Here is a 56195-nt window from a genome sequence, read left to right as displayed (position 1 = left end):
TCGAAATACTGGCGCACTTCCTGGCCAATCTTGCTCTGCAGGCTGCGGATGGCCTGGCACTGCGGCTCGGGGGTGCGCATGCGCGTGGTCCAGCTGGCGAAGTCCAGGCGCAGGCGCTGGCGACGGCAGCGGGTCACGCCCAGCCGGGCCATGTCCAGCAGGCGGTGCCACTCGGCGAAGGAATAGTTACGCACGTGGCTGATGTCGCGCAGGATCTCCACCGTCTGCAGGTAGGTATCGAGGCGCGGGTTGGCCGGCGAGATCACGTCGATCATGGCCATCTCGCCGCCATGGCGCAGCACCCGACGCACTTCGCGCAGGGCGGCGCCGATGTCGCGCCAGTGGTGCGCCGAATAGCGGCTGAAGACGAAGTCGAAGCTGGCGTCGCCAAACGGCAGGTGCTCGGCCATGCCGGGCTGGACGCTGATGTTGTCCAGGCCCTGCTCGGCCGCGCTGCGCTTGACCACCGAGAGCATTTCCTCGGCCAGGTCCAGGGCGACCACCTGCCCGGCCACCGGTGCCACGTTGTAGCTGACGTGACCGCCACCGCACCCGAGATCCAGCACCTTGGCGCCTTCGCGCTGGGCCACGGCGTCGCGCAGTTCGAGGAGCTCTGCGCCCTGGGCATGGACGGCACTGGTCAGATAGGCCTCGGCGGTGGCGCCGAATTGCTGCTGTACGTGTTGCTCGTGGTCACCGCTCATGGAGCCTCCGGAAAGAGCGCCGACCTCGCGGGCCGGCGACTGGGTTCAGGCGCTGGGGAACATCCAGGGACTGCTCTGGCGATAGCGGGCTTCGAAACTCGCGATGGCGTCGGCATCCTGCAGGGTCAGGCCGATGTCGTCCAGGCCATTGAGCAGGCAGTGCTTGCGGAAGGCATCGATCTCGAAGGACAGCGCCACGCCATCGGGACGGCGCACGGTCTGGCTCTCGAGATCGACCACCAGCTGGTAGCCCTCGTTGGCTTCGACCTGGCGGAACAGCTCGTCCACCTCGGAATCATCGAGGATGATCGGCAAGAGGCCGTTCTTGAAGCTGTTGTTGAAGAAGATGTCGGCGAAGCTCGGCGCGATCACCGAACGGAAGCCGTAGCCATCCAGGGCCCAGGGCGCGTGTTCGCGGCTGGAACCGCAGCCGAAGTTCTCGCGCGCCAGGAGGATGCTGGCGCCCTGGTAGCGCGGCTGGTTGAGCACGAACTCCGGGTTCAGCGGACGCTTGCTGTTGTCCTGGCCGGGCTGGCCGACGTCCAGGTAGCGCCACTCGTCGAACAGGTTGGGGCCGAAGCCGGTGCGCTTGATCGACTTGAGGAATTGCTTGGGAATGATCTGGTCGGTGTCGACGTTGGCGCGATCCAGGGGTGCGACCAAACCGGTGTGCTGGGTAAAGGCTTGCATGGTCAGGCTCCTCAGGCGTTGGCGAAGTCGCGGACGTCGACGAAACGACCGGCGATGGCGGCAGCGGCGGCCATCGCCGGGCTCACCAGGTGGGTACGGCCACCGGCACCCTGGCGGCCTTCGAAGTTGCGGTTGGAGGTGGAGGCGCAATGCTCGCCACTCTCCAGGCGGTCGGCGTTCATCGCCAGGCACATGGAGCAGCCCGGCTCACGCCATTCGAAACCGGCTTCGATGAAGACCTTGTCCAGGCCCTCGCGCTCGGCCTGCGCCTTGACCAGGCCGGACCCCGGCACCACCAGCGCCTGCTTGAGGGTGGCGGCGACCTTGCGGCCCTTGGCCACGGCGGCGGCGGCGCGCAGGTCCTCGATGCGGGAGTTGGTGCAGGAGCCGATGAAGACGCGGTCCAGCACGATGTCGGTGATCGGCTGGTTGGCCTTGAGGCCCATGTACTTCAGGGCACGCTCGATGGAGCCGCGCTTGACCGGATCGGCTTCGCGAGCCGGATCCGGCACCTGCTGGTCGACGGCCAGGACCATCTCGGGCGAGGTGCCCCAGCTGACCTGCGGCTTGAGCTGGGCGGCATCGAGTTCGACCACGGTGTCAAAGTGGGCGTCGGCATCGGACACCAGGCCGCGCCACTGGGCGACGGCGGCTTCCCACACGGCGCCGGTGGGCGCGAAGGGACGGCCCTCGACGTAGTCGATGGTGGTCTGGTCCACCGCCACCATGCCGACCCGGGCACCGGCCTCGATGGACATGTTGCAGATGGTCATGCGGCCTTCCATGGACAGGGCGCGGATGGCGCTGCCGGCGAATTCGATGGCATGGCCGTTGCCACCGGCGGTGCCGATCTTGCCGATGACGGCAAGGACGATGTCCTTGGCGGTGACGCCGAAGGGCAATTCACCCTCCACCAGCACCCGCATGTTCTTCATCTTCTTGGCTACCAGGCACTGGGTGGCGAGCACGTGCTCGACCTCGGAGGTGCCGATGCCATGGGCCAGGGCACCGAAGGCGCCGTTGGTGGAGGTATGGGAATCACCGCAGACCACGGTCATGCCGGGCAGCACGGCGCCCTGCTCCGGGCCGATCACGTGGACGATGCCCTGGCGGACGTCGTTCATCTTGAACTGGGTAACGCCGAAGTCGTCGCAGTTCTCATCCAGGGTGCGGACCTGGATGCGCGAGATCTCGTCCTTGATGGAGTCGAGGCCTTCCTTGCGATCGGGGGTGGTCGGCACGTTGTGATCGGGGGTCGCCAGGTTCGCGTCCAGGCGCCAGGGCTTGCGGCCGGCCAGACGCAGGCCTTCGAAAGCCTGGGGCGAGGTCACTTCGTGGATGATGTGGCGGTCGATGTAGAGCAGCGCGGAACCGTCGTCGCGCTGCTTGACCAGGTGCATATCCCAGAGTTTGTCGTAGAGCGTCTTGCCAGCCATGGGTGGATTCCTCATCAGGCGTGGAACGGCACGGGCCTTTGCATGCCCTTGGTGCTTGTGGGGTCAAAGATACCGCGCTAGGCTCGCATGAAACAAATTCATCTTTTTCATGAAGCGCATAACCAACAGGAATTCGACGTCTTGGACCTCGCCAATCTGAATGCCTTTGTCGCGGTGGCCGAGACCGGCGGCTTTTCCGATGCGGGCGAGCGCCTGCACCTGACGCAGCCGGCGGTGAGCAAGCGCATCGCCGCCCTGGAGCTGCAACTGGGGCTGCGGCTGTTCGATCGCATCGGGCGCGAGGTCAGCCTGACCGAGGCGGGACGCGCCCTGCTCCCGCGCGCCTATCAGATTCTAGGCGTGATCGATGACACCCGGCGCGCCCTGACCAATCTCAATGGTGCCATCGGCGGCCGACTGACGCTGGCGACCAGTCATCACATCGGCCTGCACCGGCTGCCGCCGATCCTCAGGCGCTTCACCCGGGACTATCCCGACGTCGCCCTGGACATCCGCTTTCTCGATTCGGAAGCGGCCTACGACGAGATCCTGCATGGGCGGGTGGAGCTGGCGATCATCACCCTGGCGCCCCAGACCGCGGCGCCGATCAAGGCGGTGCCGGTGTGGAGCGATCCGCTGGATTTCGTGGCGGCGCCCGAGCATCCGCTGGCGAACCAGGCGGAGGTCACCCTGGCCGATGTGGCGCGGCATCCGGCGGTGTTTCCCGGCGGCAACACCTTTACCCGGCTGATCGTGCATGGGCTGTTCGATGCCCAGGGGCTGATACCCAATATCGCCATGAGCACCAACTATCTGGAGACCATCAAGATGCTGGTGTCCATCGGCCTGGCCTGGAGCGTGCTGCCGCGCACTCTGCTGGACGACCAGGTGCGCCGGCTGCCGCTGCCGGGTATTCAGCTGGAGCGCCGACTGGGATACATCCTGCACACGGAGCGCACCCATTCGAATGCGGCGCAGGCGTTCATGGGACTGCTGGATGACGTGGAGCAGGCGTAGCGAGCGCCGTTCGCTGGCCCCGGTGCCCTCACCCCAACCCTCTCCCACAGGGAGAGGGGGCGATCCGCGCAGGATGTAGGTTGGGTTGAGACGGCTTTATCGTCGAAGCCCAACAATGCAGGTGTGGCCAAGGCAACGTTGGGCTCCGGTGCCCTCTCCCGCAAGGAGAGGGGCGATCCGAGCAGGACGTAGGTTGGGTTGAGACGGCCTTATCGTCGAAGCCCAACAATGCGGCGCGACCGGAGCAATGTTGGGCTTCGCTGCGCTCAACCCAACCTACGGTGCTGGCCCCAGCGCTCTCTCCTGCAGGGAGAAGGAACGATCCGAGCAGGACGTAGGTTGGGTTGAGACGGCTTTATCGTCGAAGCCCAACAATACGGGCGCGGCCGGGGCAACGTTGGGCTTCGCTGCGCTCAGCCCAACCTACGGCGCCGACAGGAAGGCATCAGCCCTTCTTGAGCTTCTTCAGGCGCTTCTTCGACTTGTCGATGACTTCCTTGCGCTCGCGGTCCTTCAGCTCCTTCCAGCCCTTGATCTCTGAGCGTTTGCGGCCACATCCCTGGCAGACTTCGTCCTTGATCTTGCACTGGCTGATGCAGGGACTTTCGACCTTACCCACGGCAACCTCGGAAATGAAAAAGGCCCTGCAGTATAACCACTGCAGGGCCCTGTCCAGCGCCATCCGGCAGGATGGCGGGCTATGGAGGCGATTTAGAAAACCGCTTGAACCTTCAGGCCGCCCACCACGGCATTGTCGACTTCACGCACGCCACCCGGGCTCTTGATGTACTGGATGTTGGGGCGCACGGTCAGCCAGTTGGTCACGTGCACGCCGTAGTAGAGCTCGGCGTCGTACTCGTTGTGCTGCAGGGGCGTGTAGGCCGGATCATCGTAGTCGGTGGCACCGGCGGCCTGGTTGAGGGCGCGCTGGTTGTCGCGGAAGTCGCTGTTGGTGCTGATGCGCGCGACGCCGAAGCCGATGTCATCCTTGGGACGACCGTCGAAGGGACCCTTGTACACCAGGCCGGCCTGGACGTAGTTGCTGACCTTGTTGACGTCCTTGGCATGGGCGGTGAAGTTGGCGAAGACCGACAGGCCGCGACTCGGGTCATCGTTGTGCGCGGTGATCTGCTGACGCGCCACGATCCAGTAGCCGTGCTTGCTGGAGTGCTCCTTGTAATCCAGCCCGGTGAGGGCGGCGGAGTTGCCGTTGACGTCTTCGTAGACATCGTTGGCATCGGCGGTGCTGTAGTAATAGCCGACGCGGTATTCGCCCGGCAGGCCGTTGACCTTGGGCGACCAGACCATTTCCACCGGCAGGACCGCACCCTTGGTGCCGCTGCCGTTGAGCTTGAAGCCGTTGCCGGTTTCCAGCAGCGACGGATTCTGCTCGTAGGCGCCGACCTGGACGAACAGCTCGGGGGTCAGGGCGTACTTGACACGCAGGGCCCACTGGCTGACCGGCCAGTTGTACCAGACGCCTTCCCAGTTGCCGACCTGGGAGCCGCAGAACGCCAGGTTCTGGAAGTCGCACTCGAAGGAGTTGAAGTCCTCGCCTTCGCCGAAGCGACCGGCCTTGATGTCCAGGCGACCATCGAAGAAGCCCTTGGACAGCCACAGCTGGGTCAGACGCCAGGTCTGGCCACGGCCATAGACTTCCTGCACCGAGGAGTAGCCGCCGACACGCGGATCGGTGATGCGGTCGTCGGTCAGGTTGCGGCCGTCACGGGAGGTGATGGCCAGCTTGAACACCGAATTCTCCCAACCGGCGATCTTGTTCATGTCGCCCCAGAGGCCAAACATGTACTGGGAGCTCCAGCGCCCGGTGCGGTCGTCGTCGTAGCCGCCACGCAGGTTGGTCGCACCCTCGCCGACGTATTCGAGCTTGATGTCCCAGCCCTTGTCGCGCAGGTCCTTGCGCACGCCGCCCCAGTCACCGGTCATGGTGTTGCCCAGCGGCTCGAAGGCGGCCTCGGTGTTGTTGACGCCACTGAAGTTGCCACCCGGATTGGCCTGAGGCGCCGCCTGGGCACCCGCGGCGACCGCCAGGGCCAGCAGCGACACCAGGGGCAGTGCGCGCCCCGGACGATTCTTGTGGTTTTGCTTGTTCATTACTGAGATCCCTTTTTATTGAAGTGATGACACCTCGGGGGCCCGAAACCCGCGTCTCTAATACTTACGGCAGGACGTTGAGGACTTCGTAACAGGCACCCATGGTGTGGTAGTCGACCTTGCCGGCCGGACTCTTGTCGTCGGAGTACTTGTGGTTCCGACGGTCGAGTAGGCGCCACCACGCGCCGTGCTCGTGATCGATGAAATGCGTCCAGCTGTAGCGCCAGAGCGCCTCATAGTGTTGCCAGTAGCGGGCCTCGCCACTGCGCTCCGCGAGCAGCGCCGCGGCGGCCAGGGCCTCGGCCTGCACCCAGAAGTACTTGTCCGGATCGCAGGGCGAGCCATCCGGGGCGAAGCCGTAGTAGAGACCGCCGTCCTCGCTATCCCAGCTCAGGCGCCAGGAGACATCGAACAGCGCCTGGGCGCGCGGCAGCAGCCAGGGCTGGGGGCGATGGCGTTCGAGGATCAGCAGCAGCTTGGCCCATTCGATCTGGTGCCCCGGCTGGAAACCCCAGGGCCGGAACAGGTTGGCCGGATCGTCGCGGTTGTAGTCCCAGTCGATGGACCAGTCGCTGTGGTAGTGCTCCCAGACCAGCCCGCCGGGGACCTCGTCGGCCACCCCGCCCTGCCCCAGGGTCAGCGCGGCCTGGCGCTGGGTCATGTTGCGCGCCAGGGTCTCGGCGCGGTCCAGGTAGCGCACCTCGCCGCTGGCTTCGAAGGCGGCCAGCAGGGCTTCGCAGGCGTGCATGTTGGCGTTCTGGCCGCGATACGGCGCCACGGTCTGCCAGTCGGCGCTGATCTCGTCGACATAGAGGCCATCGGCTTCGCGCCAGAAGTGGGTCTCCAGGGATTCCCAGGCCTCGCTCAGCCAGCCGCGCGCTTCCTCGATGCCCGCCTGCAGGCCGTGGGCATAGGCCAGCACCACGAAGGCCAGGCCATAGCAGTGATTGGTGCCATCCACCACGCTGTCGCCATCGAGCAGCCAGGCGTAGCCGCCGTTGGCCTGGCGATGCCGCTCGCGCAGGTATCTCAGGCCGTGGCGGGTCGCTTCCAGAAAGGCCGGATCGCCATAGTGCCGGTAGGCCATGGCGAAATCGAAAACGAAGCGGGTGCTTGAGACCAGATGGCGGGTCTGGCGATCGTAGACCGTGCCGTCGTCCTTGAAGAAGTGATAGAAGCCGCCTTGCGGATCGACACAGCGGGGATGATAGAACGCCAGGGTGTGGCGGACGTGCTCCAGCAGGGTGTCGCGACGACGAAAATCGGGGAAGTCCATCGGGTTTCCTTGGCGGCTATTGTTGTTGTGGGAAAGCGGTCTAGTGGGGGCTCACCTGCAGCAGGGCTTCGACGTCGGCACGGGTCGGCGCATAGGCGCCGGCATGGCGGCAGGACACCGAGGCACTGGCCGCGGCGAATCTCAGGCGCTGCTGCAGATCGGTCAGGCCCAGCAGGCCGGAGGCCAGCCAGCCGGCCATGCAGGCGTCGCCGGCACCCACGGTATCGGCCACGTCCACGGCGATGGCGGCCTGTTGCCACTCGCCTTCCGGCGTATAGAGCACCAGGCCGTGTTCGCCGCGGGTAAAGAGGATGCGGGCATGGGGATTGAGGGCGCGCAATTCGTCCAGCGCGGCGCGCTCGTCCAGGCCCGGATAGATCTGGCGGATGTCTTCGTCGGACAGCTTGATGTCGTCGGCCAGGCGTACCAGCTCGGGAAAGGTCTGCTGGCGATAGCGATCGTCCATCAGGTTGCGCCAGTTGGGATCGTAGCTCAGGCGCTTGCCGGCGGCCTTGGCCTGGCGGGCCATGTCCAGCAGGGTATCGGCCAGCGGATAGCGAGCCAGGCTGATGCAGCTGAAATGGCAGACCTCGGCGGCCTCCAGCCAGCCTTCGGGCAGCAGCGCCGGGTCGAACTGGAGATCGGCTTCGCCAGCGAAGAAATAGCGCGGCGGACGACTCGACGGCACGATGGCCACCAGCGGATCAGCGGCGACGCGCTGCAGGAAGCGGGTATCGAGGCCGGCGGTTTCCGACTGCCAGGCGATCTCGTCACCCAGGCCATCCTGGCTGATGGCGCCACCGAAGGCGCTTTCCACGCCCAGCCGGGCCAGGCCGCGCGCCACGTTCCAGGGGGCACCGCCCGGATAACCCCGCCATTCGCCAGGATTACCCTGGACGATGTCGGTGAGGGCTTCGCCAAAGACCACGACGCGGGGTAGTGCCATTGTTGTTCTCCTGTCTGTCACGGCGGCCGGAGGTGCGTCCCCTGGCCTCTGGTAGGGCCGCGACCCGAGGTCAGGCGCGGCGGCGGGCGGACCTTACCATTGCTGTAACGTTTCAGCCATGAGCGCTGCTCAAGAAAGTCGGCGACCGCTCGCAGGATCGAACAGCACCGCCCGTCGCGAATCGATCCGCCACAGCACCTGGTCGCCGGCCCGGGGTGCTTCGCCCGGAGCGACCCGGCAGCAGACCTTGGTGCCGTTCCACTCCGCGTACAACAGGGTGTCGGGACCGGTCGGCTCGACCACCTGGATCCGCGTCAGGATGCCTGGCACCGCGCTGTCCGTCGGATGCGCCGACTGGATCTGCTCGGGGCGTACCCCAAGGATAGCCTCTCGTCCCGCGAGCGCCGGATCCAGATCGGGCAAATCCACCTGGCTGTCACCGGTATCGCCGGTGACGCGGGCGACCACCCCGCCCTCGCGCGCTTCCAGGCGCACCGGCACGAAGTTCATCGGCGGCGAGCCGATGAAGCTGGCGACGAAGAGATTGGCCGGGTCATTGTAGATTTCCTCGGGGGTGCCGAATTGCTGCACCTCGCCATCCTTCATCACCGCGACGCGATCGCCCAGGGTCATGGCTTCGATCTGGTCATGGGTGACGTAGACGGTGGTGGTCTGCAGGCGCTGGTGCATCAGCTTGATCTCGGTGCGCATCTCCACCCGCAGCTTGGCGTCGAGGTTGGACAGCGGCTCGTCGAACAGATAGAGCTTGGGGCGGCGCGCCAGGGCGCGGCCCATGGCCACCCGCTGCTGCTGGCCACCGGAGAGCTGCGCCGGCTTGCGCTCGAGCAGGTGCTCGATCTGCAGCAGCTTGGCGACACGCGCCACCTCGGCGTCGATCTGCTCCCTGGGCGTCTTGCGGATCTTCAGGCCGAAGGCGATGTTCTCGCGCACGGTCATGGTCGGGTAGAGGGCGTAGGACTGGAACACCATGGCGATGTCTCTGTCCTTGGGCTCGACCTGGGTGACGTCCTCGCCGTCCAGGCAGATGGCGCCGCTGCTGATGTCTTCGAGGCCGGCGATGGCATTCATGAGGGTGGATTTGCCGCAGCCGGAGGGTCCCACCAGGATGAGGAACTGACCGGCGTCGATGCGGATGTCGATGCCCTTGAGGGCTTCCTGGGCGGCGTTGCCGTAGGTCTTGCGTACGCTTTTGAGTTCGAGAGCTGCCATGGTGGCCTTCCTTATCCTTTGACCACGCCCGAGGTCAGGCCCCGGACGAAATACTTGCCAGCGAAGATGTAGACCAGCAGCGTCGGCAGCGCGGCGATCATGGCGGCGGCCATGTCGACGTTGTATTCCTTGGCGCCGGTGCTGGTGTTGACCAGGTTGTTGAGGGCGACGGTGATGGGCTGCGACGAGCCGCTGGCGAACACCACGCCGAACAGGAAGTCGTTCCATACCTGGGTGAACTGCCAGATCAGGCTGACCATCACGATCGGCGTGGACAGCGGCAGCAGGATCTTGAAGAAGATGGTGAAGAAGCCCGCCCCGTCCAGCCGCGCCGCCTTGATCAGGGCATCGGGAATGCCCACGTAGTAGTTGCGAAAGAACAGCGTGGTGAAGGCCAGGCCATAGATCACGTGCACCAGCACCAGGCCGGCGGTGGTGTTGGCCAGGCCCAGCTGGCCGAGGGTGAAGGACATCGGCAGCAGGATCACCTGGAAGGGAATGAAGCAGCCGAACAGCAGCAGGCTGAACAGCAGATTCGAACCGCGGAACTGCCACTTCGACAGGGCGTAGCCGTTGAGCGCGCCAATGAAGGTGGAGATGAGCACCGCCGGGACGGTGATCATGAAGGAGTTCCAGAAGTAGCTGTGCACCACGTCCCAGGCCTTGAGCCAGCCGATGATCGTCCAGTCCAGGGGCAGGCTCAGCAGGTTGCCGGTGCGGACGTCGTCCGGGGTCTTGAAGCTGGTCAGCAGCATCACCAGCAGCGGCACCAGATAGACCGCGCAGGCGATGATCAGGGTGGCGTGGATGGCCACGCGATTGACGTTCAGAGCCTTAGCCATTTCGCTTGCTCCGCAGTTCCGAGTAGAGGTAGGGCACCAGCACCGCCAGCACCGCGCCGAGCATCAGCACCGCACTGGCCGAACCCAGGCCCATCTGGCCGCGGGTGAAGGTGTGCTGGTACATGAACACCGCCGGCAGGTCCGAGGCGTAGCCGGGGCCGCCCGCGGTCATGGCCATCACCAGGTCGAAGCTCTTGATGGCGATGTGGGCGAGGATCATCACCGCGCTGAAGAACACCGGCCGCAGGCTGGGCAGGACGATGCGCAGGTAGATGGTCGGCAGCCCCGCCCCGTCGACCTGGGCGGCTCTGAGGATGGAGGAATCCACGCCGCGCAGCCCGGCGAGGAACATGGCCATGACGAAGCCCGAGGCCTGCCAGAGGGCGGCGATCAGCAGGCAGTAGATGACCCGGTCGGGATCCACCAGCCAGTCGAAGCGAAAGCCCTCCCAGCCCCAGTCGCGCAAGAGCTTGTCCAGCCCCATGCCGGGGTTGAGCAGCCACTTCCAAGCGGTGCCGGTAACGATCATCGACAGCGCCATGGGGTAGAGGTAGATGGTGCGGATGAAGCCTTCGCGGCGGATGCGCTGGTCCAGCAGGATGGCGAAGAAGACACCGATGGCCAGGCTCAGCAGGATGAACAGGCCGCCAAAGATCGCCAGGTTCTTGCAGGCCACCAGCCAGCGATCGTTTTCCAGCAGCCGCGCGTACTGGGCGAAGCCGGCGAAAGTGTAGCTGGGCAGGAAGCGCGAATTGGTAAAGGAAATCACCGCCGTCCACAGCATGTAGCCATAAAGGCAGACGACCATGGCGATGGCCGTGGGCGCCAGCACCAGCTTGGGCAGCAGACGCTGCAGCCGGTCCGGACGTCGACTGACGGTCGCGACGGGAAGGGTTTCGGTAAGAGCCATGGGGCGCTCCCAAGGGGTGGTATTATTTGGGCTTTGGGTGCCTGAGTGATCGCGACCATGGGCCGCTCCTACAGGTCGATTTTTAGCTGTAGGAGCGGCCGCAGCGGCGGACCGTCATGGCCGCGATTGGCCTTACTTCGCGGCCTGGATGGCGGCGACCAGTTGCTCGGTGGCCTTCTTCGGATCGGCGTTGGCGTCGTTGAAGAAGTTGGTCACCACGTCGAAGATCGCACCCTGCACATAGCTGGTGTTGGCCATGCTGTGCGCCATGCTCGGCTCGGCCTTGCCCTCGGCGTTGGCCGCCTGGAAGTCCTTGGCAGACTGCTGGGCGCAGCTGTCGAACTTGGCCAGGTCGATGTCGTTGCGCACCGGGATGGAGCCCTTGTTAAGGTTGAAGACCTCCTGGAAGGGCTTGTCGATGACGGTGCGAACCAGGTCGTCCTGGGCCTTCTGGTTGTCCTTGTTCTTGATCTTGAACATGGCCAGGGAGTCGATGTTGTAGATGAAGTCGCCCTGGGTGCCCGGCATCACCACGCACTCGTAGTCGACGCCCGGCTTCTTGCCGGCAGCGGTGAATTCGGCCTTGGCCCAGTCACCCATGATCTGCATGCCCGCCTTGCCCTCGATGACCATGGCGGTGGCCAGGTTCCAGTCGCGACCGGCGGCGTTGGGATCGACATAGCCCTTGATGCGCTTGAAGGTCTTGAACACCTCGACCATCTTGTCGCTGCGGATGGTGTCGGCATCGGTCTGCACGAAGACCTTGTCGTAGCCTTGCGGACCCATGATGGCCATGACCAGGGATTCGAAGATGGTGCCGTCCTGCCAGTTCTGGCCGCCATGGGCCAGGGGCACGACGCCGGCGGCCTTGAGCTTGTCGGCGGCCTCGAAGAATTCGTCCAGGGTGGTGGGGACCTTGGCGCCGGCCTTCTTGAAGACGGCGGGGTTGATCCACAGCCAGTTGATGCGGTGGATGCCGGCCGGCACCGCGACGTATTCGCCATCGTGCTGCATGGTCTGGGCCACGCGCTTGGGCAGGATGGTGTCCCAGTTGCCCTGCTTGGCGATGTCGCTGATGTTGGCCAGGAAGCCCATGCTGGCCCATTCCTGGATGTCCGGGCCCTTGAGCTGGGCAGCGGACGGCGGATTGCCGGAGACGGCGCGGGTCTTGAGCACGGTCATGGCGGCCTCGCCGGCGCCACCGGCCACGGCGAAGTCCTTCCAGGTATCGCCCTGCTTCTGCATCAGTTGCTTGAGGACATCGACGGCGCGAGCCTCGCCACCGGAGGTCCACCAGTGCAGCACCTCGACCTCACCGGCATGGGCGGTCAGGGGGGCGGCGAGCGCGGCGCAGGAAAGGGAAACGGCGAGAGCGAGACGATTCAACGCATTCATGAGGGGGTCGTTCCTTGTTGTTTTTTTATTGGAGCTGGGCCGAGTCTAGTCAGACGACTGCAGCCGTGGGTAACGAAGGGAAGGAGATTTGTCACGGGCTGGTGACATAGCGCAGGAGTCAGAGCGGTGAGAAAACGTAGCGAGCGGTTGGCAGGCGGGCGCGCGCGGCGTGCAGGAACCGCAGTGTACAAGCGGTACATGAGGATTCCGAGCACTGCACGCGCCTGCCTGGCGGACGCGCAGTAGTTTTATCAGCCGCTCTGACCTAGCTGCGCGGCAGGGTCAGGGTGACCCGCAGACCGCCCTCGCGGCGGTTGCGCAGCTCCACCTCGCCACCATGGGCATGGGCCAGGTTGCGGGCGATGCCCAGGCCGAGGCCGTAGCCATGGCGGTCGGTAGCCAGGCGGACATGGGGCTGGAACACCTGCTCCAGCTCCTGCTCCGGCACCCCCGGTCCTTCGTCGTCGACATGCAGGACGAAGGCCTGGCCGTCGTCTTCCACCTGCAGGTGGGCGCGATAGCCATACTTGAGGGCGTTGTCCAGCAGGTTGCCGATGCAGCGCTTGAGCGCCAGCGGCTTGCCCAGCAGGGTGCCCCGGGCTTGTCCGGTGAGGCGCACCCGTGGAGGCTGCTCCTGGGTGAAGGGCTCCACCAGCTGTTCCAGCAGCGCCTGCAGGTCGACCGGCTCCAGGTTCTCGTGGATGTCGGTGTCCTTGACGCACTGCAGCGCACCCTTGACCAGCAGGTCCAGCTCGTCCAGATCGCGCACCAGCTTGGCCTGCATCACCTCGTCGTCCACCAGTTCGGCGCGCAGGCGCAACCGGGTGATGGGCGTGCGCAGGTCGTGGGAGATAGCGCTGAACAGCTGGGCGCGCTCGTCCAGGTAGCGGGCGATGCGTTCACGCATGGCATTGAAGGCGCGGGTGACCTCGCGGATCTCCTGGGCGCCCTCCTCGCGCACCGGTGGCGTATGGACCTCCAGCGACAGCTCCCGCGCGGCACGCGACAGCCGCTTGAGCGGGCGACTCTGCCAGCGGATCAGCAGGCCGATGAACAGCAGCAGGAAGGCGCTGCTGAAGACCATGAACAGCAGTTGCTGCAACGGCAGCCAGGACTCGTCCAGACTGTAGTAGGGCGCTGGCATCAGGGTGGCGAGATAGACCCACTCCCCTTCGCCGATGCGGATCTGGGTCACCAGCACCGGCGGCTCCAGCGGCTCCAGACTCAGGGCATAGTGCGCCCAGGAGCGCGGCAGTTCGTCGAGCGCCACGGCGCCGTTGAACAGCCGCAACTGCTGCGGACCGATGAATTCGACGTACATGGGCATGGCCGCGCCCAGGCGTTCGCGCAGCACCGCCTCGACGCCCTGGAGCACCGCCCGGCGGCCGGGGGTGTCCGGCAGCGCCTGCATGGTCAGCGGCTTTTCGTTGAGCGAGACGAAGAAGCGCGTGCCGCCCATGTTGCGCAACTGCTCCAGCACCAGCGGCCGATAGGCCGGCGGCAGCAGGCTGAAATAACGCACGCTGGCGGCGATGGAATAGCCCAGGCTGCGGGCGGCGGTCTGCAGGCCCTGGTTGCGGTCGCTGCGAAGAGAGGCCGACCAGAACAGCGCCGAGGCGCCCTGGGCCAGGAGCACCGCCAGCAGGGTCAGCAGCAGCATCCGCGCCAGCAGGGAGCGCGGCACCAGCCGCGCGAGTGGACCGCTACACCGCATCGGCGACCAGTCCGCTGACCTCGGCGGCGAGCAGGTAGCCGGAACCGCGCACGGTGCGGATCAGCCGCGGCGACTTGCCGGTGTCCCTCAGGCGCTGGCGCAGGCGACTCACCGCCATGTCGACGATGCGCTCCAGCGGCAGCACCTCGCGACCGCGGGTGGCATTGGCGATGGTGTCGCGATCGAGGATCTGCTGGGGATGGTCGAGAAACAGCTTGAGCAGGGTGAAATCGGCGCCGGAGAGGATGACCTCCTCGCCATCGCGATGGAACAGCCGGTGGCTGACCGGATCCAGGCGCCAGTCGTCGAAGGTCAGCAGACCGGTGGCCGCCGGGCGCGTCTCGCCGAAGCCGGCCCGGCGCAGCAGCGCCTTGATGCGCGCCAGCAATTCGCGCGGACTGAAGGGCTTGCCCAGGTAGTCGTCGGCGCCCAGTTCCAGGCCGATGACCCGATCCGCCTCGTCGGAACTGGCGGTGAGCATGATGATGGGCACCTGGCGGCAACTGGATTGCTCGCGCATCCAGCGGCAGAGGGCGAAGCCGTCTTCGCCGGGGAGCATGACGTCGAGGATCAGCAGATCGGGGACGAAGTCGCCCAGCGCCCGGCGCAACTCGCGGCCATCGCCGACGGCGCGCACCAGATAGCCGGCACGGGTGAGATAGGCGTCGAGAAGCTCACGGATTTCCCCGTCGTCGTCGACGACCAGGAGGGATTTGCCCAGGGTGGACATGGCGATGTTCGCTCTTGTTGTTCTGGCCAGGGGCCAGCTACCGGTAGTGCCGGCAGCATACCGGGGTCGGGCGACCTTGAGTAGTCGCCCGACCCCGGGGTGGATCAGGCCTGCCGGGCCTCGGCGATGGTCTGATCCAGGGCGACGCCGGCACCGAACAGCCCCGGATACTCGGCGGTCACCAGCCAGGCCGGGATGTCCTTGAGGTAGGCGCTGCTGGTCTTGCCCTTGTCGGCGAAGGCATGGGCGAAGGCGCCATTCTGGAAGCGCTCGACGAAGCGCGGCAGGATGCCGCCGGCGATGTAGACGCCACCCAGGGCGCCCAGGGTCAGGGCCGCGTTGCCGGCAACCCGCGCCAGCCAGATGAAGAACTGCTCCAGCACCGCATCCGCATAGGCATCGCCCTTGAGCGCCAGCTCGCAGATGTCCGCCGCGCTATGCAGGGCGGCGGTCCGGCCGTCCAGTTCGCAACTCGCGTGATAGAGGTTGACCAGGCCGCTGCCGGACACCACGCGCTCGGCGGAGACGTGATTGCCGAACTGGCGCTTGAGGATCTTCCAGATATCGAATTCGCGCTGGGTGTTGATCGGCAGGTCGACGTGACCGCCCTCGCTCGGCAGCACGATCCAGCGATCCTTGCCACTGGGTACCAGGCTGGCGAGACCCAGGCCGGTGCCCGGCCCGATCACCAGGCGCGGGCGGGTCGGCAAGGCGATGCCGTCGCGCACCTGGACGGAGTCCGCCGGATCCAGGCGGGCGATCGCCCAGGCCATGGAGGTGAAGTCGTTGATCAGCAGCAGATGGGTCAGGCCCAGCTCGCGGCAGAACTGCTCGCGCTTGATGACCCAGTGATTGTTGGTGAAGCGGAAGTCACCCTCGCCCACCGGGCCCGCACAGGCGAGGCACACGGCGGTGATGTCATCCAGCGCCACGCCGGTCTGCGCCAGGTACTTGCGCACGGCGTCTTCCGGACAGGCGTAATCCGCACAGGCGAAGACCTCGATGGCCTCCAGGCGACCGTCGCGCCACAGGGCGAAGCGGGCATTGGTGCCCCCGATGTCGCCAACCAAAGCCAAACTCATTTCAGCGCCTCCAGGCTGGAAGTGAATGCACTGGCACCCGATTCGGCCGTGCTCATGGCGCCGCGCATGAAGGCGAACAACTCACGACCACAGCCTACCCCGGTGCCCTGGGGCGCTTCGACCGCCTCGCGGGCCATCCATTCGTCCGCCGGGACCAGAATCTTCAGATCTCCGGTACGCCCATCGACGCGGATGAGATCGCCGTCACAGACCTTGGCCAGCGGACCGCCGTCGATGGCTTCCGGACAGACGTGGATCGCTGCCGGGACCTTGCCCGAGGCACCGGACATGCGGCCGTCGGTGACCAGCGCCACCTTGAAACCGCGATCCTGCAGCACGCCGAGGTAGGGGGTGAGCTTGTGCAGCTCGGGCATGCCCAGGGCCTTGGGTCCCTGGAAACGAACCACCGCGACGAAGTCGCGTTCCAGTTCGCCGGCCTTGAAGGCGGCCGCCATTTCGCTCTGGTCATGGAAGACCCGCGCCTGGGCTTCCACAACCTGGTGCTTGGGCGCCACGGCCGACACCTTCATCACGCCACGCCCGAGGTTGCCCTGCATGACACGCAGGCCACCCTCCTCGTTGAACGGGCGGCTGGCCGGACGCAAGATGTCTTCGTCCAGGCTCTCGGCCCGGCCGGTGCGCCATTCCAGCTTGCCGTCCACCAGGAAGGGTTCCTGCAGGTAGCGCGACAGGCCGCGGCCCATAATGGTGTTGACGTCTTCGTGCAGCAGCCCGGCTTCGAGCAGGGTGTGCACCATGAAGTTGACCCCACCGGCGGCGTGGAAGTGGTTCACGTCGGCCTTGCCGTTGGGATAGACCTGCGCCAGGGTCGGGGTCACCGCCGAGATCTCGGCCATGTCGTCCCACGTCAGCTGGATGCCGGCGGCCTGGGCGATGGCCGGGATGTGCAGGGTGTGGTTGGTCGAGCCACCGGTGGCGCTCAGGGCCACCACCGAGTTGACGATGGACTTCTCGTCGACAATCTCGCCCAACGGCATGAAGTTGCCGCCCTGGTGGGTGATACGGGTCACCTGGCGCGCCGCCTCGCGGGTGAGTTCGTCACGCAGCGGGGTATAGGGATTGACGAAGGAGGAACCCGGCAGGTGCAGGCCCATGACCTCCATCACCACCTGGTTGGTGTTGGCGGTGCCATAGAAGGTACAGGTGCCGGGGCTGTGGTAGGACTTCATCTCCGACTCCAGCAGCTCTTCGCGGGTCGCCTTGCCCTCGGCGAAGGCCTGGCGCACGCGCGCCTTCTCCTTGTTGGAGATGCCCGATGGCATGGGGCCGCCCGGGACGAAGATCATCGGCAGATGGCCGAAGCGCAGCGCGCCGATCATCAGGCCAGGAATGATCTTGTCGCAGATGCCCAGCAGCAGCGCGGCGTCGAACATATTGTGCGACAGGGCCACGGCGGTGGACATGGCGATGACTTCGCGACTCGCAAGACTCAGCTCCATGCCGGCCTCGCCCTGGGTCACGCCATCGCACATGGCCGGTACGCCGCCGGCGAACTGACCGACGGAGCCGATCTCGCGCAGGGCCTGCTTGATCAGCTCCGGATAGTGCTCATAGGGCTGGTGAGCCGACAACATGTCGTTGTAGCTGGAAACGATGGCGACGTTGGCCTGGTCCATCAAACGGAGGCGCTGCTTATCCGTCGAGGATCCACACCCGGCGACGCCATGGGCGAAATTGGCGCATTGCAGCTTGCCGCGCTGCGGACCGTCGCTGGCGGCGGCCCGGATCATGGCGAGGTAACGCTCACGGGTCGGACGACTGCGTTCCACCAACCGCTGTGTGACTTCGAGGACGCGAGGATGCATGGTTTCGATTCTCCACCGGGCTAAATTTGTTGTTATTTAAAACATTCACAGCCAAATTGGCGCTATTATTCCGCTTAGCACGCGTCATGTGTAATGTTTTTTACAACAAAACCCAGCTATCGCGAGGTTTCTCTCAATGAGTATTCGTATTGCCATCAATGGTTTTGGACGCATCGGCCGCAACGTGCTGCGGGCGCTGTATACCGAGGGCTATCGCCAGGACCTGGAGGTCGTCGCGATCAACGACCTGGGCGACGCCGCCATCAATGCGCATCTCCTACAGTATGACAGCGTTCATGACCGCTTCCCTGCCGAGGTGTCCGTCGAGGGCGACAAGCTGGTGGTCAATGGCGACCGTATCGCCGTGACGGCCATCCGCAACCCGGCCGAGCTGCCGTGGAAGGACATGAAGATCGACGTGGTGTTCGAATGCACCGGTCTCTTCACCAACCGCGACAAGGCCGCCGCCCATCTGGAAGCCGGCGCCGCCAAGGTGATCATCTCGGCCCCGGGCAAGGACGTGGACGCCACCATCGTTTATGGCGTCAACGACAACATCCTGCGCCAGTCGCACCAGATCATCTCCAACGCCTCCTGCACCACCAACTGCCTGGCGCCGGTCGCCCAGGTGCTGCAGCGCGAGCTGGGTATCGAGAACGGTCTGATGACCACCATCCATGCCTACACCAACGACCAGAACCTGTCGGACGTCTACCACTCCGACCCCTTCCGGGCGCGTTCGGCCACCCAGTCGATGATCCCGACCAAGACCGGTGCCGCCGAGGCCGTGGGTCTGGTTCTGCCGGAGCTGCAAGGCAAGTTTAGCGGCATGGCGGTGCGCGTACCGACCATCAACGTGTCGCTGGTCGATTTGACCATCCTGACCGCCAAGGAAACCGACGCCAAGACCATCAACGCCTTCATGAAGGCCGCGGCCGAAGCCTCGCCGGTACTGGGCTACAACGACAAGCCGCTGGTCTCGATCGACTTCAACCACAACCGCCTGTCGTCGATCTTCGACGCCAACCACACCAAGGTGAGCGGCAAGCTGGTGAAGATCATGGCCTGGTACGACAACGAGTGGGGCTTCTCCAACCGGATGCTCGATACCTGCAAGGCGCTGGTCAACGCGCCGGCCTGAGGTCTGTAGGTCGTCCAGAAAAAGCGCCTTCGGGCGCTTTTTTCATGTTGGGCAGACGTGTTGGGCTTCGCTGCGCTCAGCGCCAACCTACGAGCGCGTGGAGAGGGGGACAGCCGCAGCGTGGCAAACGGCGCGGCCTTATCCGCTTGGGCATTCATCGTGAAGCGCGCCCTCACCCCAACCCTCTCCCCGAGGGAGAGGGTTGGGGTGAGGGCGAGGGGTGATCTTCCGCAGTCAGGGGAGCACCGTAGCGTGGAAAACGGCGCAGCCTTTTCCGCCTGGGCATTCATCGTGAAGCGTGCCCTCACCCCAACCTCTCCCCGAGGGAGAGGGGGCTGTTCGAACGAGGGGTCTGCTTTCGGCAGGAAAGGGGCGGTTCAGCGCGTAGGTTGGGTTAAGCAGCGCGAAGCCCAACGGGCCCGACTCAATCCTCGTCTTCCTTGTCCACCGCCTGGCGCAGGTCGTCGAAGTCGGTCTTGAGGCCGGTTTCCATGGCGTCCAGCTCGGTGAGCAGGGTGCGAAAGCTGGTGCGCTCGGGGATCACCAGGGTGCCCTCCTCCGCTGCTTCCACATCACCGACGCCCAGCGCCGCCAGGCTCAGCTCGGGGTCTTCAAGCACCGAGGCCGGTTCGGGCTCCAGCTGGCGGACCTCGGCCAAAGGCGGCAGCTGGTCGAGGCTGCGCAGGTCGAAATAATCGAGAAAGGTCCTGGTGGTGGCGAACATCGCCGGGCGGCCGGGTACGTCGCGATAGCCGACCACGCGGATCCAGTCGCGCTCCAGCAGTGTCTTGACGATCTGGCTGTTGACCGCCACCCCGCGCACCTCCTCGATCTCGCCACGGGTGATGGGCTGCCGATAGGCGATCAGCGCCAGGGTCTCCAGCATGGCGCGGGAGTAGCGCGGTGGGCGTTCCTCCCAGAGGCGCCCGACCCAGGACGCGTACTTTTCGCGCACCTGCAGACGATAGCCGGAGGCCACTTCCTTGAGTTCGAAACCGCGCTTGCGGCAGGACCCGCCGAGCACCGCGAGACCGGCGCGCAGGTGGGCGGGCTCGGGGCGTTCGTACTCTTCGAAGAGTTCGGCCAGGCGCTCCAGGGTCAGGGGGCGGCCGGCGGCGAGCAGGATGGCTTCCAGCAGGGGTGCCAGTTGCTTGGGATCGGTGTAGTTCATGGGCGGCGATGATAAGGCCGGGCGCCGGCCCCGCCAAATCCAACCTGCCGCGGGATGGCCAGATCCGTGGGGTGTTTGACCTTGTCGCCAGCCTGGCCTCCCAGGCATGCTCGGCGAATCGCTACGGAGAGCCCCCATGCCGCTGATCGCCGCCCTGCTCTATCCCGATGTCATGAGTCTGGACGTCACCGGTCCGCTGCAGGTGTTCGCCTCGGCCAATCTGGAGCGGGAGCGCCAGGGCCTGCCCGCCCACTATCAGTTGCGCCTGCTGGGCGCCGCCGAAGGTCTGGTACGTACCTCCGCCGGGATCGGCATCCAGGCCGAACAGGGCTGGTACGACCTCGACGTGGACGAGGTGGACACTCTGCTGATTCCCGGCGGCCTGGGTATCGAGACGCTGCGCCAGGATACCGGCCTGCTGGCCTGGCTGCGCGACTTGGAACCCCGGGTACGACGGCTAGGCTCGGTGTGTTCCGGCGCCCTGCTGCTGGCCAGCGCCGGGCTGCTGGACGGCCGACGCGCCACCACCCATTGGGCCTATGTCGAGGAACTCGCGACCTTTCCGGCCATCGCGGTACAGGGCGATCGCCTGCATACCTATGATCCCCAGGGACGCGATGGCGATCCCCATGTGTTCACCTCGGCCGGCGTCACCGCTGGCATCGACCTGGCCCTGGCGCTGGTGGAAGCCGATCTCGGACGGCCACTGGCCCTGGCGGTGGCGCGCCGGCTGGTGATGTTCCTGCGCCGCCCCGGAGGCCAGGCGCAATTCAGCGCCTGCCTGGCACCCGATCCGGGACGGACGCCGCGACTAGCCGCCCTGCTCGACTGGATTCCCGGTCACCTGGGGGAAGACCTGGGCCTGGAGCGCCTCGCCGAACGCGCCCATATGGCGCCGCGCACCCTGTCGCGCCTGTTCAGTCGCGAGGTAGGCATGGGCCCGGGTCGCTACGTCGAGCAGGTGCGCCTGGAGACGGCGCGGGTGCTCCTGCAGGACGGCCAGGCCTCCATCGCCACCGTCTCGCGCCTGTGCGGCTTCGGCCATCCGGAAAATCTCCGGCGCACCTTTCACAAGCACCTGGCGGTCAGCCCCCAGGACTACGCGGCGCGCTTTGGCGCCTGACCAGGGAGAGACGGTCATGCTGGACATGCGTACCTCGTGTGAACACTGCGCCAAGGCCCTGCCGATGGACAGCGAGGAGGCGGTGATCTGCTCCTATGAGTGCACCTTTTGCGCGGAATGCGCCGCGGGGCCGTTGCAGGGGCGGTGTCCGAATTGCCAGGGGGAATTGCTGAGACGGCCGCGGCGGGTACCAAAGGACACGGAAGACTGAATCAGCGGCGGGCATATAGTCAGCCGTCACGTGGAAAACGGTGCAGCTTTTTTCCTGGTTGTCCGCAGTGCGGCGTGCCCTCACCCCAGCCCTCTCCCACTGGGGAGAGGGGCCTGTCCGCCCTGCCCTTACCGCAACAACCCCGCCTCCGCCCGGATCGGCTCGGGGGTGGGCTCGCCCAGCAGGTCCAGCACGGCGATCTCCAGGCCGCGGCTGAGGGCATCCAGCGGCAGGTGGTTGGGCCGGGTACCGAAGGGATCGGCGATCTGGTCGCCCAGGGCGTCCAGGCCGAAGAAGGTGTAGGCCAGCACCAGCACCGCCAGGGGCGTGAACCAGCCCAGGCTGTCCACCAGGCAGAACGGCAGCAGAAAGCAATAGACGTGCACCACCCGGTGCAGCATCAGGATGTAGGGATAGGGAATGGGCGTCTGACGGATGCGCTCGCAGCCGCTGAGTACCGCGGTCAATCGGTCCAGTTGCTGGTCGAGGTTGGCGATCAGCGGATCGCCGAGGCCTTCCTCGCGCGCCCGGGCGACCAGGCGGGTGCCCAGCCGACGGATCAGCGCACTGGGTCGGTGAGGAGCCGCGAGCAGGCTCTCCTCCCCCGCCAGCACCCGTTGCAGATCGGCCGACGGTGCCTCACGGCGCAGGTGGTCACGCAGGGCATAACCAAAGGCCAATAGCGGGGTCAGCAGCTGGCGGCGCTCGGTCGGGCTCAGGCCAGGTAGCAGGGTCTCCACTTGGCGCGCCAGGTTGCGCCCGGCGATCAGTAATTCGCCCCAGAGACCCCGGGCTTCCCAGAAGCGCTGGTAGGCGGTGGTGTTACGAAAGCCGAGAAAGATCGCCAGGGTCAGCCCCCAGAGCGTCAGCGGCGTGGTGGTCAGGCCGAAGTCGAAGCGCAGGAAGACGCCATGGCTCAGGGTCACCGCCAGGCTCAGCAGCACCACATAGAGCAGCTTGGGCCAGATCGCCTGGACGATGGAGCCGCGCACCGTGAACAGCAGTTCGCGCAGCGAGGGATTCTGGGGACGAGTAATCACAGGGGTACTCTCGCGTGAGGTTCTGGCTTCGACGCCGCCCGCGCCCGACAGTGCCTGGTGGGTCAGGGTCCGAACAGCACCCCGACCAGGGCTCCGCCGGCCAGCAGCCACAGCGGGTGCCAGCGGGTGAACAGTGAGCCCAGGGCGCCTGCCGCCAGGATCAGCACCCACAGCGGCGCGGTGGCCACGCTGCTGCCCACCAGCCAGGCGCTGGCCGCCACCAGGCCGACGGTGACCGGCACCAGCCCGGCCTGCAGATGACGGCGCCAGGGGCGGTCGGCGAAGCGCTGCCAGAGGTGCAGCACCCCCAGGGTCAGCAGCGAGGACGGCACGAACTTGGCCAGGGAGGTCACCAGCAGCCCAGGCCAGCCGGCCACGTGCCAGCCGATCAGCGGCACGATCATCAGATTGGGACCGGGCGCGGCCTGGGCCAGGGCGAACAGCGCGGCGAAGTCGGCGGCGCTCATCCAGCCGTGCACCGTCACCACCTGGCGCTGCATCTCTGGCAACACCGAGTTGCCGCCGCCGAAGGCCAGCAGCGACAGCTGGGTGAAGATCAGCGCCAGCGCCAGCAGGGTCGTGCTCATAGGCCCTGCCGATAGCTGAGCAGCACGCTGACGGGGGTGAGCACCAGCATGGTCCAGAGCAGTGGTAGCTTGAGCAGCGCCAGGGCGAGAAAGGCCAGGCAGGCGATGCCCAGGGCCAGCCAGCGACCGCGCAGGGGCTGGACCAGCTTGACCGCCATGGCCACCAGCAGCCCGGCCGCCGCCGCGGCGAGCCCGGCGAAGGCCCGTCCTACCAGTGGATCGTCGTGGTAGCGGTCATAGAGCACCCCCAAGCCGACCACCACCAGGGTCGGGCCCACCAGCAATCCGGCGGCAGCGGCCAGGGCGCCGCTCCAGCCGGCGAATCTCATGCCCACCGCCACCGAGAGATTGATGATGTTGCCGCCTGGGAGGAACTGGCAGAGGCCGAGCAATTCGGTGAATTCCTCCGCCGACAGCCAGCGCCGTTTCTCCACCAGGTAGCGCCGCGCCAGCGGCAGCACCCCGCCGAAGGCCGTGATGCCCAGGCCGAAGAAGCCCAGGAACAGATCACGGCGCCGCGGCCGATTCGAGGTGGAGTCGTTATCCATGGGCAGGTGTTCGTCAGATCCAGAGCGACAACAATAGCGTACCTGCAACGCCGATGACGGAAATGAGGGTCTGCAGCACCAAGCAGCCCACAGGGTCTGCTTGAGCCCCAGGCCGAAGTATTCGCGCAGCATGGCCACCAGCGCCTTGACCCACGGCAGGCTGCGGCCCTTGCCCAGCCCCAGCAGGGTACTGGCGATACGGTCGGCGGCGCCGGATTCGGCCATCAGCGCGCCGAGCTTGGACCCCAGCGCGATGATGATGCCGGCCTCGCCGAGGATGCCTCCCGCACCCTTGCTGAAGGCCTTGGCCACGACTTCGGCGGGCAAGCCGGCGCCCAGGCCGGCGATGAAGGTACCGATGAGGATGGACGGGAAGGGGGGCAGGCGGGTGGCGCCCATGAGCAGGACGATGGCCAGACAGCAGGAGATCAGCCGGGTGTCGTGGACGACCCAGGCCAGCGCAGCAGGATCCACAGCCGGCTCCTTGTAACTTATTGTTTCAGGATCACCTTGACTAAAACGCCCTCCGCAGTACGACGCAAATCGACATAAACCCTGTCCCTTATTGCACTTAGCTTGCGAACCTCAGCCGTTTCGCACGATCCAAACTGCGGTCGGTCGTGACCGAATCCCCTTCCCTTTTGCTTGCAGGCGGTTGGCATGAACGAAACCTCTACTCTCTGGCAGCAGACCCTCGCCCAGTTTCGCGACGGCACCGGCTCCACCCTGCCCACCCCGGGCAGCGGCGCGGCGGCCACCGTGGCGGCCTGCCTGGGTGTCGCGCTGATCCTCAAGGGCCTCAAGCTCAGCCAGCAGCGCCAGCCGGTGACTCGCCATGCCGACCTGATCGCCGTGGGCGAGCGTCTGCAGGAAGCCCTGAGCACCTGCGCCGATGCCGACGTCCAGGCCTTCGCCAACTACCTGGAAGCTGATCGCCAGGCCAGCGGCGCCAGTGCCGAGGGCGAGCGCCGCCAGCAGGCGCTCAATCTGGCCGCGGCCAACGCCGTGCAGATCCCCATCGCCACCGCCCAGCTGTGCCTGGAAGCCCTGGATCTCGCCGTCATCGCCACGCCGCTCACCGTCGAACCGCTGCGCAGCGACACCCTGGCCGGCGGCCGCCTGGTGCATGGCGCCCTGGGCGCGGTGCTCACCACCGTGGACGCCGACCGCAACGGCCTGAAATCCGGCGATGCCCGCGAAGCCGCCCGGCAGATGCGCGACAAGCTCAGGCAACAGGCCGACCAGCGTCTCGCCCAGCTGAGCGCCACCCCCGTCCCGCCGGCCATGGGCTGACGGCCGGTGCTGGCCCGCCTGGGCTGGGTCCTGCGCGGATTCCAGCGACGCCTGTGGTTTCGCGCCACGCTGTTCTCGGTCGCCGGCGTGGCCACCGCCCTCCTCGCCCTGCTCCTGCGGGACCATATCCCGGCGACGCTGCCGGCCAAGGTCGGCGCCGATGCCGTCGACAAGATCCTCACCATCATCGCCAGCAGCATGCTGGCGGTGACCACCTTTTCCCTGAGCACCATGGTGACGGCCTACAACGCCGCCGCCAGCAGCGTGACGCCGCGCGCCTATCCGCTGCTCCTGGAAGACAGCACCACCCAGAACGCCCTGGCCACCTTTCTCGGCTCCTTCCTGTTCAGCCTGGTCGGCATCATCGCCCTGAGCACCGGGCTCTACGGCGACAACGGCCGGGTGGTGCTCTTCGCCGTGACCCTGGTGGTGATCCTGCTGATCGTCTTCACCCTGCTACGCTGGATCGACCATCTTTCGCGACTGGGCCAACTGGATGCCACCAGCGACAGCATCGAAGACGCCGCCACACACAGTCTGCAACGCTGGCTGAGCCACCCGTACCTGGGCGGCGTGGCGGCGCCCGTCGATGAGCCCGCCCGTGGCCGCCCGGTCATGGCCGACCGCACCGGTTATCTGCAACGGGTGGACATGCCGCTGCTGGCTGACCTCTGCGGCGACCAGGGTCGCCTGCGCCTGGCCGCCCTGCCCGGCGCCTTCCTCGATCCGGCGCAACCGCTGCTCTGGGTAGAGGGCCTGCCGCCGGAAAAGGACGAGCGCCTGCGCGCCGCCTTCACCCTGGATGCCCGCCGGGTACATGACCAGGATCCGCGCTTCGGCCTGACGGTGCTCGGCGAGATCGCCACCGGGGCGCTGGTGCCCTCGCGCAGCGACTCGGGTACCGCCATTGCCATCCTCGGTCGCGCGCAACGGCTGCTGACTGCCCTCACCGAAAGCCGCGAGGCGGTCGAGCCCCGCTATCCGCGGATCGAGGTGCCGGACCTGTCGCTGGACGATCTGTTCGACGACTTCTTCCTGCCGGTGGGCCGCGACGCGGCGCCGCTGGTGGAAGTGGGCATGCGCTTGCAGAAAGCCCTGGCGCGCCTGGCGGTCCAGGGTGATGCGCGGATCAGGCGCGAGTGCCTGCGGCATTCACGCCTGGCACTGGCGCGGGCCGAGGCCACCCTCGGCCAGGCCGAAGACCGCGTCATCCTCCAGCAACTGGCCGCGGACGTCGAACGCCTCTGTACGGCGCGCTAGCAATGTGTCGCTAGCGCGACCAGGCCGGATCGGTGGTGAAGGCGATGGTCAGCCAGCGGTCCGGCCCCTCGCCGCCGATGGCCTCGCCGATCTGGTCGCGGATGGCGTCCCATTCGTCCAGGGTCTTGGCCGGCCACCCCAGGGGCACGATGAAGTACAACTCGATCTGCCGCGCCCGTCCGACCTTGGCCACATAGGCGCGATAGTCGAGAAAGCCGAAGCGCGCGACCATGCCCCGGGCGATCTCATCGACCTGCTGCTTGAGCTCCGGCGGGGTCACCATGAGGATCTCCCTGACGGCCTGCCAGACCAGCTTCAGGGGGATGGGAATGATCAGCACGCAGATGATCGACAGTACCAGGGGATCGATGTAGGGCGTGATCCAGGCATAGGCCGTGCCCTGGGCCAGGGCGCCGACCAGGAAGGCCACCACCAGGGCGGCCGAGATGCTGCCCGACATGATCCAGCTCTTGATGTCGAGCCTGAGAAAGTCCGACTGGATGTCGCGGTTCAACCGGTGCACCAGGGCGGCGAAACCGAAGCAGCTCAGGGCCGCGAACAGCGCATAGAGCAGCGCCATGCCGAACGCCAGTGCCTTGCCGCCACTCATCAGGCTGATGATCGAGTTGACCAGCGCATAACAGGCCACGATGCACAACACGCTGCCGTTGAGCGCCAGGACCATGGGTTCGAGGTGCCAGAAACCCATGTTGAAGCGCTCGGCCAGCCGCCGGTCGCCCTCCGGTTCCTGCGCATGCCGGTGGATCAGCATGGCCACCAGCAGCGCCACGCCGCTCATGAAAGCGTCGGTCAGCGAATAGAAGCCGTCGAAGACGATGGCGTAGGAACCGGACAGCACCCCGAAGGCGATGCCCACGGCCGCCAGCAGCACGGTGATGGCGATGGAAAAGCGCAGCACCGTGCGCTCGTTGTTCAGGCGTTTCAACATGCTCGACTCCGGTCACTGATCGCCGCCAGGCGTGGCGAACAGCTTCACATCAGGCCAAGCATAGAGGTCGCCAGGCCGCCCTGCATGGGCGGTCCGGCAAGGCCTCCATGCGCGGACGCAATCAGAAGCCGGCAGGCTTCGGGTGTACACTGCACCGGTGCTTTTTTCTTTCGGGATCTCTGGCAGCCGCCTCTCCCGTATCGCGGAATCCTCAACGGCGACCCACCATGATCGAAGTTACCGAACGCTCCATCGCCGAGTTGCGTCGCGCACTCGAAACCGGCCAGACCACTGCGGTGCAACTGGTCGAGGCCTATCTGGCCCGGATCGACGCCTACGATCCGCCCACCAGCGCCACGGCGCTCAATGCCGTGGTGGTGCGCAATCCCGAGGCCCTGGCCGAAGCCGCCGCGTCCGATCGCCGCCGCGCCCGTGGCGAGGCCCTGGGACCGCTGGACGGCATTCCCTACACGGCCAAGGACAGTTACCTGGTCAAGGGGCTCACCGCCGCCTCCGGCAGTCCGGCCTTCAAGGATCTGGTCGCCCAGCGCGACGCCTTTACCGTCGAACGGCTGCGCGCCGCCGGCGCCATCTGCCTGGGCAAGACCAACATGCCGCCCATGGCCAACGGCGGCATGCAGCGCGGCTTCTATGGCCGCGCCGAAAGCCCCTACAACGCCGGCTACCTGACCGCGCCCTTCGCCTCCGGCTCCTCCAACGGTGCCGGCACCGCCACCGCGGCCAGCTTCGCCGCCTTCGGCCTGGCCGAGGAGACCTGGTCCAGCGGTCGCGGGCCGGCGTCCAACAACGGCCTGTGCGCCTACACCCCCTCGCGCGGGGTCATTTCGGTGCGCGGCAACTGGCCGCTGACGCCGACCATGGACGTGGTGGTGCCCTATGCTCGCACCATGGCCGACCTGCTGGAGGTGCTCGACGTGGTGGTGGCCGACGATCCCGACACCTCCGGCGACCTCTGGCGCCTGCAGCCCTGGGTACCGCTGCCGCTGGCCTCGGCGGTACGCCCGGCGTCCTATCCGGCCCTGGCCACCGGTCCCAATGCCCTGGCCGGCAAGCGCCTGGGCGTGCCGCGCATGTTCATCAACCAGGATCCGGACGCCGGCACCAGCGAGAATCCCGGCATCGGCGGTCCCACCGGTCAGCGCATCCAGACCCGCGACTCGGTGATCGCCCTCTGGGAACAGGCCCGCGCGGCGCTGGAAGCCGCCGGCGCCAGCGTGATCGAGGTGGACTTCCCGCTGGTCTCCAATTGCGAAGGCGACCGCCCCGGCGCGCCCACGGTGTTCAACCGCGGGATCGTCTCCAGCGAGTTTCTCCATGACGAACTCTGGGACCTGTCCGCCTGGGGCTTCGACACCTTCCTGCGCGACAACAACGATCCCAGGCTCAATCGCCTGGTGGACGTCGACGGCGAGCTGATCTTTCCCCACGAACCCGGCACCCTGCCCAATCGGGAAGGCGACCTGGCCGCTGGCATGGCCGAATACGTGCGCATGGCCGAACGGGGGCTCAAGACCCTGGAGCAGATCACTACCCTCCCCGACGGCCTGCGCGGCCTGGAGCGGACGCGCAAGCTGGACCTGGAAGACTGGCTGGAGGCCCAGGGCCTGGACGCCGTGCTCTTCCCCACCGTGGCCGACGTGGCCCCGGCGGATGCCGAGATCAATCCCGCCTCGGCCGACATCGCCTGGAGCAATGGCGTCTGGGTCGCCAACGGCAACCTCGCCATCCGCCACCTGGGCGTGCCGACCGTCACCGTGCCCATGGGCGTGATGGCCGACATCGGCATGCCGGTGGGCCTGACCTTCGCCGGTCGCGCCTATGACGACACCCACCTGCTCCGCCTTGCCGCCGCCTACGAGGCGACCGGCTCCAAGCGCCAGGTACCGCCGCGGACGCCGCCACTGGTGGGTTGAGCGGAGACGGCGTGGACGCTGGCCGCCTGGCTTGCTCCGGCGACCGGAATCGGCGCGTGACCGCTGGCGTCCAGGCGCGCTAACCGGAGTGTCCAGCCATGTGCCGGTTATGCGGACGCCGCCAGCGGCCTAAGGTGGGTTCCAGGCAGCCGCCGTTGGCCGGCTCCGCCATCCACCTCATCCCGTCCTGCACGAGCCTACCGCCATGAATCCAGCCAAGCGTCTTACCGGCAGCGTGCTGCTGTCGCTCACCGTCCTGAGTGGACCCTGGCGCGGCGTCGCAGCCGCCGACTCCACCCCTGAACGCCACCAGCGCCTGGTCGAAAGCGCCTTCGCGAACTGGAGCGCGGGTCGCAGCAGTCTCTTCGACGACCTGCTCTCGCCCGACGTGGTCTGGACCATCCGGGGCAGCGGGCCGGCGGCGGGTACCTACCACGGCCGCGAGGACTTCCTGAGGCGCGCCGTACGCCCCTTCGCGCAGCGCCTGGCCACGCCCATCGTGCCCCAGGTCCAGGGCATCTGGGCACGGGAGGACCAGGTCGTGGTGCGCTGGAACGGCACGGCCACGGCGCGCGATGGCGCGCCCTATCGCAACGAATACGTCTGGATCTTCAAGATGGACGGGGAACGGGCGACCCGGGTCGAGGCCTTTCTCGATCTCGTCCCCTATCAGGCCGTGATCGACCGCATCGCGCTGGCAGACCCCTCGCCCGCCACGCCCAGCGGCGAACGACAGGCACCCTGACGCCACCCCGTGCGCTCACGGCCGATGAGCGTCCCAGAGCGTCAGCGCCAGGGCGATGGCGCCCTCGATCACGGGCAACGCCACGCCATCCCGCGCCATGGGTGAAATGCCCAGCAGCAAACCTTCGAACAGCGTCGCCAGGGCAGACGCGTCGGTACCTACCGCGAGATCGCCGCGGGCGATCCCGCGCCTGACGCAGGCCAGCAGACCGGCGCGGATCCGGGCACGCGCCTCGCGCAGGGGCAGCGGCAGGCTGGAGTCTTCATCCGCATAGGACCCCAGGGTGCCGAGCGCCACCAGGCAGCCCTTGGGCAGGCGCTCGTCGCACTGCATCCGCGCGGAGCGCGACAGGGCCGAGGCGATCGCCTCCCGCGGGGCCAGGGCCTCATCGAACAGCGGATCGTTCACCCGGCCATGGGTCTCCATGTAGCGGGCGACCACCTCCCTGAACAGCGCCTCCTTCGAACCGAAGGCCGCATAGAAGCTGGGCGCGGTGATGCCGCCGCCGATCGCCGCCTTGAGCCGAGTCAGTGACGTCGCCTCATAGCCATAGCGCCAGAACAGCAGCATCGCGTCATCGATTGCCTGAGTCCGGTCGAAGGACCGGGGACGCCCCACCTGAGCCACAGCCGTACTCCTTGCTAGATTCGATTTTTATACTAGACGATACAGAATTCATTGACCAGCCAGAGGTCCTGCTGCTTAGATATATACCGATCGATACATATATAAGGAATCCAGCCGTGACCGCGACCCCCGATTCTGAACGCCTGCCGATAGCCGCACTGCTGGCGCTGGCCATGACCGGCTTCATCTGCATCATGACCGAGACCCTGCCCGCCGGCCTGCTCCCCGAAATCGCCCAAGGGCTCCAGGTCTCCAATGCCCTGGCCGGGCAGACGGTGACAGCCTATGCCGCCGGCTCTCTGACTGCCGCCATCCCCCTCACCCTGGCAACGGCGCGCTGGCGGCGCCGCCGGGTGCTGCTGGCGACCATCCTGGGCTTTCTGCTGTTCAACACCCTTACCGCGCTCTCCTCCAGCTATCCGCTGACCCTGGTCGCCCGCTTCGCCGCCGGGGCTGCGGCCGGCCTGGCCTGGAGTCTGCTGGCCGGCTATGCCCGGCGCCTGGTGGTGCCGCGCCTGCAAGGGCGGGCGATGGCCATCGCGATGATCGGTACGCCGGTCGCCCTGTCCCTGGGCGTGCCCCTGGGGACCTGGCTGGGTGGCCTGCTGGGCTGGCGGCTGGCCTTCGCCTGCATGTCCGCCCTCACCCTGGGCCTGATCGTCTGGGTGCTGGCCAAGGTGCCCGACTACGCGGGGCAGGCCGAGGGCCAGCGCCTGCCGCTGCGCCAGGTGTTCGCCACGCCCGGCATTCGCGCCATCCTCGGCGTGGTCTTTACCTGGATGCTGGCGCACAACCTGCTCTACACCTATATCGCGCCTTTCGTCGCCCAGGCCGGCCTGGGCGATCAGGTCGACCGGGTGCTGCTGACCTTCGGGGTGGCCTCGCTGGCGGGCATCTGGATCACCGGGCGGATCGTCGATCACAGCCTGCGGCGGGCGGTCCTGGTGAGTCTTGCCGGCTTCGCCGCGATCGCGCTGCTGCTGGGGCTCAACCGTGACTCGGCGCTGCTGCAGTACCTGGGCGTCTTGGGCTGGGGCCTGACCTTTGGCGGCGCGGCCACCCTGCTGCAGACCGCCCTGGCGGATACCGCGGGGAGTGGTGCCGATGCGGCCCTGGCGATGAACGTGGTGACCTGGAACAGCGCCATCGCCGGGGGCGGTATCCTCGGCGGCCTGTTGCTGGAAGGCATCGGCCCCCAGGCCCTGAGCTGGGCGGTGGTAGCGCTGTCCCTGAGCGCCCTGGCCATCGCCACCAGTGCCCGGCGCCACGGCTTTCCCGCCGGTACCCGGGCGAGCGCTTCAGCGGTCATGGGTCACTGACCCCGGGGCGGGCGCCCTGCTCGTCCCCTTCAACCGCGGTGCGGCAGCGCCTCCAGGGTCTTGCCCTGGAAGAACGCCGGCGCGCGCCAGCGGGCGAACAGCATCAGCGCGAGGCCCAGCCCCAGGATCACCACGGCGATGATGAACACCAGGCCGATGCCGCCGAGGTGGGAGCCGCTGCCGAAGTCCGGCGAGAGGCTGGCGATGGCGGTCTGCCAGAAGATTACCGAGAGGATGATGGCGCCCAGCAGCGGGCAGAGGCCGCGCAGCAGCGCATGGCGCAGGCTGTCGAACAGGCTTCGGCGGAAGTACCAGACGCAGGCGTAGGCGGTCAGCGAGTAGTAGAAGCAGATCATCATGCCCAGGGCGGTGATGGTGTCCGCCAGGACGTTGTCGCTCAGGGTGCGCATGACCACATAGAAGCCGCCGGTGGCGATGCCGGCGGCCACGGTGGCATAGCGTGGCGTGCTCGATCTCGGGCAGATGTGGGCGAAACGTCGCGACACCGCGCCGTAGTACCCCATCGCCAGCAGGGTGCGCGCCGGCGAGATGAAGGTGGACTGCAGCGAGGCCGCGGTGCTGGCCAGCACCGCGATGGACATCAGGATCGCCAGCGGTCCCATCACCGGTCCGGCCAGGTGGGCGAAGACGTTTTCCTGGATCTCCGGATTGCCCAGGCCCAGGCCGGCTTCGCTGATGCCGGCGAATTGCAGGGTCGCCGCGGCGGTGAAGAGGTACAGCAGCAGGATCAGCAGCACCGTGACCGTGGCCGCCCGCCCCGGCACCTTCTGGCTGCCCACCGCCTCTTCGCTGACCGTGAGGCAGACATCCCAGCCCCAGAAGATGAAGATCGACAGCGACAGCCCCGCGGCGAAGGCGGAAAAGGATTCGACGTTGAAGGGGTTGAACCACTCCGGGTGGAAGACCACCGGCGCCGCCTCCGGCGCGGCGTTGAAGGCCGCCAGGGAAAAGCCGATCAGCACCAGCAGCTGCAGGGCCACCAGGCCGTACTGGACGCTCATGGTCATGCCGATGCCGCGACAGCTGATCCAGACCGCGATGGCGATGAAGACGCAGCAGGTGACGACGTTCACCAGCAGGTGCTGCGACAGCGCCGCCAGCTCCGCCCGGCCGCTGAGCTGGGCGAGGAACAGGTAGAAGAAGTCCACCGCCACCCCGGCGAGGTTGGACAGCACGATGGTGGTGGCCGTGACCAGGCCCCAGCCGCCGATCCAGCCGATCATGGGACCGAAGGCGCGGGTCGACCAGGTAAAGGAGGTGCCGCTGTCCGGATCGACCGCGTTCAGCTCGCGATACCCCAGGGCCACCAAGAGCATCGGCAGGAAGCCGACGATGAAGACCGCGGGCAGATAGACGCCCACCTCGCGCACGGTCGGCCCGAGGGCGCCGGTGAGGGTGTAGACGGGGGCGATGGTGGAGATGCCCAGCACCACGCAGGCGAGCAGCCCGAGGGAGCCGGCGGCCAGGCCCTTGGCGGACGGATCGGCCAGGGCTGCCGGCCCGGCGGTGTCCGAGCCGCCGGCCGGCGTGCCCTTGCGCTGTTCAGTCATAGGTCTCTGCCCTGCTGTTGGAATTGTTATTCAGAGTGCGGCGTGTGCGGCAAGGTGCCTAGCGCGCGGCGGCACGGCGCTGGCAGGCGTCGCGAAACGCGTCCAGCAGCGCCAGGGATTCGGGGTTCTCGCGGAAATTCCACTCGGGATGCCACTGCACCCCGACGACGAAACCGGGGGCGTCGGCCAGGGATACCCCTTCCACCAGGCCATCCGGCGCCTGGGCCTCGATGCGCAACCCGGGCGCCAGGCGCGCGATGCCCTGGCTGTGCAGGGAATTCACCTGGAAGCTGGCCGGCAGGCCGAGGCGCTCGAACAGCCCGCCGGGCGGCACCGTGACCGGGTGCGTGGGCGCATACTGCTCGGCGAGCAACTCGCTCTGGGGCTCGCGGTGATCGGCATGCCCGGGCAGTTCCTGGACGCGCTGGTGCAGGCTGCCGCCCAGGGCCACGTTCAGCTCCTGGAAGCCGCGGCAGATGCAGAACACCGGGATGCCGCGGTCGATGGCCAGGCGCAGCAGCGGCAGGGTGTAGGCGTCGCGCGCGGCATCGTGGTGGGTGCCGGCGAGACTCGCCGGTCCCTGGTAGTGCCGGGGCTCGACATTGGAGGGCGAGCCGGTGAACAGCAGGCCGTCCAGGTGCGCCAGCAGCGCCTGCGGATCGCTCGGCACGCTGCGCGCCGGCAGCACCACCGGCAGGCCGGCATGACCCGCCGCCTCGACGTACTTGTCGCCGACGGTATGGGAATCGTATTTGCCGAGCGTCTGCCGGCACGCCGTCACGCCGATCAGGGGCATAGGGGACATGGCTTATCTCCAGAGTGCCCGCCGGTACCCGGCGGGCGGACAGGGTCAGATACCGAGGCGATCGCGCAACTGGTAGTAGGTCGCGCCCAGTGCGGTGAAGGGCACGCGCAGGAGCTGCCCGCCCGGGAAGGGATAGTGCGGCAGGCCGGCGAAGGCATCGAAGCGCTCGGCCTGGCCGCGCAGGGCCTCGGCCAGCACCTTGCCGGCCAGGTGGGTGTAGGTGACGCCGTGACCGCTGCAGCCCTGGGAGTAGTAGATGTTGTCGCCGAGGCGGCCCACCTGGGGCAGGCGCGACAGCGTCAGCAGGAAGTTGCCGGTCCAGGTGAAGTCGATCTTCACACCCTTGAGCTGCGGAAAGGTCTGCAGCATCTTCGGCCGGATGATGGCCTCGATGTCCGCCGGATCCCGCGCGCCATAGACCACGCCCCCGCCGTAGATCAGCCGGCGATCGGCGCTGAGGCGGAAGTAGTCGAGCAGGTAGTTGCAGTCCTCGACGCAATAGTCCTGGGGCAGCAGGCTGCGCGCCAGCTCCTCGGACAGCGGCTCGGTAGTGAGCACCTGGGTGCCGCAGGGCATGGACTTGGCGGCCAGTTCCGGCACCAACCCGCCCAGGTAGGCGTTGCCGGCGACCACCACGAAGCGCGCCTTCACCTGGCCCTGAGCGGTATGCACCACCGGATTGGCGCCGCGGTCGATGCGCACGGCCGCGCTCTGCTCGTAGATCTTGCCGCCCAGGGACGCCACAGCCGCCGCCTCACCCAGGGCCAGGTTGAGCGGGTGGATATGGCCGCCGCTCATGTCCAGCAGGCCACCCAGATAGCGCTCGGTGCCGACCACCTGGCCGATGCCGGCCTTGTCGAGCAGCTGCAGCTGCGTATGGCCGTAGCGCTCCCAGAGCTTCTGCTGGGCTTCCAGGTGACCGAGCTGCTTGCCGGTCAGGGCGGCGAAGACGCCGCCGTCCTTCAGATCGCATTGGATGTCGTAGCGGGCGACACGCTCGCGGATGATGCGATTACCTTCGAAGGCCATCTCGCCCAGCAGTTGCGCCTGCCTGGGTGGCAGCTGGCGCTCGATGGTATCGATGTCGCGGCTGTAGCTGTTGACGATCTGGCCGCCATTGCGCCCAGAGGCGCCGAAGCCGACCCGCGCCGCTTCCAGCACCGTCACGCTGAAGCCGTGCTCCAGCAGGAACAGCGCGGTGGAGAGCCCGGTGTACCCGGCGCCGATGACGCAGACGTCGCTGTCGACACTGCCCTGGAGCACCGGGTATTCGGTGTGGATGTTGCGCGAAGCCGCGTAGTAACTGCCGACGTGTTGTTGCATGGTGAGATTCCTCTGCCTGCGGCTCCGGCGCGAACGCCCGGGCCGCCGCGCCTGTTCAGAGCTTGATCCAGGTCGCCTTGAGTTCGGTGTATTTGTCGAAGGCGTGCAGCGACTTGTCGCGTCCGTTGCCGGACTGCTTGAAGCCACCGAAGGGCGCCGTCATGTCGCCGCCATCATACTGGTTGACCCAGACACTGCCCGCACGCAAGCCGCGGGCCACGCGATGGGCGCGGGAGAGGTCGCTCGTCCAGACGGCGGCGGCCAGGCCATAGGGGGTGTCGTTGGCGATGCGCACGGCCTCCGCTTCGCCGTCGAAGTCGATCACCGCCAGCACCGGCCCGAAGATCTCTTCCCGGGCGATGCGCATGGCGTTGTCCACGCCTTCGAAAAGGGTCGGCGTGACGTAGCTGCCGCCGGTTTCGCTCAGGGCCCGCTCGCCGCCGCTCACCAGTCGCGCACCTTCGGCGCGGCCGGCCTCGATGAACTCCAGCACAGTGCGCAGATGGCCCTCGTCCACCAGGGCGCCGACGCGGGTGTCGGGATTCAAGGCATGGCCGGGCGTCCACGCCTGCAGCGCCTCCGCCACCAGGGCCAGAAAACGCGTCTTGATCGAGCGCTCGACCAGCAGCCGCGAGCCGGCGATGCACACCTCGCCCTGGTTGAAGGCGATGGCGGCCGCAGCTGCCTCGGCGGCGGCCATGAGGTCCGGGGCGTCGGCGAAGACGATGTTGGGGCTCTTGCCGCCCGCCTCCAGCCAGACGCGCTTCATGTTCGACTCGCCGGCATAGACCAGCAGCTGCTTGGCGATACGGGTGGAGCCGGTAAAGACCAGGGTATCCACGTCCGGGTGCAGCGCCAGCGCCTGGCCCACGGTATGGCCGTAACCGGGCAGCACGTTGAACACGCCCGCCGGGATGCCGGCCTCCAGCGCCAGGGCGGCGATGCGGATGGCGGTCAGCGGCGACTTCTCGGACGGCTTGAGGATCACCGAGTTGCCGGTGGCGAGCGCCGGACCCAGCTTCCAGCAGGCCATCATCAGCGGGAAATTCCAGGGCACAATGGCCGCGACCACCCCCACCGGCTCGCGGGTCACCAGGCCGAGCTGGTCACGCGGGGTGGGCGCCACCTCGTCGTAGACTTTGTCGATGGCCTCGGCGCTCCAGCGGATGGCATTGGCCGCCGCCGGCACGTCGATGGCGAGCGAATCGCTGATCGGCTTGCCCATGTCCAGGGTTTCCAGCAGGGCCAGCTCCTCGGCATGGGCCAGCAAGAGATCGGCGAAGGCGATCAGCGCCCGCTTGCGCTGCGCCGGTGCCTGATGCGCCCAGTCGCCCCGCGCGAAACTTGCCCGGGCGGCCTCCACGGCCAGCTCGGCATCCTCAGCCATGCAACTGGCCACCCGCGCCAGCTGGCGACCATCCACCGGACTCAGGTCGTCGAAGGTCGCGCCGCCCTGGGCGGCCTGGTAGCGGCCGTCGATGAAGGCACGGGCTTCGATGGTCAATGCCTGGGCACGCCGCTCCCAGTCCTGTTGCGTCAGCACGGTCATGATCACGCCTCCTAGACGGTGTGCAGGTACCAGTTGTATTCGAGGTCGGAGATGGTGGTCTCGAACTCCTCCAGCTCGGCTTCCTTGCAGGCGACGAAGATGTCGATGTACGCGGGGCTGATGTACTGGTTCATCACCGCGCTGTCGTCCAGCCGGCGCAGGGCGTCACGCAGGTTGTTGGGCAGGCTCTGTTCGAGCTGCTCGTAGGAGTTGCCGCTGACCGGGGCGCAGGGCTCCAGGCGCTGGGTCATGCCGTGGTGAATGCCGGCGAGGATCGAGGCCATCATCAGATAGGGATTGGCGTCGGCCCCGGCGACCCGGTGCTCGATGCGGATCGCCTCGCTGCTGCCGGTGGGCACGCGCACCGCCACGGTACGGTTGTCCAGGCCCCAGCTCGGCGCGTTGGGCACATAGAACTGGGCGCCGAAGCGGCGATAGGAATTGACGTTCGGGCAGAGGAAGGCCATCGACGCCGGGAGGGTTTCGAGGATGCCGGCGATGGCGTGGCGCAGCGGCGCATGGTGCTCGGGATCGTCGGTGGCGAAGATGTTCTGCCCGGTCTGCTTGTCCAGCAGCGAGATGTGCACGTGCAGGCCGTTGCCCGCCTGGCCGGGATAGGGCTTGGCCATGAAGGTGGAATCCATCTCATGGTCGTAGGCGATGTTCTTGATCAGCCGCTTGAGCAGCACCGCATGGTCGCAGGCCTTGATGGCGTCCTCGACGTGATGCAGGTTGACCTCGAATTGCGCCGGCGCGGACTCCTTGACGATGGCATCGGCCGGCAGCCCCTGCTCCTTGGCGCCTTCCAGCATGTCCTGCAGGCAATCCACGTATTCGTCGAGGTCGTCGATCAGATAGACCTGGGTGGAGACCGGCCGCTTGCCGGAGATCGGCGAGCGCGGCGGCTGTGGCCGGCCGTTCACGTTCTCCTGGTCAATCAGATAGAACTCCAGTTCGAAGGCGGCGCAGATGGTCAGGCCCAGGTCGTCGAACTTCTTCACCACCCGCCGCAGCACCTCGCGCGGATCGGCGAAGAACGGCGAGCCGTCCTGCTCGTGCATGGTCATCAGCAGCTGCGCGGTCGGGCGCTTCTGCCAGGGCTCGTAGCTCAGGGTGCCGGGGATGGGAAAGCAGGTGCGATCGGCATCGCCGATGTGCAGGCCCAGGCCGGTGCTTTCCACCGTGGAGCCGTTGATGTCCAGGGCGAACAGCGAGGCCGGCAGATTGATGCCGCGCTCATAGACCTTGGAGAGACTGGCCCGCTCGACGCGCTTGCCCCGGATGACGCCGTTCATGTCGGTGATCAACAGATCGACGTACTGGATTTCCGGGTGCTCCTTGAGAAAGCCGTTGGCTTCGGTGAGCTGGACGACGCGGGGGGATATCGAATTCATGGGAGGCATCCTTGACGCTGGCCCGCTTCGTTGTGCTTGCTCGTGCGGGTCTGGCAGCGTGGCTGTGGGCGGTGGTTGCTGCAGGCGCCGACCTCTTGGCCAAGGTCCGCCATTCCACCTGATTGCCCTCGACGGGCTGGGCCAGTATAAATTGGCATGAGCGCAACCCATATCGGCGAATCGGCAAAGGAAGAATGCACGGATGCAATATCAGATAGGCCATGCCGATCTCAAGCTGATCCTTGCCCTGGTGCGTGGCCGAACCCTCGCCCGCGCCGCCGAGCAGCTGCAGGTGGACGTCTCCACGGTCTTTCGCGCCATCCGCAAGCTCGAAGCCAATCTGCAGGTCGCGCTGTTCGACAAGACCCGCCGCGGCTACACCCCGACCCAGAGCGCCAAGGCCCTCGCCGAACAGGCGGAGCGTGCCGAACAGGCGCTGGACGCGGCGCGCATCGCCCTCACCCAGGGCGAAAACGTCATCAGCGGCACGGTCCGCCTGACCTGCACCGATGCCGTGCTGCGCAGCCTGCTGCTGCCGGGCCTGGCCGACCTCATGCCGCGCTATCCCGCGGTCGCCCTGGAAGTCGCCACCTCCAACACCTTCGCCAGCCTGAGTCGGCGGGATGCGGACATCGCCCTGCGCCTGTCCAATGCCCCGCCCGAACACCTGATCGGCCGCCGGCTCGGCCGCAGTTCCTACTTCGTCTGCGGTCACGAGCGCTATCGCGCCGGTTACGGCCAGTTGGCCACCGAGCTGCCCTGGATCGCCCCGGACGATTCCCTGGCCGATCACGTCTCGGTCACCTGGCTGCGCCAGGCCTATCCCAGCCTCACCCCGCGCTATCGCTGCAGCAGCATGTCCTCGGTCGGCAGCCTGGTCGGCGCCGGCCTCGGCGTGGCTGCCCTCCCCGACTTCATGATCAGCAGCCTTGACGGCGTCGAACGTCTGGGTCCGGCGCTGCCCGGTTGCGACACCGATATCTGGCTGCTGACCCGCCCGGACAATCTGTCGCTGCGCTCGGTACAGATCCTCTTCGATGAGCTGGCGAATCTGTTGAAAGCCCGGATAGCGGATGTGTGTCAGGCCTGAAACGAAGCGCTCGTTCGTCGGCTTTGATGGCAACTTACCGGTAACTTTCCCAGTACCGGGTGCCACCCGAACGCTCTTTGAACAGAAGTTTTAACGAAATTTTCACGCATTCTTGACGAGCTTTTTGAAGTTGAGGTAATCAACGCGACCTGGCGCTTTCAAATGCTCTGCGGACCCGCGGAGTCAAGCATGAAAAGCGTTGTTTCCAGGTAAGCCGTCGGCGACGAATTGCCTTAAAAAACAAGGCGGTTAGGCGATATCGAGAGTCATGGTGGTCAACTTCCACGGAGACAACGATGAGCAGCCGCTTCGCCATACCCGATAACCCCGACCGCGATTGTCTGTTGAACATTCACCGGCTTCTCACCTTGAGAATCGATCAACTGCGCAATGTCGATATGGGCAGCTCGCAACTGCAGGAGATTCTTTTCCAGTTCGAAGCCTTGACGGCAGAAACCATCCAACTGGTCGAGGAAGTAGCCGTACGACTGGCGACCGATGCGCATTAGCTGACCGCTGCCGCGGTATCGCCGGGCAAGGAGCTGCGCGGCGCACTCACCCTAGCCGGAGAGACACCCGGGCAGGGCTGGGACGAGTGCCGACCCGCCGCTTCCGGCCAAGCCGCTCGCCGCCCGCTCGCGACCATTCTGGACAGATTGAACGCCAGGCATGGGCCACGGCCTTCAACGCCTTCGCCCGACACCGAGGCGCGGCGGTGCGGGAGGCGAGCGTCGCCGCTGTGCCGTGTGCTGGAAAGACTGGAAGCCAACGCCGAATCGAGCGTGGGCGGTGATCGGCAGGCAGAGAGGCGCCGAGTCCCCGTCGAAATCAACACCAAGCATCCAAGGCAAGACCGATGAACAACGCCAATCCCGCAACCCTGCCCACGCAATTTCTGATGCAGCGCCTGACTCGTGAACTGGACGGCTGGACCGTGCTGGTGAGCCCGACCTGCCCCGACGGTTCGATCTTCGCGCGCCTGTATTCGCGCTCCGACAGCCGCGCCGTGGCGATCCCCTTCGACGCGCAGGCGATCAACAACGACAGCTATATCCGCGAACGGCTGGCGCTGGTGCGCTCGACCCGCGCGGACTAGCCGCGCCGCGCCACCTTAGCGAAGGACGCAGGCGCCGGTGCTGCCCCGCACCACCAGCTCGAAGGGCAGCACCACCTCCCGGGTCGTCGGCGCCGCGCCGTTGAGGATCTCCAGCAACAGGGCGACCGCGCGCTGGCCGAAGGCTTCCGCGGGTTGGGCGATGGTGGTCAGCGGTGGATCGCTGTAGGCGGCGAAGGCGATGTCGTCGAAGCCTGCCAGGGACAGGTCCTCGGGCACCCGCAGCCCGGCGCCGCGGAGGGTCTGGAGGGCACCGATGGCCATCTCGTCGCTGCAGCAGAATAGCGCCGTCGGCCGCTCCGGCAGCCTCAGCAGCGCCCGGGCCGCGGCGGCGCCGGCGGCCAGGGTGAAATCGCCCGGGTGCAGCAGATCCGGGTCCAGCGGGATGCCGGCCTGGGTGAGCGCCGCCTGGTAACCGGCCAGCCGCTCCAGGGTCAGCGGACTGTCTTCCGGGCCCTTGATCAGGGCGATGCGCCTGTGGCCGAGCGCCAGCAGGTGTTCGGTCAGGCAGCGGGCGGCGGCGCGATTGTCCAGCCGCACCTTGGGCCAGGGGTGCTCGGCGAGCACCTCGCAGGCATTCACCACCGGCGGCGCGTCGGCGTCACCGGCGAAGGGATCGAAGGCGCGCAGCTGGATCACGCCATCCGCCTGCCGCGCATAGACCAGTTCGGCGTACTCGCGCTCGCGCGCCTCGTCGCCCGCGGTATCGCACAGCAGCACCCGATACCCCGCCGCCTGGGCCGCCTGCTGGATCCCGGCGATGACGCGGGCGAAGAAGCTGTTGGCGATCAGCGGCACCAGCACCACCAGGTTGCCGCTGCGTCGCGAACGAAACTGCACCGCCATCCCGTTGGGCCGGTAGTTGGCCGCGGTCACGGCGGCCTGTACCCGTTCGCGGGTCGCCGGCGCCACCACCTCGGGATTCTTCAGGGTGCGCGACACGGTCGCGACCGATACCCCGGCCAGTTCGGCGACCCTGCGGATGTTGGACATGCGGCCTCGGTGAGCGTGGGACAGGCTGTCACTGTGCGCAAAGCCCTGCGTGCGGGCAAGCCGTACGTCCGCCGGACGCTTGACTAAAGAGCGCCACGAGCTCCAAATACCCGCGGATGTAACCGGTTACACTCAACACAACAATAACCGAGGGTATGAGGATGCAGGCTGAAACCGGCGGCAAGGTCCGTTACGGCATGATCGGTGGCGGCCAGGGCGCCTTCATCGGCGCGGCCCACCGGCGCGCAGCGGCCCTGGATGGCGCGCTCGAACTGGTCTGCGGCGCCTTCAGCCGCGATCCCGCCAACAACGGCGCGACCGGACGGGAGCTGGGTCTGGCGCCCGAGCGGGTCCATGCCTCCTTGGAGAGCCTGCTGGCCGACGAAGCCCGGCTACCTCCCGAGCAGCGGGTCGAGTTGCTGGTGATCGTCACGCCCAACGACCTCCATGTGCCCATCGCCCAGGCGGCCCTGACTAGCGGCTTCCACGTCTTTTCGGAAAAACCTGCCGGCATCTCCCTGGCCCAGGTGCAGCGCCTGGCGGAAACGCTGGCCGCCCTGCCCCAGCCCCTGCGCTATGCCCTGGCCCACACCTACCTCGGCTATCCCCTGGTGTGGGAGGCCCGCGAGCGGGTCGCCCGGGGTGAGCTGGGGGCACTGCGCAAGATCCATGTGGAATACCCCCAGGGCTGGCTCGCCCAGGACCTGGCCGCCACTGGCAACCGGCAGGCGGTCTGGCGCGACGATCCGGCCCTCTCCGGCCCGGGCGGTTGCCTGGGCGACATCGGTACCCATGCCTTCAGCCTGGCCGAATTCATCGGCGGCCAGCCCATCACCCGCCTCAGCGCCCACCTGCGCAGCCACCTGCCTGGTCGGCGGCTGGACGACGATGTCATGGTGCTGTTCGAGACCGCCGCGGGCGCCAGCGGCAGCCTGCTCGCCAGCCAGGTCTGCAGCGGCGAGGAAAATGGCCTGCGCATCCGCCTCTACGGTGAGCGCGCCAGTCTGGAATGGCAGCAGCAGGCACCCAACAGCCTGCTGCAGCGCAGCCTCGACCAACCGCCGCAGGATCTGCGCGCCGGTCTCGGCCTGCCCTGGCTGAGTGCCGGCACCCAGCGGCGCCTGCGCCTGCCCGCCGGGCACCCGGAGGGCTATCTCGAAGCCCTGGCCAATCTCTATCGCGAGCTGGCCGCGGCCATTCGCGATCCCGCCGATCCCGCGCCGGGCCTGCCCGGCATCCATACGGGCTGGCGCGGCCTGGCCTTTATCGAAACCGCCCTGGCCAGCCATCGGCGCCAGGGCGCCTGGACCCCCTTACCGACCCTAGGAGCCTGAACATGGCCGCCAACGCTCGTCCCGGCCTCAAGGGCCCGGCGATCTTTCTCGCCCAGTTCCTCGACGACAAGCCGCCCTTCGACACCCTGCCCAACCTGGCGCGCTGGGCGGCGGACCTCGGCTACCGCGGCATCCAGCTGCCGACGCTGGGCCCCCAGTGCCCGAATCTGGAACGCGCCGCCGCCAGCCAGGACTACTGCGACGAACTGCTCGGGCAGTGCGCCGAAGCCGGCGTGGCCATTAGCGAACTCTCCACCCACCTGCAGGGGCAGCTGGTGGCCGTGCATCCGGCCTTCAGCGAGGCCTTCGACGGCTTCGCCCCGCCGGCGCTGCGCGGGCGTCCGGAGGAGCGCCAGGCCTGGGCGGTCAAGCAGCTCAAGCTGGCCGCCAAGGCCAGTCGCCGCCTCGGTCTCAAGGCGGTGGCGAGCTTTTCCGGCGCCCTGCTCTGGCCCTACGTCTATCCCTGGCCGCAGCGACCGGCCGGCCTGGTGGACGAGGGCTTCGCCGAACTGGCCCGGCGCTGGCGTCCCATCCTCGACGTCTATGGCGAAGAGGGCATCGACCTCTGCTTCGAATTGCATCCGGGCGAGGACCTGCACGACGGCGCCACCTTCGAGCGCTTCCTGGCGGCGGTGGACGACCATCCCCGCGCGCGCATCCTCTACGACCCCAGCCATTTCGTCCTGCAGCAGCTGGATTACCTGGGCTTCATCGACCGCTATCACGCGCGCATCGGCATGTTCCACGTCAAGGACGCGGAATTTCGTCCCGATGCCCGCAGCGGCGTCTATGGCGGCTACCAGGACTGGGCAGAGCGGCCGGGGCGCTTCCGCTCCCTGGGCGATGGCCAGGTCGATTTCGGCGCCATCTTCAGCAAGCTCACCCAGTACGGCTTCGACGGCTGGGCGGTGCTGGAATGGGAATGCTGCCTCAAGGACGCGGCCCAGGGCGCAGCCGAAGGGGCGCCCTTCATCCAGCGCCACCTGATCCAGCCGGCCACCCGCGCCTTCGACGACTTCGCCGGCAGCGACGCCGACCCGGCGCGCAATCGGCGGATGCTCGGCCTGGAGTAAGGACCCCGCTCGTTTTTTCGTCACATAACCCACAACAAGGAATCGACGATGAACGCACTCTCGCTACGCCTGAGCACCCTGATGTTCCTGCAGTTCTTTATCTGGGGCAGCTGGTTCGTCACCCTGGCGACCTTTCTCGGCAACACCCTGGGCGCCAATGGCGGCCAGATCGGCCAGGCCTTCGCCACCCAGTCCTGGGGCGCGATCCTGGCGCCCTTCGTGATCGGCCTGATCGCCGATCGCTACTTCAATGCCGAGCGCATCCTCGGCCTGCTGCACCTGGCCGGCGCGGTGCTGCTCTACCAGCTCTATGCGGCGGCCGACTTCACCACCTTCTATCCGCTGGTGCTGGCCTACATGCTCTGCTACATGCCGACCCTGGCGCTGGCCAATTCCGTGGCCTTCCGCCACCTGCCCGATCCGGCCCGGCAATTCGCCAGGATCCGTGTCTGGGGCACCCTGGGCTGGATCGCCGCCGGCCTTGCCATCAGCTTCGTCTTCGCCTGGGACAGCCGCAGCGGCATCGCCGCCGGCGCCCTGCGCAACACCTTCCTGCTCGGCGCCGCGGCCTCCCTCATCCTCGGTCTCTACAGCTTCAGCCTGCCGCGCACCGCGCCGCTGCCGGCCACCCGCGGCGGCCTGGGCGCGATGCTCGGCCTGGACGCCCTGCGCCTGCTCAAGGACCGCAGCTTCGCGGTGTTCTTTGCCGCCTCGGTGCTGATCTGCATTCCGCTGGCCTTCTACTACCAGAACGCCAACCTCTTTCTCGCCGAACTGGGGGTGGCCAATCCCACCGGCATGATGACCCTCGGCCAGGTGTCGGAGGTCGGCTTCATGCTGCTTCTGCCGCTGTTCATCCGCCGCTTCGGCCTCAAGCGCACCCTGCTGGTGGGGATGCTGGCCTGGGCGGTGCGCTATGGCTGCTTGGCCCTCGGCGCCCAGGGTGACGCCCTCGCCTACCTGCTGCTGGGCATCGCCCTGCATGGCGTCTGCTATGACTTCTTCTTCGTTTCCGGGCAGATCTATACCGACGCCAAGGCCGGCGAGGCAAACAAGAGCGCGGCCCAGGGCCTGATCACCCTGGCCACCTATGGCGTGGGCATGCTGATCGGCTTCCGGGTCGCCGGGATGGTCTCGGACCACTATGCCACCGCCGCCGGCCATGACTGGCAAGGCATCTGGCTGTTCCCGGCGGTGTTCTCCCTGGGCGTGCTGCTGGCCTTTCTGGTCACCTTCCGCGACGCCCGCCCGGCACGCGCCGCGGCGGCTGCGCCCGTGCGCTAGGACACCGCTGCGGATCCCGGATCGCGGGTGAAGTAGCGGCGCGCCTGGTGCAGAAAGAGCGGCAAGGCGGGATTGCTGTTGTCTTCCCGCCAGGCCATCCAGACCTCCGCGTGGAGTTCGGCGTCCGCCAGCGGACGGAAGCAGACCTGGTCGACGTGCAGATGCGCCGCCGACGCCGGCAGCAGGGCGACCCCGACCCCGGCGCGGACCAGGCCGAGGATGGAATGGGTCTGGCCCAGGTGCTGAACGAAGCGCGGGCGGACGCCGGTACTGGCGAAGAGGCCGGCGATGCTGTCGTAAAAATAGCGACCTTCGCCGGGCGCATACATGACGAAGGGCTGGTGTTCCAGGGCCCGCACCGACACCGCCCGCTGTTCCGCCAGCGGATGGCCAGGGGGCAAGGCGAGCAGCAGCGGCTCCCGCCAGACCCGCTCCCCCAGCAGGGGCCCGCGCGGCGCCAGCTGCCGCAGGAAACCCACGTCGATCATCTGCGCGGCCAGCGTCTCGGTCTGGTCGGTGGTGACCTGTTCCTGCAGCACGAGATCCACTTCCGGCAGGGCGCCCTGGAGGTGCCGCACGAGTTCGGGGATCAGGCGATAACCCGCGACGGCGGTGAAGCCCAGACTGAGCCGACCGCTGCTGCCCCGCGCCAGGCTGCGGGCGGTCTCTCCCGCCCGCTCGGCGAACAGCAGGACGTGCCGGGCGTCGCGCAGGAAGCCGACGCCTGCCGCCGTAAGGCGTACCTGACGGTTGGAGCGTTCCAGCAACTGGACCCCGAGATCACGCTCCAGCAGCTGGATCTGTCGGCTCAGCGGCGGCTGGGTCATGAACAGCCGCCTGGCGGCACGGCCGAAGTGCAACTCCTCGGCCACGGCGACGAAGCAGCGCAACTGATGTAATTCCACGATTCAATCCGCGCATCAATCCATCCAGCATCTATGTTAGACGTATATCGATGCGGTTCCTATGCTCGGCGGCAACATCCAGCAAAGGACCAGGCCCCGCCATGACTGCATTGCTGCTTACCCAGGCCCTACCCGCCCCCATCGACGCCAGACTCCGGGCGATCTACGAGGTCCATCGGCTCGACCTCGCCGCGGATCACGAGGTGCTGCTGGACCAGGTCGGCCCTCGCATTCGCGGGGTCGTCACCGGCGGCGCCAAAGGCTGCGCCAGGACGCTGATGGATCGCCTGCCCAGGCTGGAGATCGTGGCCGTCGCCGGCGTGGGGACCGACGCCGTGGACCTGGGCGAAGCCGCGCGGCGGGGCATTCGGGTCACCACGACGCCCGGGGTCCTCACCGACGATGTCGCCGACATGGCGCTGGGTCTGCTGCTGATGACCCTGCGCGACCTCGGCCTGGGAGAACGGCTGGTCCGGGCCGGCCAGTGGGGCCAGACGGCACAGGCGCTGGCGCGCAAGGTGACGGGCATCCGCCTGGGCATCATCGGTCTGGGTCAGGTGGGACGGGCGATCGCCCGGCGCGCCGAGGCCTTCGACATGCGGATCGCCTATACCGATCCCAGGGCGCAGCCCCAGCTCGCCTATCGCCACGAGCCGGATCTGCTCGCCCTGGCGCGGGACAGCGATGCGCTGATCCTCGCCGCCTCGGCCGATCAGGGGCGGGTGCTGATTACCGCGGAGGTGCTGGAAGCGCTGGGACCCCAGGGCTATTTCATCAATGTCGCCCGCGGCAAGCTGGTGGATGAACCGGCGCTGGTACGGGCGCTGCAGGAGCGCCGCATCGCCGGCGCCGGCCTGGACGTCTTCGCCAACGAACCCCACGTCCCGCTGACCCTGCTCGCGCTCGACAACGTGGTGCTGCAACCCCATCGCGCCAGCGCGACCGAGCAGACCCGACTGGCCATGGGCGAGATCGTCCTGCGCCACCTCGCCGAGTGCTTTGCCACCGAAGCCGCCGTCGGCTAGCAGCCGCCTGTCGCCCTGCACAATAACAACATGGAGGCGCCCCAGACATGCACAGCAAGACCCTCTCCTCGCCGCTCGCCAAGACCGCACCCACCGCCACCACCGCCCTCGGCCGGCATCGCTACGCGGTGCTGGCGTTAATCTTCCTGGTCACCGTCATCAACTACGCCGACCGGGCGACCCTTTCCATCGCCGGTACCGGAGTAATCGCCGAACTGGGCATCGACCCCATGGCCCTGGGCCTGATCTTCTCGGCCTTCGCCTGGGCCTATGCCCTCGGCCAGATCCCCGGTGGCTGGTTGCTGGATCGCTTCGGCGCGCGGCGGGTCTATGGCTGCAGCCTGCTGCTGTGGTCGGTCTTCACCCTGCTCCAGGGCACGGTAGGTGGCCTGGGCTTCGCCGGCGCCTCGGCGGCGGTCGCGCTGTTCTGCCTGAGGTTCATGCTCGGCCTGGTGGAGTCGCCCGCCTTTCCAGCCAACAACCGCATCGTTTCCTGCTGGTTTCCCACCCGCGAGCGCGGCACGGCCTCAGCCCTGTTCAATTCGGCCCAATACATGGCGGTGGTGGTATTCACGCCGCTGATGGCCTGGCTGACCCACGCCCTCGGCTGGGAGCACGTCTTTCTCTGGATGGGCGTGCTGGGGCTGCTGCTGACCCTGCTGTGGTTCGCCTACTACCGTGAACCGCTGAGCGATCCTCGCCTGACCGCCGCGGAGCTCGCGACCATGCGCGACGGTGGCGCCCTGGTCGATCTGGAGCAGCAGCGCCTCACCCAACGGGAAAGACCCAAGGGACGGCAGATCATGCAGCTGTTCACCCAGCGGACGCTGTGGGGCATCTACCTGGGTCAGTACTGCATCACCGCCCTCACCTATTTCTTCATCACCTGGTTTCCCATCTATCTGATCAAGGGTCGAGGCATGACCATCATGGAGGCCGGCTGGGTCGCGGCGCTGCCGGCCATCTGCGGCTTCAGCGGCGGCGTGCTGGGCGGGATGCTGTCCGACTACCTGATACGCCGCGGCACCCACCCGTCGCTGGCCCGCAAGATTCCCTTCGTGACCGGCATGGCGCTGTCCACCACCCTGGTGCTGTGCAACTTCGCCGACGCCAATGCCACGGTCATCGCGCTGATGGCGCTGGCCTTCTTTGGCAAGGGCCTGGCTGCGGTGGGCTGGGCGGTGCTCTCCGACACGGCGCCAAAGCGCATGGTGGGTCTGAGCGGGGGCGTCTTCAACGGCCTGGGCAATCTGGCGGGTATCGTCACCCCGGTGGTGATCGGGCTGGTGCTCGCCCGCACCGGCTCCTTCGACCTGGCACTCTGGTTCGTCGCCGCCCATGGCGTGCTGGGAATCTTCGCCTACACCGTGCTGGCCCGGCGCTTCGAGCGTCTCGAACTCAAGCCCTGAGGCGGCACGCGGCGGACGCGGGCGTACCGCCGGCGCCTCCGACCGCGGCACACGCTCAAGAAGGCCACAGCCCTGCCTGTGGCCGTTTTCATTTTCGTGCCTCGCACACCAGGGCGCGGGCCTCGCCGCCGCTGCGAAAGCACCTGCCTGAGCTGGGAACGTCCACCGCTGGCCCCGCGAGCGGCGTGCGAACCCTCCCTCAATCTGGCAAGACCAATTTGAAAAAATCCAATTGGTCTTGCCAGATATCCAAACTGGGGTGTAGCTTTCCCTGCCATGGATCTCACATAGGGCACCGACCCTAGAACAACAACAAGAGAGAGCACCATGCTGGATACCCCATCGCCCCGCGGCGAAGGTGGCGGCCCCGTACCGGCCGCGCCCGCGCCCTGCCTGACGCTCGAAAACATCTCCAAGCGCTTTCCCGGCGTCGTGGCTCTCAACGACGTCAGCCTCAGTCTCTACCCGGGAGAAGTCCACGCCATCTGCGGCGAGAACGGCGCCGGCAAATCCACCCTGATGAAGATCGTCAGCGGCCAGCAGCCGCCGGACGAGGGGCGGATTCGCTACCTTGGCGAAGAGCGGCAGTTCAAGTCGGTGTCGGAAGCCGAGCATGTCGGCATCGCCATCATTCACCAGGAACTCAACCTGGTGCCCCATCTCACGGTGGCGGAAAACATCTTTTTAGCCCGCGAGCCGGTGCGCTTCGGCCTGATCGACAGGCGCAAGATGCAGGCGGACACCGAAGCCTGCCTGGCCCGCCTGGGCGTGGCCATCAGCCCCCGCGCGCCTGTCTCCAAGCTTTCGGTGGCCCAGCAGCAGATGGTGGAGATCGCCAAGGCGCTGTCGCTGGACGCCCGGGTGCTCATCCTCGACGAACCGACCTCCTCCCTGACCGAAAGCGAGACCCAGGCGCTGTTCAAGGTCATCCAGGACCTCAAGGCGCGCGGCGTCGGCATGCTCTACATCTCGCACCGGCTGGACGAGATGCGCCACATCGTCGACCGGGTGACCATCCTGCGTGACGGTCGATACGTCTCTACCCAGCGCTTTGCCGACACCAGTGTCGACGCCATCGTGGCGGGCATGGTCGGGCGCTCCCTCGACGAGAAATTCCCGCCGCGCACCGCCGTCCCCACCGGCGAGGTGCTGCTGCGGGCGCAGGGCCTGACCCGCAAGGGCGTCTTCCAGGACATCAGCTTCGAGCTACGCCGTGGCGAGATCCTCGGCTTCGCCGGCCTCATGGGCGCCGGGCGCACCGAGATCGCCCGGGCGATCTTTGGCGCCGACCGGCTGGATGCGGGCGAGGTGGAGATCAACGGCCGCGCGGTCAGCATCCGTAGTCCGCGCGACGGCATCGACCAGGGCATCGCCTACCTGTCCGAAGACCGCAAGAAGGACGGCCTGGCGGTCAAGATGACCCTGGCGCACAACCTGACCCTGGCCAATCTGGACGCCCTCTGCGGGCCGCTGGGCTTCATCCGCTTCGGCGAGGAGGCGCGGGTCGCCCAGGACTACGTGCGGCGGCTGGATATCCGCACGCCCTCGATCGACAAGGTCACCCGCTACCTCTCGGGCGGCAACCAGCAAAAGATCATCATCGGCAAATGGCTGTTCCGCGACGCCCGGATCATGTTCTTCGACGAGCCCACCCGGGGTATCGACGTCGGCGCCAAGTACGCCATCTACGAAATGATGGACCAGCTGGCGGCCCAGGGCATCGGCGTCGTCCTGATCAGCTCGGAGCTGCCGGAATTGCTCGGCATGAGTGATCGGATCCTGGTCTTTCACGAAGGTCGCCTGACCGGTGACGTCGAGACCCGCGCCACCTCCCAGGACCAGATCATGCACTACGCCTCCGGCTGCACGTCGCACTGACGGCAGCTCGCCCACGCGTGTCGAGCGAGACAGAGAAATGACCGAAAAACAAAAAGAATTTCTGCAGAAGTTTGGCGCCCTGGTCAGCCTGCTGGCGCTGATCGCGGTGTTTTCCTCCATGAGCAGCGCCTTCCTCACCATGGGCAACGGCATGAGCGTGGCCTTGCAGGTCACCTCCATCGCCTTTCTCGGTCTTGGCGCGACGGCGGTGATAATCACCGGCGGCATCGACCTCTCGGTGGGCTCGGTGCTGGCCCTGGCCGGCGTGGCCAACGCCATGGCGGTCAAGGCCGGCGCGTCCATCGAGGTGGGCATCCTGGTCGGCCTGATCGTCGGCGGGATCTGCGGCGCGATCAACGGGCTGTTCGTGACGCTGGTCAAGCTGCCGCCCTTCATCGCCACCCTGGGCATGATGCTGGTGGCCCGTGGCCTGGCGCTGCGACTGACCGATGCCCAGCCCATCTCCGGCCTGGGCGCCGCCTTTGGCGTACTCGGCAACGGCACCCTGGGGCGCATCGAGCGCATCGGCGACGATGGCTTTCCCAACGTGATCTTTCCGGGCATCCCCTATCCGGTGATCATCATGATCGTGCTGGCCATCGCCCTGTGGCTGGTGCTCAGCCGCACCCGCCTGGGGCGCCACATCTATGCCGTGGGCTCGAACGCCGAAGCGGCCCGCCTCTCCGGGGTCAAGGTGCGCGCGGTCACCCTCTTCACCTATGTGCTGTCCGGCGTGCTGGCCGGCATGACCGGCGCGGTGCTGATGTCGCGCCTGGTCACCGCCCAGCCGAACGAAGGGGTGATGTACGAACTGGACGCCATCGCCAGCGCGGTGATCGGCGGCACCTCCCTTTCCGGTGGCATCGGTAGCGTGTCGGGCACCCTGATCGGCGCCTTCACCATCGGCGTCTTGCGCAACGGCCTCAACATGCTCGGCGTCTCCAGCTTCACCCAGCAGATCATCATCGGCCTGGTGATCCTGCTGACCGTCTGTATCGACCAGCTCCGCAACCGCAAGAAGTGAACCCTCGATAACAACAACAAGGAACGACCGATGAAAAACTTCAAGAAAGTGGTCCTGGGTGTCGCCCTCTCCGCCGCGACTTCCCTGGCGCTGGCCGGTAACGGCGAGATCGCCGTCATCGTCAAGAGTGCCAACTCCAACTACTGGCAGAACGTGCAGAAGGGCGTGCAGGAAACGGCCAAGCAGCACACCAGCTACAAGGTCACCTTCCAGGGACCGGCGTCGGAGTCGGCGATCGCGGACGAGGTGAACATGGTGGTCAACGCGGTCAATCGTGGCGTCTCGGGCATCGTGCTGGCGCCGTCCGATCCGGATGCCCTGGTCCCGGCCATCAAGCAGGCATGGGAAGCCCATATCCCGGTGGTGCTAATCGACTCCTCGGTGGCGGAAAGCGGCGCGCCCTACTACCAGTCCTTTCTCTCCACCGACAACAACAAGGCCGGCGAGCTGTCCGCCCAGCGCATGATCGAGAAGGTCGGCAAGACCGGCAAGATCGCCATCATGTCCTATGTACCGGGCACCGGTTCGGAAGTGGGCCGGGTCGGCGGCTTCCGCAAGTACCTGGAGCAGCATTCGCAGCTGACCGTGGTGGGCCCCTTCTATTCCCAGTCGCAGATGGCCAACGCCCTCAACCAGACCACCGACGTCCTGGCCTCCAATCCCGACCTCAAGGGCATCTACGGCGCCAACGAGCCGACCGCGGTCGGCATGGCACGGGCCATCGCCCAGTCCGGCAAGGCCGGCAAGCTGCAGGCCATCGGCTTCGACGGCAACGAAGACCTGCAGAGCTTCGTCCGCGACGGCACCCTGGACGCCATCGTGGTGCAGAGTTCCTATCGCATGGGCCTGGAATCGGTCGCCACGGTGATCAAGGTCATCGAGAAGCAGAAGGTGCCCAAGTTCATCGACACCGGCGTCCTGCTCATCGACAAGGCCAACCTGGACAGCCCTGACGCACGCAACGTGCTCTATTGAGTGGAGGCCTGGCGATGAATCTCTCCGAACGGCGTCCCCTGGCGAAAGGCCCGCTGGCCCTGCCGGTGCTCGGGCTCGGTTGCTCCCAGTTGGGCGGACTGTACCGGGACATGCCGCTGCAGCAGGCCGTCGACACCCTGGCCGGCGCCTGGCAGCAGGGCATCCGCTATTTCGACACGGCGCCCTTCTATGGCTATGGCCGCTCGGAGCATCGCCTCGGCGCCTTTCTCGACGAACAGCCACGGGATGACTTCGTGCTCAGCAGCAAGGTGGGCCGGCTGCTCGCGCCCAACGGCAGCGAGCGTGCCAACGGCGACGGCTGGGCCCGGCCGCTGCCCTTCAAGCCGGTCTACGACTACCGCTACGACGCCATCCTGAGGTCCCACGAAGACAGCCTGCAGCGACTGGGGCTGGCGCGGATCGACATCCTCTATGTGCACGACATCGGCCGCCGCACCCACGGCGAGCGGCATGACCTCCACTGGCAGGCGCTGACCCGGGGCGGCGGTTTCCGCGCCCTGGAAGAGCTGCGCAGCAGTGGCCAGATCCAGGCCATCGGCCTCGGCGTCAACGAATGGGAGGTGGTGGTCGCCAGCCTCGACGAGTGCCCGCTGGACTGCACCCTGCTGGCCGGTCGCTACACCCTGCTGGAGCAGGAGAGCCTGAGACTCCTGCTCGATCGTTGCCAGGCCCAGGGCCACGCCATCGTCGCCGGCGGGGTCTTCAACTCCGGGATCCTCGCCGGTGGCCAGCACTTCGACTATGGCGCCGCGCCGCCGGCGGTGGTGGCCAAGGTGCGGGCCCTGCAGGCGGTCTGCCAGGAATTCGCGATCCCCCTGGCTGCTGCGGCCCTGCAATTTCCCCTGGCGCATCCGGCGGTCGCCTCGGCGGTCATCGGCGCGCGCAGCGCCGAGCAGGTCGCCAGCAACGTCGACTGGCTGCAGACGCCGATTCCGGTGGAGTTCTGGAACACCCTCAAGCAGCGCGGCCTGCTGGATGCCGATGCCCCCGTGGCGGGAGCCCCGGCATGAAGCCGCACCGCCCTTTCCACCCGCCTCCGTGGCGCCAGACGTTCGCTGCCAAGCCCAACGAGCGCCCCGCCCTGAATCCAACGTGCATCCCGATGCGATGCGGAGTCTTCCTATGCTGACCGTCATCTGTGAAAAACCCGGCCTGCTGGTCTCGCGCGATACGCCCAGGCCCTCGCGCGGTGAAGGCGAAACCCTGATCCGCATCCGCCGGGTCGGCGTCTGCGGTACCGACCTGCACATCTACGAAGGCAACCAGCCCTATCTGGAATATCCGCGAGTGATGGGCCACGAGATCTCCGGCGTTGTCGAGGAAACCGACGACAGCGGGCGCCTGCAGGCGGGAGACATCGTCTACGTGGTGCCCTACCTGTCCTGCGGCCAGTGCATCGCCTGTCGCCAGGGCAAGACCAACTGCTGCACCAGGATCGCGGTGCTGGGCGTGCATCGCGACGGCGCCCTGACCGAATACCTCAGCCTGCCCGACCGCTTCGTCTTCAAGGCCGAGGGCCTCACCCTCGACCAGGCGGCGATGGTGGAATTTCTCGCCATCGGTGCCCATGCCGTACGCCGCTCGGGCCTGGGCCAGGCACAGCGCGTGCTGGTGGTGGGCGCCGGGCCCATCGGTATGGCGGCGGCGATCTTCGCCAGTATCGCCGGGGCCCAGGTCACCGTCCTCGACACCCGCGCCGATCGCCTGGCGTTCTGTCGCCAGCACCTGCAGGTCGCCGCCACGGTCACCGTCGGTGACGGCGACAAGGACGAGCTGGCGCGGCTGACCGACGGCGACTTCTTCGACGTGGTGTTCGACGCTACCGGCAACGCCCGTGCCATCGAGCGGGGTTTCGAATTCGTCGCCCATGCCGGCAGCTATGTGCTGATCTCGGTGGTCAAGGACCACATCCGCTTCGCCGATCCCGAATTCCACAAGCGCGAGACCACGCTGCTGGGCAGTCGCAACGCCACCGCCGAGGACTTCCAGCACGTCGAGCGCTGCCTGCGCGAAGGCCTGATCCCGGACCAGGCGCTCAATACCCATCGCCTGCAACTGGCCGAGCTGCCCACCCGCTTCGCCGAGCTGCTGGACCCGGCCCGCGGCGTCGTCAAGGCCATCGTCGAAATCTGACGGGCCTGACCTGGCCGAGGAGCGAGACCATGACACGCTACTGCCTGTTGCTGGACCTGCGGGACGACCCCGAACTCATCGCCGAATACGAGCGCCAGCACGCGGCGGTCTGGCCCGAGGTCATCGCCCATCTGCGCGAAGCCGGCGTCGCCAACATGACCATCTGGCGCCTCGGCTGCCGCCTGACCATGCTGCTCGAAGCGGGGCCGGACTTCTCCTTCGCCCGCATGCAGGAACTGGAACAGCGCAATCCGAAGGTCCAGGAATGGGAAACCCTGATGGCGCGCTATCAGCTGTCTTCGCCGGAGGCGGGATCGGAGAAGTGGCAACTGGCGAGCCCGCTGTTCGAGCTGGCCGCCCTGCCCTAGGTCGCTGGCGCCGATCCGGGCAGCTCATGAGATACTGAAGCCCTTGAAGATGCAGGTTTCATCGATGACGCTGCCCACCGCCACCACCGAAAGAAAGCTCTACCAGAAGATCGCGGATCGTCTGCGCCAACATATCCGCGAAGGCGCCATCGAAGCCGGCACCCGCCTGCCGCCGGAGCGCGACCTGGCGCAATTGCTGGGCGTCTCCCGGCCGTCGCTGCGCGAGGCCCTGATCGCCCTGGAAATCGAAGGCAGCATCGAGGTCCGCCAGGGCTCCGGCATCTATGTGAACGCGGCCCTGCTGAACAATGGCGCCCGGACCTCCACCCTTGGCGAGAGTCCTTCGGAGTTGATGCACGCCCGGGCCATGATCGAGGGCGCGACCATCGTGCTGGCCTGTTCCCTGGGCGGCAAGGCCGACTACCGCTACCTGGCGAAGTGCATCCAGAACATGCGCGCCAAGATCGCCCAGGGGCTGTCGCCCATGGAGGACGATCGCAAGTTCCACTGCCGCCTGGCCCGGATGAGCGGCAACTCCACGCTGGTGCGCATCATCACCTCACTGTTCGACGAGCGCCACAGCCCCCTCTCCACCCACGTCGCCGAGCAGACCGAAAGCCAGAAGACCTGGGGCGTCGCCGTGGCCGAACACCAGGCCATCCTCCGCGCCCTGGAAGCCCGCGACCTCATCGGCGCCCAGACCGCCATGCGCCACCACCTGCTCTGCTCGGAAGCGCGCTGGCTCGAGGGGTTCGCGTCGAGCGAGGAGTGAGGGGAGGCAGAACGGCCGAGACGTCCGCTGCTGCAACTGGCACACCCCTAGAGCGCTTCGTATCATGGCCTTGCCGAGTGCCCGGAAAGAGCCCACGCCCGGTAGCGCCCTTGCCGCTGGACTGCAGCCTCCACTCGCAGATCAGAGCCGCTCGATACATCTTCTACTGCCCATCCTGCACGCCCGCCCCCGGCTGGCCGCCCGGATCACCCTGGCCTGCCGCGCCTTCAATCCCTCGCCCGCCTTGCAGAATTTCATCGCCCTGGCCCGGCAACTGGCGGGCAGACCACAGCGGCG

General features: G+C 67.1%; 52 protein-coding genes, 1 other RNA gene and 1 pseudogene (1 of these 54 only partly in view). 24 read left to right on the top strand and 30 right to left on the bottom strand.

Translation table 11 applies throughout. The features are described 5' to 3' along the window. The 3 genes in view from FHR73_RS04385 to leuC are tightly spaced (at most 45 nt apart) and all read right to left on the bottom strand, a layout consistent with a single transcriptional unit that may run on beyond the window. Positions 1–704, bottom strand: the 5' portion of a protein-coding gene (locus FHR73_RS04385) for a class I SAM-dependent methyltransferase (RefSeq protein WP_183629735.1). 61 nt of this gene lie to the left of the window's left edge; 704 of the gene's 765 nt are visible here — the first part of the coding sequence; it begins with the start codon at positions 702–704; the stop codon falls past the left edge of the window. A gap of 45 nt (positions 705–749) precedes the next feature. Further along, positions 750–1394, bottom strand: a complete 645-nt coding sequence (gene leuD / locus FHR73_RS04380) for a 3-isopropylmalate dehydratase small subunit (protein ID WP_183629734.1) — start codon at positions 1392–1394, stop codon at positions 750–752. Between the two features lie 11 nt (positions 1395–1405). Next, complete coding sequence (gene leuC / locus FHR73_RS04375; protein ID WP_027602049.1) at positions 1406–2830, bottom strand: 3-isopropylmalate dehydratase large subunit; 1425 nt, start codon at positions 2828–2830, stop codon at positions 1406–1408. Positions 2831–2971: 141 nt separating this feature from the next. On the opposite strand from leuC, the gene FHR73_RS04370 reads away from it, so the two are divergent. Continuing rightward, a complete protein-coding gene (locus tag FHR73_RS04370) occupies positions 2972–3847 on the top strand; it encodes a LysR family transcriptional regulator (RefSeq protein ID WP_183629733.1) in 876 nt (291 codons plus the stop codon). A 445-nt stretch (positions 3848–4292) separates the two neighbouring features. Here FHR73_RS04370 and FHR73_RS04365 read toward each other — a convergent pair whose 3' ends face one another. The 13 genes from FHR73_RS04365 to edd all read right to left on the bottom strand — a co-directional run bounded on the left by FHR73_RS04365 (position 4293) and on the right by edd (position 17910). Further along, the gene (locus FHR73_RS04365; protein ID WP_183629732.1) at positions 4293–4466 is read right to left on the bottom strand and encodes a DUF1289 domain-containing protein; all 174 of its coding nucleotides are present in this window, start codon (positions 4464–4466) and stop codon (positions 4293–4295) included. 92 nt (positions 4467–4558) lie between these two features. After that, positions 4559–5959 (bottom strand): carbohydrate porin, encoded by a 1401-nt coding sequence (locus FHR73_RS04360; RefSeq protein ID WP_183629731.1) that lies wholly within the window; start codon positions 5957–5959, stop codon positions 4559–4561. A 64-nt stretch (positions 5960–6023) separates the two neighbouring features. Next, positions 6024–7235 carry an AGE family epimerase/isomerase gene (locus FHR73_RS04355; RefSeq protein WP_183629730.1) on the bottom strand — a complete coding sequence of 404 codons (1212 nt, stop codon included), beginning with the start codon at positions 7233–7235 and terminating at the stop codon, positions 6024–6026. A gap of 40 nt (positions 7236–7275) precedes the next feature. Continuing rightward, positions 7276–8181, bottom strand: coding sequence for a carbohydrate kinase (locus FHR73_RS04350; RefSeq protein WP_183629729.1), 906 nt, complete (start codon positions 8179–8181; stop codon positions 7276–7278). A gap of 129 nt (positions 8182–8310) precedes the next feature. Continuing rightward, the gene (locus FHR73_RS04345) at positions 8311–9411 is read right to left on the bottom strand and encodes an ABC transporter ATP-binding protein (RefSeq protein ID WP_183629728.1); all 1101 of its coding nucleotides are present in this window, start codon (positions 9409–9411) and stop codon (positions 8311–8313) included. An 11-nt stretch (positions 9412–9422) separates the two neighbouring features. Beyond that, positions 9423–10253 (bottom strand): carbohydrate ABC transporter permease, encoded by an 831-nt coding sequence (locus tag FHR73_RS04340; protein ID WP_007158674.1) that lies wholly within the window; start codon positions 10251–10253, stop codon positions 9423–9425. Further along, on the bottom strand, positions 10246–11163 hold the full coding sequence (locus FHR73_RS04335) for a carbohydrate ABC transporter permease (protein ID WP_044342564.1): 918 nt from the start codon (positions 11161–11163) through the stop codon (positions 10246–10248). Before FHR73_RS04335 ends, FHR73_RS04340 begins: the two co-directional genes overlap by 8 nt. Before the next feature lie 132 nt (positions 11164–11295). Further along, the gene (locus tag FHR73_RS04330; RefSeq protein ID WP_183629727.1) at positions 11296–12558 is read right to left on the bottom strand and encodes an ABC transporter substrate-binding protein; all 1263 of its coding nucleotides are present in this window, start codon (positions 12556–12558) and stop codon (positions 11296–11298) included. A gap of 125 nt (positions 12559–12683) precedes the next feature. Continuing rightward, a non-coding RNA gene (locus FHR73_RS04325) (sX9 sRNA) lies at positions 12684–12758 on the bottom strand. A gap of 65 nt (positions 12759–12823) precedes the next feature. Then, positions 12824–14272, bottom strand: a complete 1449-nt coding sequence (locus FHR73_RS04320; protein WP_183629726.1) for an ATP-binding protein — start codon at positions 14270–14272, stop codon at positions 12824–12826. Next, positions 14262–15002 carry a response regulator gene (locus FHR73_RS04315; RefSeq protein ID WP_007158678.1) on the bottom strand — a complete coding sequence of 247 codons (741 nt, stop codon included), beginning with the start codon at positions 15000–15002 and terminating at the stop codon, positions 14262–14264. The genes FHR73_RS04320 and FHR73_RS04315 overlap by 11 nt, the downstream gene beginning before the upstream one ends. Positions 15003–15106: 104 nt before the next feature. Further along, positions 15107–16084 (bottom strand): glucokinase, encoded by a 978-nt coding sequence (locus FHR73_RS04310; protein WP_145150421.1) that lies wholly within the window; start codon positions 16082–16084, stop codon positions 15107–15109. Beyond that, on the bottom strand, positions 16081–17910 hold the full coding sequence (gene edd / locus FHR73_RS04305) for a phosphogluconate dehydratase (RefSeq protein ID WP_183629725.1): 1830 nt from the start codon (positions 17908–17910) through the stop codon (positions 16081–16083). Before edd ends, FHR73_RS04310 begins: the two co-directional genes overlap by 4 nt. Positions 17911–18046: 136 nt before the next feature. On the opposite strand from edd, the gene gap reads away from it, so the two are divergent. Continuing rightward, on the top strand, positions 18047–19051 hold the full coding sequence (gene gap, locus FHR73_RS04300) for a type I glyceraldehyde-3-phosphate dehydrogenase (RefSeq protein ID WP_183629724.1): 1005 nt from the start codon (positions 18047–18049) through the stop codon (positions 19049–19051). A 424-nt stretch (positions 19052–19475) separates the two neighbouring features. Here gap and scpB read toward each other — a convergent pair whose 3' ends face one another. Next, positions 19476–20222: an SMC-Scp complex subunit ScpB gene (gene scpB, locus FHR73_RS04295; RefSeq protein WP_183629723.1), complete on the bottom strand. Its 747-nt coding sequence runs from the start codon at positions 20220–20222 to the stop codon at positions 19476–19478. A 136-nt stretch (positions 20223–20358) separates the two neighbouring features. On the opposite strand from scpB, the gene FHR73_RS04290 reads away from it, so the two are divergent. Both FHR73_RS04290 and FHR73_RS04285 read left to right on the top strand, forming a co-directional pair. Beyond that, the gene (locus tag FHR73_RS04290; protein WP_183629722.1) at positions 20359–21345 is read left to right on the top strand and encodes a GlxA family transcriptional regulator; all 987 of its coding nucleotides are present in this window, start codon (positions 20359–20361) and stop codon (positions 21343–21345) included. Between the two features lie 16 nt (positions 21346–21361). After that, on the top strand, positions 21362–21556 hold the full coding sequence (locus tag FHR73_RS04285; protein ID WP_183629721.1) for a DUF1272 domain-containing protein: 195 nt from the start codon (positions 21362–21364) through the stop codon (positions 21554–21556). A gap of 128 nt (positions 21557–21684) precedes the next feature. Here the strand turns inward: FHR73_RS04285 and FHR73_RS04280 are convergent, their stop codons facing one another. The 4 genes and pseudogenes from FHR73_RS04280 to FHR73_RS22435 all read right to left on the bottom strand — a co-directional run. After that, positions 21685–22596 carry a bestrophin family ion channel gene (locus tag FHR73_RS04280; RefSeq protein WP_183629720.1) on the bottom strand — a complete coding sequence of 304 codons (912 nt, stop codon included), beginning with the start codon at positions 22594–22596 and terminating at the stop codon, positions 21685–21687. Between the two features lie 62 nt (positions 22597–22658). After that, positions 22659–23183 (bottom strand): chromate transporter, encoded by a 525-nt coding sequence (locus FHR73_RS04275; RefSeq protein WP_007158686.1) that lies wholly within the window; start codon positions 23181–23183, stop codon positions 22659–22661. Further along, the gene (locus FHR73_RS22440) at positions 23180–23842 is read right to left on the bottom strand and encodes a chromate transporter (RefSeq protein ID WP_409258661.1); all 663 of its coding nucleotides are present in this window, start codon (positions 23840–23842) and stop codon (positions 23180–23182) included. Before FHR73_RS22440 ends, FHR73_RS04275 begins: the two co-directional genes overlap by 4 nt. After that, positions 23834–24205: pseudogene (locus FHR73_RS22435) on the bottom strand (gluconate transporter); the annotation flags it as partial. The pseudogene FHR73_RS22435 and the gene FHR73_RS22440, both read right to left, overlap by 9 nt. Before the next feature lie 186 nt (positions 24206–24391). On the opposite strand from FHR73_RS22435, the gene FHR73_RS04265 reads away from it, so the two are divergent. Further along, the gene (locus FHR73_RS04265) at positions 24392–25024 is read left to right on the top strand and encodes a cyclodeaminase/cyclohydrolase family protein (protein ID WP_183629718.1); all 633 of its coding nucleotides are present in this window, start codon (positions 24392–24394) and stop codon (positions 25022–25024) included. Positions 25025–25030: 6 nt separating this feature from the next. After that, a complete protein-coding gene (locus tag FHR73_RS04260) occupies positions 25031–26284 on the top strand; it encodes a DUF2254 domain-containing protein (RefSeq protein WP_183629717.1) in 1254 nt (417 codons plus the stop codon). Between the two features lie 10 nt (positions 26285–26294). Here FHR73_RS04260 and FHR73_RS04255 read toward each other — a convergent pair whose 3' ends face one another. Next, entirely contained in the window at positions 26295–27233 is a 939-nt protein-coding gene (locus FHR73_RS04255) for a cation diffusion facilitator family transporter (protein ID WP_183629716.1), read from the bottom strand. Between the two features lie 227 nt (positions 27234–27460). Here FHR73_RS04255 and FHR73_RS04250 point away from each other — a divergent pair, with 227 nt between their 5' ends. Continuing rightward, positions 27461–29167 (top strand): amidase, encoded by a 1707-nt coding sequence (locus FHR73_RS04250; protein ID WP_183629715.1) that lies wholly within the window; start codon positions 27461–27463, stop codon positions 29165–29167. A 205-nt stretch (positions 29168–29372) separates the two neighbouring features. Continuing rightward, positions 29373–29912: a nuclear transport factor 2 family protein gene (locus tag FHR73_RS04245; RefSeq protein WP_183629714.1), complete on the top strand. Its 540-nt coding sequence runs from the start codon at positions 29373–29375 to the stop codon at positions 29910–29912. Between the two features lie 15 nt (positions 29913–29927). On the opposite strand, the gene FHR73_RS04240 is transcribed toward FHR73_RS04245, so the two are convergent. Continuing rightward, a complete protein-coding gene (locus tag FHR73_RS04240; protein ID WP_183629713.1) occupies positions 29928–30539 on the bottom strand; it encodes a TetR/AcrR family transcriptional regulator in 612 nt (203 codons plus the stop codon). Between the two features lie 173 nt (positions 30540–30712). Between FHR73_RS04240 and FHR73_RS04235 the strand changes: the two genes are divergently transcribed. Further along, entirely contained in the window at positions 30713–31858 is a 1146-nt protein-coding gene (locus FHR73_RS04235) for an MFS transporter (RefSeq protein ID WP_183630188.1), read from the top strand. A 29-nt stretch (positions 31859–31887) separates the two neighbouring features. Here the strand turns inward: FHR73_RS04235 and FHR73_RS04230 are convergent, their stop codons facing one another. From FHR73_RS04230 to FHR73_RS04210, 5 genes are read right to left on the bottom strand one after another with little or no spacing between them, the layout of a single operon-like run. After that, positions 31888–33429, bottom strand: coding sequence for an APC family permease (locus FHR73_RS04230; RefSeq protein ID WP_183629712.1), 1542 nt, complete (start codon positions 33427–33429; stop codon positions 31888–31890). A gap of 58 nt (positions 33430–33487) precedes the next feature. Then, the gene (locus FHR73_RS04225) at positions 33488–34234 is read right to left on the bottom strand and encodes a gamma-glutamyl-gamma-aminobutyrate hydrolase family protein (protein ID WP_183629711.1); all 747 of its coding nucleotides are present in this window, start codon (positions 34232–34234) and stop codon (positions 33488–33490) included. A gap of 45 nt (positions 34235–34279) precedes the next feature. Continuing rightward, positions 34280–35557, bottom strand: coding sequence for an FAD-binding oxidoreductase (locus FHR73_RS04220; protein WP_183629710.1), 1278 nt, complete (start codon positions 35555–35557; stop codon positions 34280–34282). Positions 35558–35612: 55 nt separating this feature from the next. Beyond that, positions 35613–37106 (bottom strand): aldehyde dehydrogenase, encoded by a 1494-nt coding sequence (locus FHR73_RS04215; RefSeq protein ID WP_183629709.1) that lies wholly within the window; start codon positions 37104–37106, stop codon positions 35613–35615. An 11-nt stretch (positions 37107–37117) separates the two neighbouring features. After that, the gene (locus FHR73_RS04210) at positions 37118–38500 is read right to left on the bottom strand and encodes a glutamine synthetase family protein (protein ID WP_183629708.1); all 1383 of its coding nucleotides are present in this window, start codon (positions 38498–38500) and stop codon (positions 37118–37120) included. Positions 38501–38702: 202 nt separating this feature from the next. On the opposite strand from FHR73_RS04210, the gene FHR73_RS04205 reads away from it, so the two are divergent. From FHR73_RS04205 to FHR73_RS04195, 3 genes are all read left to right on the top strand, one after another. Next, positions 38703–39590, top strand: coding sequence for a LysR family transcriptional regulator (locus FHR73_RS04205; protein WP_183629707.1), 888 nt, complete (start codon positions 38703–38705; stop codon positions 39588–39590). A 296-nt stretch (positions 39591–39886) separates the two neighbouring features. Continuing rightward, on the top strand, positions 39887–40099 hold the full coding sequence (locus FHR73_RS04200; RefSeq protein WP_150338812.1) for a hypothetical protein: 213 nt from the start codon (positions 39887–39889) through the stop codon (positions 40097–40099). Positions 40100–40446: 347 nt separating this feature from the next. After that, positions 40447–40686, top strand: a complete 240-nt coding sequence (locus tag FHR73_RS04195) for a hypothetical protein (RefSeq protein ID WP_183629706.1) — start codon at positions 40447–40449, stop codon at positions 40684–40686. Positions 40687–40701: 15 nt separating this feature from the next. Here FHR73_RS04195 and FHR73_RS04190 read toward each other — a convergent pair whose 3' ends face one another. Next, complete coding sequence (locus FHR73_RS04190) at positions 40702–41697, bottom strand: LacI family DNA-binding transcriptional regulator (protein ID WP_183629705.1); 996 nt, start codon at positions 41695–41697, stop codon at positions 40702–40704. Positions 41698–41858: 161 nt separating this feature from the next. Between FHR73_RS04190 and FHR73_RS04185 the strand changes: the two genes are divergently transcribed. The 3 genes from FHR73_RS04185 to FHR73_RS04175 are packed head-to-tail and all read left to right on the top strand — an operon-like array spanning position 41859 to position 45388. Next, complete coding sequence (locus tag FHR73_RS04185; RefSeq protein WP_183629704.1) at positions 41859–43031, top strand: Gfo/Idh/MocA family protein; 1173 nt, start codon at positions 41859–41861, stop codon at positions 43029–43031. A gap of 2 nt (positions 43032–43033) precedes the next feature. After that, the gene (locus tag FHR73_RS04180) at positions 43034–44104 is read left to right on the top strand and encodes a sugar phosphate isomerase/epimerase (RefSeq protein WP_183629703.1); all 1071 of its coding nucleotides are present in this window, start codon (positions 43034–43036) and stop codon (positions 44102–44104) included. A gap of 48 nt (positions 44105–44152) precedes the next feature. Continuing rightward, entirely contained in the window at positions 44153–45388 is a 1236-nt protein-coding gene (locus FHR73_RS04175) for a nucleoside permease (RefSeq protein WP_183629702.1), read from the top strand. On the opposite strand, the gene FHR73_RS04170 is transcribed toward FHR73_RS04175, so the two are convergent. Beyond that, a complete protein-coding gene (locus FHR73_RS04170) occupies positions 45385–46293 on the bottom strand; it encodes a LysR family transcriptional regulator (RefSeq protein WP_311628934.1) in 909 nt (302 codons plus the stop codon). The genes FHR73_RS04175 and FHR73_RS04170 overlap by 4 nt on opposite strands. A gap of 101 nt (positions 46294–46394) precedes the next feature. Here FHR73_RS04170 and FHR73_RS04165 point away from each other — a divergent pair, with 101 nt between their 5' ends. The 9 genes from FHR73_RS04165 (at position 46395) to FHR73_RS04125 (ending at position 55898) form a co-directional block, all read left to right on the top strand. Continuing rightward, positions 46395–47318, top strand: coding sequence for a 2-hydroxyacid dehydrogenase (locus tag FHR73_RS04165; RefSeq protein ID WP_183629701.1), 924 nt, complete (start codon positions 46395–46397; stop codon positions 47316–47318). Positions 47319–47365: 47 nt separating this feature from the next. Next, positions 47366–48727, top strand: a complete 1362-nt coding sequence (locus FHR73_RS04160; RefSeq protein ID WP_183629700.1) for an MFS transporter — start codon at positions 47366–47368, stop codon at positions 48725–48727. A gap of 327 nt (positions 48728–49054) precedes the next feature. Beyond that, the gene (locus tag FHR73_RS04155) at positions 49055–50605 is read left to right on the top strand and encodes a sugar ABC transporter ATP-binding protein (protein ID WP_183629699.1); all 1551 of its coding nucleotides are present in this window, start codon (positions 49055–49057) and stop codon (positions 50603–50605) included. A 37-nt stretch (positions 50606–50642) separates the two neighbouring features. Beyond that, positions 50643–51629 (top strand): ABC transporter permease, encoded by a 987-nt coding sequence (locus FHR73_RS04150; RefSeq protein WP_183629698.1) that lies wholly within the window; start codon positions 50643–50645, stop codon positions 51627–51629. Between the two features lie 30 nt (positions 51630–51659). Then, entirely contained in the window at positions 51660–52604 is a 945-nt protein-coding gene (locus FHR73_RS04145) for an ABC transporter substrate-binding protein (protein WP_183629697.1), read from the top strand. A 14-nt stretch (positions 52605–52618) separates the two neighbouring features. Next, positions 52619–53635, top strand: a complete 1017-nt coding sequence (locus FHR73_RS04140; protein WP_183629696.1) for an aldo/keto reductase — start codon at positions 52619–52621, stop codon at positions 53633–53635. 112 nt (positions 53636–53747) lie between these two features. Next, complete coding sequence (locus FHR73_RS04135) at positions 53748–54758, top strand: zinc-binding alcohol dehydrogenase family protein (protein WP_183629695.1); 1011 nt, start codon at positions 53748–53750, stop codon at positions 54756–54758. A 29-nt stretch (positions 54759–54787) separates the two neighbouring features. Then, entirely contained in the window at positions 54788–55126 is a 339-nt protein-coding gene (locus tag FHR73_RS04130; protein WP_058790495.1) for an L-rhamnose mutarotase, read from the top strand. 64 nt (positions 55127–55190) lie between these two features. Next, positions 55191–55898 carry a FadR/GntR family transcriptional regulator gene (locus tag FHR73_RS04125; RefSeq protein WP_183629694.1) on the top strand — a complete coding sequence of 236 codons (708 nt, stop codon included), beginning with the start codon at positions 55191–55193 and terminating at the stop codon, positions 55896–55898. The last annotated feature ends 297 nt before the right edge of the window (positions 55899–56195 follow it).

The sequence above is a fragment of the Pseudomonas sp. AS2.8 genome (assembly GCF_014190935.1).
In the GTDB taxonomy this organism is placed as follows: domain Bacteria; phylum Pseudomonadota; class Gammaproteobacteria; order Pseudomonadales; family Pseudomonadaceae; genus Chryseomonas.
The sequence above is the reverse complement of the archived record's forward strand: the minus strand, read 5'-3'. Positions and strand labels throughout refer to the sequence as shown.

Bases quoted from the DNA above. Each gene is read 5' to 3' on its own strand.
- leuD (WP_183629734.1), bottom strand. From the start codon at position 1,394: ATGCAAGCCTTTACCCAGCACACCGGTTTGGTCGCACCCCTGGATCGC.
- leuC (WP_027602049.1), bottom strand. From the start codon at position 2,830: ATGGCTGGCAAGACGCTCTACGACAAACTCTGGGATATGCACCTGGTC.
- FHR73_RS04360 (WP_183629731.1), bottom strand. From the start codon at position 5,959: ATGAACAAGCAAAACCACAAGAATCGTCCGGGGCGCGCACTGCCCCTG.
- FHR73_RS04355 (WP_183629730.1), bottom strand. From the start codon at position 7,235: ATGGACTTCCCCGATTTTCGTCGTCGCGACACCCTGCTGGAGCACGTC.
- FHR73_RS04350 (WP_183629729.1), bottom strand. From the start codon at position 8,181: ATGGCACTACCCCGCGTCGTGGTCTTTGGCGAAGCCCTCACCGACATC.
- FHR73_RS04345 (WP_183629728.1), bottom strand. From the start codon at position 9,411: ATGGCAGCTCTCGAACTCAAAAGCGTACGCAAGACCTACGGCAACGCC.
- FHR73_RS04340 (WP_007158674.1), bottom strand. From the start codon at position 10,253: ATGGCTAAGGCTCTGAACGTCAATCGCGTGGCCATCCACGCCACCCTG.
- FHR73_RS04335 (WP_044342564.1), bottom strand. From the start codon at position 11,163: ATGGCTCTTACCGAAACCCTTCCCGTCGCGACCGTCAGTCGACGTCCG.
- FHR73_RS04330 (WP_183629727.1), bottom strand. From the start codon at position 12,558: ATGAATGCGTTGAATCGTCTCGCTCTCGCCGTTTCCCTTTCCTGCGCC.
- FHR73_RS04320 (WP_183629726.1), bottom strand. From the start codon at position 14,272: ATGCGGTGTAGCGGTCCACTCGCGCGGCTGGTGCCGCGCTCCCTGCTG.
- FHR73_RS04315 (WP_007158678.1), bottom strand. From the start codon at position 15,002: ATGTCCACCCTGGGCAAATCCCTCCTGGTCGTCGACGACGACGGGGAA.
- FHR73_RS04310 (WP_145150421.1), bottom strand. From the start codon at position 16,084: ATGAGTTTGGCTTTGGTTGGCGACATCGGGGGCACCAATGCCCGCTTC.
- edd (WP_183629725.1), bottom strand. From the start codon at position 17,910: ATGCATCCTCGCGTCCTCGAAGTCACACAGCGGTTGGTGGAACGCAGT.
- gap (WP_183629724.1), top strand. From the start codon at position 18,047: ATGAGTATTCGTATTGCCATCAATGGTTTTGGACGCATCGGCCGCAAC.
- scpB (WP_183629723.1), bottom strand. From the start codon at position 20,222: ATGAACTACACCGATCCCAAGCAACTGGCACCCCTGCTGGAAGCCATC.
- FHR73_RS04290 (WP_183629722.1), top strand. From the start codon at position 20,359: ATGCCGCTGATCGCCGCCCTGCTCTATCCCGATGTCATGAGTCTGGAC.
- FHR73_RS04285 (WP_183629721.1), top strand. From the start codon at position 21,362: ATGCTGGACATGCGTACCTCGTGTGAACACTGCGCCAAGGCCCTGCCG.
- FHR73_RS04275 (WP_007158686.1), bottom strand. From the start codon at position 23,183: ATGAGCACGACCCTGCTGGCGCTGGCGCTGATCTTCACCCAGCTGTCG.
- FHR73_RS04265 (WP_183629718.1), top strand. From the start codon at position 24,392: ATGAACGAAACCTCTACTCTCTGGCAGCAGACCCTCGCCCAGTTTCGC.
- FHR73_RS04255 (WP_183629716.1), bottom strand. From the start codon at position 27,233: ATGTTGAAACGCCTGAACAACGAGCGCACGGTGCTGCGCTTTTCCATC.
- FHR73_RS04250 (WP_183629715.1), top strand. From the start codon at position 27,461: ATGATCGAAGTTACCGAACGCTCCATCGCCGAGTTGCGTCGCGCACTC.
- FHR73_RS04245 (WP_183629714.1), top strand. From the start codon at position 29,373: ATGAATCCAGCCAAGCGTCTTACCGGCAGCGTGCTGCTGTCGCTCACC.
- FHR73_RS04235 (WP_183630188.1), top strand. From the start codon at position 30,713: ATGACCGGCTTCATCTGCATCATGACCGAGACCCTGCCCGCCGGCCTG.
- FHR73_RS04230 (WP_183629712.1), bottom strand. From the start codon at position 33,429: ATGACTGAACAGCGCAAGGGCACGCCGGCCGGCGGCTCGGACACCGCC.
- FHR73_RS04225 (WP_183629711.1), bottom strand. From the start codon at position 34,234: ATGTCCCCTATGCCCCTGATCGGCGTGACGGCGTGCCGGCAGACGCTC.
- FHR73_RS04220 (WP_183629710.1), bottom strand. From the start codon at position 35,557: ATGCAACAACACGTCGGCAGTTACTACGCGGCTTCGCGCAACATCCAC.
- FHR73_RS04215 (WP_183629709.1), bottom strand. From the start codon at position 37,106: ATGACCGTGCTGACGCAACAGGACTGGGAGCGGCGTGCCCAGGCATTG.
- FHR73_RS04210 (WP_183629708.1), bottom strand. From the start codon at position 38,500: ATGAATTCGATATCCCCCCGCGTCGTCCAGCTCACCGAAGCCAACGGC.
- FHR73_RS04205 (WP_183629707.1), top strand. From the start codon at position 38,703: ATGCAATATCAGATAGGCCATGCCGATCTCAAGCTGATCCTTGCCCTG.
- FHR73_RS04200 (WP_150338812.1), top strand. From the start codon at position 39,887: ATGAGCAGCCGCTTCGCCATACCCGATAACCCCGACCGCGATTGTCTG.
- FHR73_RS04195 (WP_183629706.1), top strand. From the start codon at position 40,447: ATGAACAACGCCAATCCCGCAACCCTGCCCACGCAATTTCTGATGCAG.
- FHR73_RS04190 (WP_183629705.1), bottom strand. From the start codon at position 41,697: ATGTCCAACATCCGCAGGGTCGCCGAACTGGCCGGGGTATCGGTCGCG.
- FHR73_RS04185 (WP_183629704.1), top strand. From the start codon at position 41,859: ATGCAGGCTGAAACCGGCGGCAAGGTCCGTTACGGCATGATCGGTGGC.
- FHR73_RS04180 (WP_183629703.1), top strand. From the start codon at position 43,034: ATGGCCGCCAACGCTCGTCCCGGCCTCAAGGGCCCGGCGATCTTTCTC.
- FHR73_RS04175 (WP_183629702.1), top strand. From the start codon at position 44,153: ATGAACGCACTCTCGCTACGCCTGAGCACCCTGATGTTCCTGCAGTTC.
- FHR73_RS04165 (WP_183629701.1), top strand. From the start codon at position 46,395: ATGACTGCATTGCTGCTTACCCAGGCCCTACCCGCCCCCATCGACGCC.
- FHR73_RS04160 (WP_183629700.1), top strand. From the start codon at position 47,366: ATGCACAGCAAGACCCTCTCCTCGCCGCTCGCCAAGACCGCACCCACC.
- FHR73_RS04155 (WP_183629699.1), top strand. From the start codon at position 49,055: ATGCTGGATACCCCATCGCCCCGCGGCGAAGGTGGCGGCCCCGTACCG.
- FHR73_RS04150 (WP_183629698.1), top strand. From the start codon at position 50,643: ATGACCGAAAAACAAAAAGAATTTCTGCAGAAGTTTGGCGCCCTGGTC.
- FHR73_RS04145 (WP_183629697.1), top strand. From the start codon at position 51,660: ATGAAAAACTTCAAGAAAGTGGTCCTGGGTGTCGCCCTCTCCGCCGCG.
- FHR73_RS04140 (WP_183629696.1), top strand. From the start codon at position 52,619: ATGAATCTCTCCGAACGGCGTCCCCTGGCGAAAGGCCCGCTGGCCCTG.
- FHR73_RS04135 (WP_183629695.1), top strand. From the start codon at position 53,748: ATGCTGACCGTCATCTGTGAAAAACCCGGCCTGCTGGTCTCGCGCGAT.
- FHR73_RS04130 (WP_058790495.1), top strand. From the start codon at position 54,788: ATGACACGCTACTGCCTGTTGCTGGACCTGCGGGACGACCCCGAACTC.
- FHR73_RS04125 (WP_183629694.1), top strand. From the start codon at position 55,191: ATGACGCTGCCCACCGCCACCACCGAAAGAAAGCTCTACCAGAAGATC.